The 57671-nt window shown below is 58.0% G+C and carries 50 protein-coding genes and 3 tRNA genes (1 of these 53 running past the window's edge); 32 read left to right on the top strand and 21 right to left on the bottom strand.

Annotated features, from left to right (window positions below; translation table 11 throughout):
- Positions 1-428, top strand: the 3' end of a protein-coding gene (locus ABRP64_RS07165; RefSeq protein ID WP_349865970.1) for an ArgP/LysG family DNA-binding transcriptional regulator. 445 nt of this gene lie to the left of the window's left edge; 428 of the gene's 873 nt are visible here — the last part of the coding sequence; its start codon lies off the left edge, out of view; it ends in the stop codon at positions 426-428.
- Here the strand turns inward: ABRP64_RS07165 and ABRP64_RS07160 are convergent.
- Positions 397-1494 carry a glutathione S-transferase family protein gene (locus ABRP64_RS07160; RefSeq protein ID WP_284853778.1) on the bottom strand — a complete coding sequence of 366 codons (1098 nt, stop codon included), beginning with the start codon at positions 1492-1494 and terminating at the stop codon, positions 397-399. The genes ABRP64_RS07165 and ABRP64_RS07160 overlap by 32 nt on opposite strands.
- Before the next feature lie 194 nt (positions 1495-1688).
- Between ABRP64_RS07160 and ABRP64_RS07155 the strand changes: the two genes are divergently transcribed.
- The 3 genes from ABRP64_RS07155 to ABRP64_RS07145 all read left to right on the top strand — a co-directional run bounded on the left by ABRP64_RS07155 (position 1689) and on the right by ABRP64_RS07145 (position 3484).
- Positions 1689-2579: a DoxX family protein gene (locus tag ABRP64_RS07155; RefSeq protein ID WP_349865968.1), complete on the top strand. Its 891-nt coding sequence runs from the start codon at positions 1689-1691 to the stop codon at positions 2577-2579.
- 133 nt (positions 2580-2712) lie between these two features.
- Positions 2713-3183: a cb-type cytochrome C oxidase subunit IV gene (locus ABRP64_RS07150; protein ID WP_349865966.1), complete on the top strand. Its 471-nt coding sequence runs from the start codon at positions 2713-2715 to the stop codon at positions 3181-3183.
- Positions 3173-3484 carry a transcriptional regulator gene (locus ABRP64_RS07145; protein ID WP_284770550.1) on the top strand — a complete coding sequence of 104 codons (312 nt, stop codon included), beginning with the start codon at positions 3173-3175 and terminating at the stop codon, positions 3482-3484. The genes ABRP64_RS07150 and ABRP64_RS07145 overlap by 11 nt, the downstream gene beginning before the upstream one ends.
- Here the strand turns inward: ABRP64_RS07145 and ilvD are convergent.
- Positions 3481-5334 carry a dihydroxy-acid dehydratase gene (gene ilvD, locus ABRP64_RS07140; RefSeq protein ID WP_349865964.1) on the bottom strand — a complete coding sequence of 618 codons (1854 nt, stop codon included), beginning with the start codon at positions 5332-5334 and terminating at the stop codon, positions 3481-3483. The two genes, ABRP64_RS07145 and ilvD, sit on opposite strands and share 4 nt — an antisense overlap.
- Positions 5335-5385: 51 nt before the next feature.
- Positions 5386-5928 (bottom strand): PH domain-containing protein, encoded by a 543-nt coding sequence (locus ABRP64_RS07135; protein ID WP_284770548.1) that lies wholly within the window; start codon positions 5926-5928, stop codon positions 5386-5388.
- 302 nt (positions 5929-6230) lie between these two features.
- On the opposite strand from ABRP64_RS07135, the gene ABRP64_RS07130 reads away from it, so the two are divergent.
- From ABRP64_RS07130 to ABRP64_RS07090, 9 genes are all read left to right on the top strand, one after another.
- On the top strand, positions 6231-8081 hold the full coding sequence (locus ABRP64_RS07130; protein WP_284782929.1) for an acetolactate synthase large subunit: 1851 nt from the start codon (positions 6231-6233) through the stop codon (positions 8079-8081).
- 3 nt (positions 8082-8084) lie between these two features.
- Positions 8085-8600, top strand: a complete 516-nt coding sequence (ilvN, locus tag ABRP64_RS07125; protein WP_284770546.1) for an acetolactate synthase small subunit — start codon at positions 8085-8087, stop codon at positions 8598-8600.
- 102 nt (positions 8601-8702) lie between these two features.
- Positions 8703-9716 (top strand): ketol-acid reductoisomerase, encoded by a 1014-nt coding sequence (ilvC, locus tag ABRP64_RS07120; RefSeq protein WP_349865962.1) that lies wholly within the window; start codon positions 8703-8705, stop codon positions 9714-9716.
- A gap of 126 nt (positions 9717-9842) precedes the next feature.
- Positions 9843-11633, top strand: coding sequence for a GmrSD restriction endonuclease domain-containing protein (locus tag ABRP64_RS07115; protein WP_296088482.1), 1791 nt, complete (start codon positions 9843-9845; stop codon positions 11631-11633).
- On the top strand, positions 11617-12528 hold the full coding sequence (locus ABRP64_RS07110; RefSeq protein ID WP_284770543.1) for a hypothetical protein: 912 nt from the start codon (positions 11617-11619) through the stop codon (positions 12526-12528). Before ABRP64_RS07115 ends, ABRP64_RS07110 begins: the two co-directional genes overlap by 17 nt.
- A 64-nt stretch (positions 12529-12592) precedes the next feature.
- Entirely contained in the window at positions 12593-14179 is a 1587-nt protein-coding gene (gene serA, locus ABRP64_RS07105; RefSeq protein ID WP_349865960.1) for a phosphoglycerate dehydrogenase, read from the top strand.
- Between the two features lie 135 nt (positions 14180-14314).
- A complete protein-coding gene (locus tag ABRP64_RS07100; RefSeq protein WP_284853770.1) occupies positions 14315-15334 on the top strand; it encodes a 3-isopropylmalate dehydrogenase in 1020 nt (339 codons plus the stop codon).
- Positions 15335-15449: 115 nt separating this feature from the next.
- Positions 15450-16262 (top strand): fumarylacetoacetate hydrolase family protein, encoded by an 813-nt coding sequence (locus tag ABRP64_RS07095; protein ID WP_284784993.1) that lies wholly within the window; start codon positions 15450-15452, stop codon positions 16260-16262.
- Between the two features lie 106 nt (positions 16263-16368).
- Positions 16369-16887, top strand: a complete 519-nt coding sequence (locus tag ABRP64_RS07090) for a class I SAM-dependent methyltransferase (RefSeq protein ID WP_410756180.1) — start codon at positions 16369-16371, stop codon at positions 16885-16887.
- A gap of 10 nt (positions 16888-16897) precedes the next feature.
- Here the strand turns inward: ABRP64_RS07090 and ABRP64_RS07085 are convergent, their stop codons facing one another.
- Complete coding sequence (locus tag ABRP64_RS07085; protein WP_349865958.1) at positions 16898-18001, bottom strand: isochorismate synthase; 1104 nt, start codon at positions 17999-18001, stop codon at positions 16898-16900.
- Positions 18002-18110: 109 nt separating this feature from the next.
- Between ABRP64_RS07085 and ABRP64_RS07080 the strand changes: the two genes are divergently transcribed.
- Positions 18111-19217 carry a CE1 family esterase gene (locus ABRP64_RS07080; RefSeq protein ID WP_349865956.1) on the top strand — a complete coding sequence of 369 codons (1107 nt, stop codon included), beginning with the start codon at positions 18111-18113 and terminating at the stop codon, positions 19215-19217.
- 24 nt (positions 19218-19241) lie between these two features.
- On the opposite strand, the gene ABRP64_RS07075 is transcribed toward ABRP64_RS07080, so the two are convergent.
- From ABRP64_RS07075 to ABRP64_RS07045, 7 genes are read right to left on the bottom strand one after another with little or no spacing between them, the layout of a single operon-like run.
- Positions 19242-20774, bottom strand: a complete 1533-nt coding sequence (locus ABRP64_RS07075) for a choice-of-anchor M domain-containing protein (RefSeq protein ID WP_349865954.1) — start codon at positions 20772-20774, stop codon at positions 19242-19244.
- Positions 20771-21691, bottom strand: a complete 921-nt coding sequence (locus tag ABRP64_RS07070; protein WP_296088499.1) for an anchored repeat-type ABC transporter permease subunit — start codon at positions 21689-21691, stop codon at positions 20771-20773. Before ABRP64_RS07070 ends, ABRP64_RS07075 begins: the two co-directional genes overlap by 4 nt.
- Positions 21688-22422, bottom strand: a complete 735-nt coding sequence (locus ABRP64_RS07065) for an anchored repeat-type ABC transporter ATP-binding subunit (protein ID WP_410763645.1) — start codon at positions 22420-22422, stop codon at positions 21688-21690. The genes ABRP64_RS07070 and ABRP64_RS07065 overlap by 4 nt, the downstream gene beginning before the upstream one ends.
- Complete coding sequence (locus tag ABRP64_RS07060) at positions 22409-23299, bottom strand: choice-of-anchor M domain-containing protein (protein ID WP_284770533.1); 891 nt, start codon at positions 23297-23299, stop codon at positions 22409-22411. The genes ABRP64_RS07065 and ABRP64_RS07060 overlap by 14 nt, the downstream gene beginning before the upstream one ends.
- Entirely contained in the window at positions 23292-24797 is a 1506-nt protein-coding gene (locus tag ABRP64_RS07055) for an anchored repeat ABC transporter, substrate-binding protein (RefSeq protein ID WP_284770532.1), read from the bottom strand. The genes ABRP64_RS07060 and ABRP64_RS07055 overlap by 8 nt, the downstream gene beginning before the upstream one ends.
- Positions 24797-26389 carry a choice-of-anchor M domain-containing protein gene (locus tag ABRP64_RS07050; protein WP_284770531.1) on the bottom strand — a complete coding sequence of 531 codons (1593 nt, stop codon included), beginning with the start codon at positions 26387-26389 and terminating at the stop codon, positions 24797-24799. The genes ABRP64_RS07055 and ABRP64_RS07050 overlap by 1 nt, the downstream gene beginning before the upstream one ends.
- A 56-nt stretch (positions 26390-26445) precedes the next feature.
- Complete coding sequence (locus ABRP64_RS07045) at positions 26446-28860, bottom strand: choice-of-anchor M domain-containing protein (protein ID WP_284782965.1); 2415 nt, start codon at positions 28858-28860, stop codon at positions 26446-26448.
- 233 nt (positions 28861-29093) lie between these two features.
- Here ABRP64_RS07045 and gltX point away from each other — a divergent pair, with 233 nt between their 5' ends.
- The 4 genes from gltX to ABRP64_RS07025 all read left to right on the top strand — a co-directional run bounded on the left by gltX (position 29094) and on the right by ABRP64_RS07025 (position 31296).
- Entirely contained in the window at positions 29094-30587 is a 1494-nt protein-coding gene (gene gltX / locus ABRP64_RS07040; protein WP_284782966.1) for a glutamate--tRNA ligase, read from the top strand.
- A gap of 227 nt (positions 30588-30814) precedes the next feature.
- A tRNA-Gln gene (locus ABRP64_RS07035) sits at positions 30815-30886 on the top strand.
- A 38-nt stretch (positions 30887-30924) separates the two neighbouring features.
- Positions 30925-30997, top strand: a tRNA-Glu gene (locus tag ABRP64_RS07030).
- Positions 30998-31223: 226 nt separating this feature from the next.
- Positions 31224-31296 (top strand) — tRNA-Glu (locus ABRP64_RS07025).
- Between the two features lie 327 nt (positions 31297-31623).
- On the opposite strand, the gene ABRP64_RS07020 is transcribed toward ABRP64_RS07025, so the two are convergent.
- From ABRP64_RS07020 to ABRP64_RS07005, 4 genes are all read right to left on the bottom strand, one after another.
- Positions 31624-33813: a YhgE/Pip domain-containing protein gene (locus ABRP64_RS07020; protein ID WP_284782968.1), complete on the bottom strand. Its 2190-nt coding sequence runs from the start codon at positions 33811-33813 to the stop codon at positions 31624-31626.
- Entirely contained in the window at positions 33810-36482 is a 2673-nt protein-coding gene (locus tag ABRP64_RS07015; protein ID WP_284796600.1) for a YhgE/Pip domain-containing protein, read from the bottom strand. Before ABRP64_RS07015 ends, ABRP64_RS07020 begins: the two co-directional genes overlap by 4 nt.
- Positions 36483-36715: 233 nt before the next feature.
- Complete coding sequence (locus tag ABRP64_RS07010; protein ID WP_284770527.1) at positions 36716-37009, bottom strand: hypothetical protein; 294 nt, start codon at positions 37007-37009, stop codon at positions 36716-36718.
- Positions 37010-37224: 215 nt separating this feature from the next.
- Positions 37225-37908 carry an IclR family transcriptional regulator gene (locus ABRP64_RS07005; protein WP_284770526.1) on the bottom strand — a complete coding sequence of 228 codons (684 nt, stop codon included), beginning with the start codon at positions 37906-37908 and terminating at the stop codon, positions 37225-37227.
- Positions 37909-37960: 52 nt separating this feature from the next.
- Between ABRP64_RS07005 and leuC the strand changes: the two genes are divergently transcribed.
- The 3 genes from leuC to ABRP64_RS06990 all read left to right on the top strand — a co-directional run bounded on the left by leuC (position 37961) and on the right by ABRP64_RS06990 (position 40922).
- Positions 37961-39382 (top strand): 3-isopropylmalate dehydratase large subunit, encoded by a 1422-nt coding sequence (gene leuC, locus ABRP64_RS07000; RefSeq protein ID WP_284770525.1) that lies wholly within the window; start codon positions 37961-37963, stop codon positions 39380-39382.
- Positions 39383-39404: 22 nt separating this feature from the next.
- Complete coding sequence (leuD, locus tag ABRP64_RS06995) at positions 39405-39995, top strand: 3-isopropylmalate dehydratase small subunit (protein WP_284770524.1); 591 nt, start codon at positions 39405-39407, stop codon at positions 39993-39995.
- 138 nt (positions 39996-40133) lie between these two features.
- Positions 40134-40922 (top strand): hypothetical protein, encoded by a 789-nt coding sequence (locus tag ABRP64_RS06990; RefSeq protein ID WP_284853758.1) that lies wholly within the window; start codon positions 40134-40136, stop codon positions 40920-40922.
- A 29-nt stretch (positions 40923-40951) separates the two neighbouring features.
- Here the strand turns inward: ABRP64_RS06990 and ABRP64_RS06985 are convergent, their stop codons facing one another.
- Entirely contained in the window at positions 40952-41950 is a 999-nt protein-coding gene (locus ABRP64_RS06985; protein ID WP_284770522.1) for an NUDIX hydrolase, read from the bottom strand.
- Between the two features lie 150 nt (positions 41951-42100).
- Here ABRP64_RS06985 and ABRP64_RS06980 point away from each other — a divergent pair, with 150 nt between their 5' ends.
- Entirely contained in the window at positions 42101-43099 is a 999-nt protein-coding gene (locus ABRP64_RS06980; protein WP_284770521.1) for an NAD(P)H-dependent glycerol-3-phosphate dehydrogenase, read from the top strand.
- Positions 43100-43121: 22 nt separating this feature from the next.
- Complete coding sequence (locus ABRP64_RS06975; protein WP_284853757.1) at positions 43122-44189, top strand: D-alanine--D-alanine ligase family protein; 1068 nt, start codon at positions 43122-43124, stop codon at positions 44187-44189.
- 27 nt (positions 44190-44216) lie between these two features.
- On the opposite strand, the gene ABRP64_RS06970 is transcribed toward ABRP64_RS06975, so the two are convergent.
- Positions 44217-45116: a DUF3515 domain-containing protein gene (locus tag ABRP64_RS06970; RefSeq protein WP_349865950.1), complete on the bottom strand. Its 900-nt coding sequence runs from the start codon at positions 45114-45116 to the stop codon at positions 44217-44219.
- On the opposite strand from ABRP64_RS06970, the gene ABRP64_RS06965 reads away from it, so the two are divergent.
- The 8 genes from ABRP64_RS06965 to ABRP64_RS06930 are packed head-to-tail and all read left to right on the top strand — an operon-like array spanning position 45064 to position 52298.
- On the top strand, positions 45064-46101 hold the full coding sequence (locus ABRP64_RS06965) for a thiamine-phosphate kinase (protein ID WP_284770518.1): 1038 nt from the start codon (positions 45064-45066) through the stop codon (positions 46099-46101). The two genes, ABRP64_RS06970 and ABRP64_RS06965, sit on opposite strands and share 53 nt — an antisense overlap.
- A 2-nt stretch (positions 46102-46103) precedes the next feature.
- Positions 46104-46742 (top strand): uracil-DNA glycosylase, encoded by a 639-nt coding sequence (locus tag ABRP64_RS06960; protein ID WP_349865948.1) that lies wholly within the window; start codon positions 46104-46106, stop codon positions 46740-46742.
- A gap of 10 nt (positions 46743-46752) precedes the next feature.
- The gene (locus ABRP64_RS06955) at positions 46753-48105 is read left to right on the top strand and encodes a DAK2 domain-containing protein (RefSeq protein ID WP_349865946.1); all 1353 of its coding nucleotides are present in this window, start codon (positions 46753-46755) and stop codon (positions 48103-48105) included.
- Between the two features lie 2 nt (positions 48106-48107).
- On the top strand, positions 48108-50240 hold the full coding sequence (locus ABRP64_RS06950) for an ATP-dependent DNA helicase RecG (protein ID WP_284853753.1): 2133 nt from the start codon (positions 48108-48110) through the stop codon (positions 50238-50240).
- Positions 50241-50259: 19 nt separating this feature from the next.
- Entirely contained in the window at positions 50260-50472 is a 213-nt protein-coding gene (locus tag ABRP64_RS06945; protein WP_349865944.1) for a biotin/lipoyl-containing protein, read from the top strand.
- Positions 50473-51066: a 16S rRNA (guanine(966)-N(2))-methyltransferase RsmD gene (rsmD, locus tag ABRP64_RS06940; RefSeq protein ID WP_349865942.1), complete on the top strand. Its 594-nt coding sequence runs from the start codon at positions 50473-50475 to the stop codon at positions 51064-51066. It begins immediately after the preceding gene.
- Between the two features lie 15 nt (positions 51067-51081).
- Positions 51082-51555: a pantetheine-phosphate adenylyltransferase gene (gene coaD, locus ABRP64_RS06935; protein ID WP_349865940.1), complete on the top strand. Its 474-nt coding sequence runs from the start codon at positions 51082-51084 to the stop codon at positions 51553-51555.
- Positions 51552-52298, top strand: a complete 747-nt coding sequence (locus ABRP64_RS06930) for a sulfite exporter TauE/SafE family protein (protein ID WP_349865938.1) — start codon at positions 51552-51554, stop codon at positions 52296-52298. The genes coaD and ABRP64_RS06930 overlap by 4 nt, the downstream gene beginning before the upstream one ends.
- A gap of 28 nt (positions 52299-52326) precedes the next feature.
- Here ABRP64_RS06930 and ABRP64_RS06925 read toward each other — a convergent pair whose 3' ends face one another.
- The 4 genes from ABRP64_RS06925 to ABRP64_RS06910 are packed head-to-tail and all read right to left on the bottom strand — an operon-like array spanning position 52327 to position 55760.
- Entirely contained in the window at positions 52327-53091 is a 765-nt protein-coding gene (locus tag ABRP64_RS06925) for an amino acid ABC transporter ATP-binding protein (RefSeq protein WP_349865936.1), read from the bottom strand.
- Positions 53091-54044, bottom strand: coding sequence for an amino acid ABC transporter permease (locus ABRP64_RS06920; RefSeq protein ID WP_349865974.1), 954 nt, complete (start codon positions 54042-54044; stop codon positions 53091-53093). Before ABRP64_RS06920 ends, ABRP64_RS06925 begins: the two co-directional genes overlap by 1 nt.
- The gene (locus tag ABRP64_RS06915; RefSeq protein ID WP_349865934.1) at positions 54037-54924 is read right to left on the bottom strand and encodes an ABC transporter substrate-binding protein; all 888 of its coding nucleotides are present in this window, start codon (positions 54922-54924) and stop codon (positions 54037-54039) included. The genes ABRP64_RS06920 and ABRP64_RS06915 overlap by 8 nt, the downstream gene beginning before the upstream one ends.
- Complete coding sequence (locus ABRP64_RS06910) at positions 54924-55760, bottom strand: DUF368 domain-containing protein (RefSeq protein ID WP_349865932.1); 837 nt, start codon at positions 55758-55760, stop codon at positions 54924-54926. Before ABRP64_RS06910 ends, ABRP64_RS06915 begins: the two co-directional genes overlap by 1 nt.
- Before the next feature lie 615 nt (positions 55761-56375).
- Between ABRP64_RS06910 and ABRP64_RS06905 the strand changes: the two genes are divergently transcribed.
- A protein-coding gene (locus ABRP64_RS06905) for an IS3 family transposase (RefSeq protein WP_502880517.1) occupies positions 56376-57568 on the top strand; the annotation gives its coding sequence in 2 pieces (ribosomal slippage) (positions 56376-56658 and positions 56658-57568; 1194 coding nt in all).
- Positions 57569-57671 lie beyond the last annotated feature (103 nt).

Raw genomic sequence — 57671 nt, 5'->3', positions numbered from 1 at the left:
CCGGGTGCGATTCCACGTTTTTGGGAACCATGCGCTATTTCGCCGTCGCCGCCCCGCACATCGCGGAGCGCTTCCACGCGGGCCAACTGACCTGGGAGACGATGCCGCTGGTGGGCTATGGCCCCAATGACCAGGTGCTTGATGATGCTATGCGGGATCGCTTTATTGACTCCCATGTTGTGCGCGCCCGGGTTTCGCAAATTCCCTCTTCGGAAGGCTACCTGGAGGCCGTGCGCGTGGGCCTGGGGTGGGGGCTATTGCCGCAGGCCCAGGCCCAGCCGCTGGTGGAATCGCAAGAGCTGTTGCTTCTCGATGACCACCAGCTCGACATCGACCTCTACTGGCAGCGCTGGCGCCTAGAATCCGAGGTCTTAAGCGATCTGACGCGGTCGGTGATTAACGCGGCTGCGGCGCTGGGAAGAGCTTAAGTTGGAAGTCTTCTGGGTTCTTTACTTCCTCACCGGAGGGGATGGGACCTGGCAGTTGCACGCCAGGAGCGAAGGGCTGGCCGCCAAAACGGTCGCGGTCGTGCGGCTCTGCTAACCAGGACATATCCGGCCCCACCGGAACGATGCGGGTGGGGTTGATCTCGGAATGAGTGGCAAAGTAGTGCTGCTTGATTTCGGTGAAATCGGTGGTATCACCAAAACCTGGCAACTGGAAAAGTTCTTGCAGGTAGCCGCGCAGGTTGGGCAGTTCCTGGATCTTGTGGCACGAGCACTTGAAATGCGAATAATACACGGGGTCGAAGCGCACCAGGGTGGCAAATAGGCGGATATCGGTTTCGGTAATGTGATCGCCAACCATATAGCGCTGCGTGCCCAGGCGCTCCTCGGCCCAATCGAGCGCCTCCCACAGCTGGTCATAAGCCTCTTCGTAGGCTTCTTGCGAACCGGCAAAACCGCAGCGGTACACGCCATTATTGATGCCATGGAAGATGTACTCATTGAGCTCTTCCATCTCCTCGCGGTGCTGCTCCGGGAAGAGATCGGGGGCGCCTTCTGCTTGGAAGTCCGTCCACTGCTCAATAAAATCGCGCACCATAGATGGGTAATCATTGGTGACCACGCGGCCAGTCGATTCTTCTACCAGGGCGGGTACGGTAATACCGCGGGGATAGTCTGGGAAGCGCTCGAAGTAGGCTTCCTGCAGGCGCTTGTAGCCCAAAACCGGGTCCACTTCGCCCTCATCTAAGTCGAATGTCCAGGACCGCGCATCGTGTACGGGGCCGGCGAGGGCTAGGGAAATGGAATCTTCTAAACCCAATAAGCGGCGGGCGATGACCGCGCGGTGGGCCCACGGGCATGCGCGGGCGGCAACCAAGCGGTAGCGGCCAGCCTTCATCGGCCAATAAAAGGTGCCATCGTCTTGTGCGGTTACCTCAGATACCTCAGGTGAAATACGATCTTCGATATAGGTGGTATCGCGAATAAATTCGCCGTCTGGCGAAGCATTGCGGGCATCTCCTACCCAATCGGTGTCGTGTGAAGTCATCGATTCACTCCCAATTCTGGTGGATTATTGAGACGGGGAAGTGTCCCGCCGGTAATTAATGTTTATATGGCAACTACATGACATTGTTGATGTTACAACAAGTTGCAAGCCAGGGGAAGGGAGGTGCGGGGAACAATTGCGGCGCGCCGTTAACGGTACCGCAAAACTGCAGGCAAGTGTCTTAAATTGGTCATATGAGCGATAAGCAGCAACCGGATAAAGCTAATCCTTTAGATGAGGATCTCAACGTCCCAGCCTACGATTCTGTGCAACGGGATAACCCCGATGTCTTCGCGCGCGCAGGGCGCGCCGAGCCGCAAGAAATTCGACCACGCAAACAAGAGGCAGCGGAGACGGAAGTTATGCCTAATACCGCAGCTAATGAGGCTGGACAGCAAGGGGGTAAGCAATCTACCGGTGAGGATACCGGGGTATTGGATCCCTCGGCGGCGGCGCAGGCCGAAGGCTTTGCTGCTGAAGATGCCGGCCTGACCCCAGAGGAGCAGGCGGAACAAGAGCGCAAGCTACAGCAGGAGCAGGAGGACAAGGAGGGCTATAAGCGCTATGGACGCCGCGGCACCATCGACTTCGGCCTCTTCTTCGTCCGCTTGGCTATGAGTGCTTACCTCATTATTGCCGGAGTATCCACCTTCTTCTCGCTGGGCGATGGCGCGGGTGTCTCCGGGCTAGAAGGCGACTACTCTGAGTACGCTTGGGCCAATTCATTTGCCCTTGCGGTGCCGACCGTGCAGCTGATTGCCGGCGCGTTCCTCCTGTTGGGTCTGATTAGCCCGGTGGCAGCAATGCTTGGCTTGTTCGTTACCGGTTTCACCGCCTTGCACGAGCTGGCGGAATCAGGCGCCGGTCTCCAAGTCTTTGACTGGCCGGACTCGGTATGGCTGTCCCTGGTACTTTTCGTTATCGCGATTGGCCTGCAATTTACCGGTCCTGGTTTCATTTCCTTGGACTTTGGCCGCTCTTGGGCGCGGCGCCCGCTGGGCACGTCGTGGGTCTTTGTGGTGGTTGGCATCGCCATCCTGGTCGCCGTGTGGTTCTTCGGTGCGGCCGTAAACCCCATTGCTTAGCCTGTTATTCGCTACCGCGTGAGTGGATCCCCGCCGCAGTCAATGCGGTGGGGATTTTCTTTGTACCCTTGCTTTCCACTATGGAAAGTGAAAGGATTGCCATAAAGGAAAGTAAGCAAAGCTGGATTTTGAGATGGTGGCAGAAAAGATGGAAGATGAGCTAAAGAAGTCGCTCGAGTTTAATGACAGCCTGCAGGATCAAGGGGCTGAGCGTAAGCGGCTGGTGCAAAATATCCTCCTAGTGATTGCATTGGCAGCGTTCTATGTGGGAATGACCGTATTCGCGGAGGTGATGCACCCCGTCGCGTTTCTCATTTTCTACTTTGTTCTTATAGGACTCTTGGTGTGGGCGCTGCTTCATTACCAAAATAAGGTGCGGACCAGCTATCGCCAGGATCCGTATACCCAGCCCAAGGCTGATAAGAAATACTACGCGGGGATGGCAGTAATACTTGTCCCGATGTTTGTTACGAACATGCTGCGTGAGCACACGTGGGCATTGGTTATCTTCGTGGTCTTGTGGGCAGCGGCAATGGTCTGGGTGCTGCAATCTCGTGCCTTGGACGTTGCAGCGCGACAAGGAGAGGGCCGCAGTGCTCAGTGATATTGACCCGGTTATCTATCCGCTCAATCGCTTCAAAATTTGCGCAGTTTTGAACGCGCGGGGTGCGGTGGAGGGACAGGTGCGCCGCGAGATGCGCTTCGCGGCGCTGCGGGAAGAAGTAGACCAATCGGCCGCCACCTTATCCAAACAATTAACCGCCCTAGAAAAGGAAGGCTATATCAGCCGGTTTCGCGAGTACGGGTCTTCCCGCGATAAGGACACCGTGTGGGTCATGCTGACTGCTACTGGCAAGTCAGCATTCGATGCCCACCTCGCGGCCATTCAAGAGATGGCGCGTTAGTTCACGTAGCCGTCTACCACGCGCACCGCGCCGCGGTCTGCGGAGGTCGCCATTGCGGCATAGGCGCGCAGCGCCTTGGTAATGGGGCGGTTGCGGTCGACAGGCGTCCATGGCTTTTCGCGTTGTTCTTGCGCGGCACGGCGGCGCTCCAGAACATCATCGTCCACGTCGAGCGTGAGCTCGCGCTCGTGGATATTGATGGAAATGGTATCGCCGTTCTCAATGAGCCCGATGAGTCCCTGGTGGGCGGCCTCAGGAGAAATGTGGCCAATGGAAAGCCCGGAGGTGCCGCCGGAGAAGCGGCCATCGGTAATCAAGGCGCAGGCCTTGCCCAAGCCGGCACCCTTGAGGAAGGACGTCGGGTGCAGCATTTCCTGCATGCCGGGGCCACCGGACGGACCCTCGTAGCGAATGACGACGACATCGCCGGGCTGGACCTCTCTATTCAAGATGATGGATACGGCCTGCTCTTGGGACTCCACCACGCGGGCTGGGCCAGAGAAGGTCCACAGCTCTTCTTCCACGCCGGCCGCCTTGACGATGGCCCCGTCCGGCGCCAAGTTGCCGCGCAGGACCACCAGTCCACCGTCGGAAGAAAAGGCGTGGTCAGCATCGTGAATGCAGCCATTGACCGCGTCCGTATCCAGTTCATCCCACCGGTTGGACTGGGAGAACGGCTCCGTGGTGCGCACGCCGCCTGGAGCGGCGTAGTAGAGCTCGCGGGCCTGATCGGTTACGCGAGGATTGCGGATATCCCAATCATCGAGCCACTGCTCCGCATTGTCATAAAGGGCGGTGTGTACCTTGAGGTTGAGGTGGCCCGCGCGGCGCAGCTCGCCCAAGATAGCCGGAATGCCGCCGGCGCGGTGTACATCCTCGATGTGGTAGGTGCCGTTGGGCGCGACCTTGGACAGGCAGGGGACGCGGTAGGAAATGTCATTAATATCATCCAGCGTGAAGTCCACTTCGCCCTCCTGCGCTGCGGCAAGGGTGTGCAGGATGGTGTTGGTAGATCCGCCCATGGCCATATCGAGGGCCATGGCATTGCTAAAGGCTTCCTTGGTCGCGATATTGCGCGGCAGGACGGACTCGTCTTCCTCGCCGTAGTAGCGGCGGCACATATCGACGATGGTGGAACCGGCCTTTTCAAAGAGATCGCGGCGAGCACTGTGGGTGGCCAACGTGGTGCCGTTGCCAGGAAGCGCCAAACCGAGTGCCTCGGTCAAGCAGTTCATGGAGTTAGCGGTAAACATACCGGAGCAGGAACCGCAGGTGGGGCAGGCGGATTCTTCCACCTGGGCCAAGCCAGCATCGGAAACGCTATCATTCGCGGATGCGGTGATAGCGGTAATCAGGTCAGTCGGTGCATGGGCAACGCCATCGACCACGACGGCCTTGCCGGCCTCCATCGGCCCGCCCGAAACGAAGATCGTGGGGATATTCAAGCGCATCGCGGCATTGAGCATGCCCGGGGTGATCTTATCGCAGTTGGAGATGCAGACGAGGGCATCGGCAGTATGCGCATTGGCCATGTACTCGATGGAATCGGAGATGATCTCGCGCGAAGGCAATGAGTACAGCATGCCGCTATGCCCCATGGCAATGCCGTCATCCACGGCAATGGTATTGAACTCCTTGGGTACGCCACCGGCTTCGCGGACGGCATCGGCGACGATATCCCCGACGTTTTTCAGGTGCACGTGGCCGGGGACGAACTGCGTATAAGAGTTGGCGATGGCGACAATGGGCTTGCCAAAGTCGTTTTCCTTGGTGCCAGTAGCGCGCCACAAGGCACGCGCACCGGAGGCTTGGCGTCCGACGGTAGTTACTTTAGAGCGCAGTGGGAACATGGATTAAGTCACTATTCCTTATGGATTGGTCAAATGGGGGAGAAAGTAGATTTAGTTTTCTGCCGAATCTTTAAGTTCGGGGTGCTTTTCTAGGTATGCAGCATATTCCTCTTTGCTTAAGAGGATCTGCTGCCCGTCGCGGTGCACGATGACGACCTTGTCGTCGGCTGCCTCGCGGCCCTGGGTGAGGGCATCGGGAATGCGCCCGCGGGATGCTTGTGCCAAGCGGGGCAGTGAGTTGAAGGTTACGCCAGGCAGGTTGTGTTTCGCACCATTTTTAGTCTGCGCGAAGGCCCGGGCGCGCTGGAAGCCAATCCCGGCGAAATCATCCCATGCGATGGAAACGTTTTTCCGGAACGCATAAGAAATGGAAATGCCTTTCTCAGAGATCCGCGTGCGGGCCTTGATGACCCACCAGAGGCCGATTACGGGGATAATCAGCAGCCACCCCAGGTATTTGGGCGCCCAGCCAATGCTTAATAAGGCGATCGTGGACAAAATTAAGATGCCCAAGATGTGGTCGCGGGAAGGGGTGAAGACCTCTGCCTGGGTGGTGGACTGACGAGGTTGTTTGTCCTGTGCTGGTGGGGTCATAGTCAGCCAGCCTAATTGACCATGTGGTGGGGAAGCGAACCATTTTTTCGCCGCGTTTCATCATATGAGAAACTTTTCCCAAAAGGGGGTAACGGCTTCCAGATATAATTCTATCGGTATATAGTTGGAAATATGATCATGATTCGACTTCAGGTGGTACGAGCGCGGCGGTGACCGCGACGTTTCCTGAACGTCGACGCTTTCGCCCCCGCAGACCACCGGCCCGCGGGGGCTTTAGTTGTAACTAGGGCGTTTTCGATGATCAGTTTCCATGACAGACCAACCCAAGGAGCACATACACCGTGGTAACGACATCCTCGCCCACGCCTGCTTCCGCGGCCGCTGCAAAGACAGCTGCGTCAGCGGAGCGAATGAGTGGGGCTCATGCAATTGTCCGCACGCTGGAAGATCTGGGCACCGATCTCGTATTCGGTATTCCAGGCGGTGCCGTGCTTCCGCTCTACGATGCACTGCATGGTTCAACCAAGCTTCGCCACGTGCTAACCCGCCATGAACAAGGCGCCGGCCACGCCGCCGAGGGCTATGCGCAGGCATCCGGAAAGGTGGGTGTGTGCATCGCTACCTCCGGTCCCGGTGCGACCAACTTGGTTACGGCGCTTGCCGATGCCAACTTGGACTCCGTTCCCATCGTCGCCATCACCGGCCAGGTGGGCAGTAACCTTTTGGGTACCGATGCCTTCCAAGAGGCCGATATCCGCGGTGTCACCATGCCGATTACCAAGCACAATTACATTGTGACGGATCCCTCAGAGATCCCTTCTGCTATTTCGGCTGCCTTCCACTTGGCCTCCACTGGCCGCCCCGGTCCGGTGCTCGTGGATATCCCTAAGGACGTGCAAAACGGCTTTTTGGATTATCGCTTTCCGGAAACGCTTGACCTGCAAGGATATAAGCCAGTCACCAAGCCACACCACCGGCAGGTAGCTCAGGCCGTGGAATTGATGTCGCATGCGGAAAAGCCCGTGCTCTATGTCGGCGGCGGAGTCGTTAAAGCTAATGCCTCCCAAGAGCTGCTGGAGTTTGCGGAGCTCACGAATATCCCGGTGGTTACCACCCTGATGGCGCTGGGCACCTTTCCGGACTCTCACCCGCTGCACATGGGGATGCCGGGCATGCACGGCACAGTTCCGGCCGTCGCGGCGATGCAGCGTGCTGACCTCATCATTGCCATCGGCGCCCGCTTCGATGACCGCGTGACCGGCGATACCTCAACATTCGCGCCAAATGCGAAGGTCATCCACGCCGATATTGACCCAGCTGAGATTGGCAAGATCCGGGAAGTTACAGTTCCCATCGTCGGCGATGCCAAGAAGTGCTTGACCGCGCTTAGCAAGGAGTACCGCAAGAAGGATGTGCAGCCAGCCACCGAGGTGAAACAGTGGCACGATTACCTGCGCGGCATGCAAGAGCGTTTCCCACGCGGTTATGAGCCCACCGATGATGGCCTGCTGAATCCACAATTCGTCTTGGAAAAGCTCAGTGAAACCGTGGGGCCGGAAGCTATCTACTGTGCGGGCGTGGGCCAGCACCAGATGTGGTCCGCGCAGTTCTTGGACTTTGAACACCCGCGTTCCTGGATCAACTCCGGTGGCGCTGGAACCATGGGCTATGCCGTTCCCGCTGCCTTGGGTGCAAAGGCAGCGCGTCCAGATAAGGAAGTCTGGGCCATCGATGGTGATGGCTGCTTCCAAATGACCAACCAGGAACTTACCACTGCAGCCTTGGAAGGCTTCCCGTTTAAGGTTGCCGTCATTAATAACGGCAACCTTGGAATGGTCCGGCAGTGGCAGACGCTGTTTTATGATCAGCACTATTCGCACACCAAGCTGCGCGAAGAAAACGCCTTCACCCCGGACTTCGTCCGTTTGGCCGAAGCGCTCGGTTGTGAAGCCATCCGGGTCACGAGCGAAGAAGAAGTCGTTCCGGCCATTAAGCGCGCGCAGGCAATTAACGATAAGCCAGTCGTCATTGACTTCATCGTCGGCCAAGATGCGCAGGTGTGGCCGATGATCGGTGGCGGTGCCTCCAATGAGGAAATCCAGTACGCCCGCGGCCTGCGCCCGCTTTTTGATGAAGCTGAATCCGCCGCGGAGACCCCGGCTGAGATCGACGAAACTATCCAGGAGGCATAAACCATGACGCAAAACGAGGTAACTCGGCATACCTTATCGGTATTAGTTGAGGATGTAGAAAGTATCATCGCCCGCGTGGTGGGAATGTTCAGTCGCCGTGGCTACAGCTTGGTGTCCCTGGTCTCCGCGCACACGGAAACCCCGGGAATTAACCGGCTGACCATCGTCGTGGATGCCTCTGAAGTGATCATTGAGCAGGTAACGAAGCAGCTCAATAAGCTCATTCCGGTCATCAAGGTCGTGGAACTCAAGGAAGATTCCACGGTTGCTCGCGCCATCATGCTGGTGAAGGTAGCGGCCGATAATTCCAACCGCGCACAGGTGGTGGATGCGGTGAATATCTTCCGCGCCCGCGTGGTCGACGTGGCAAAGGAATCGGTTGTCGTGGAAGCTACCGGTACGCCGGGCAAGCTCGCGGCGCTGCTTGAAGTCCTCGAGCCCTTCGGCATTCGCGAACTCGTGCAATCGGGCCACGTAGCCTTGGGGCGCGGCCCGAAGGCTACGGCTCCCAAAAAGTAAATAAAATCTCACGATGTGAACACATTGTCCCGCGCAGTGATATATACTCTGCGTTAGGACGCTTCATTACAGCTTTTCCTACCAAAGAATTGAGGATTTGAAATGGCTATTGATACCTACTACGACGATGATGCTGACCTGTCGATCATCCAGGGCCGCAAGGTAGCGGTCATCGGCTACGGCTCCCAGGGCCACGCCCACTCCCAGAACCTGCGCGATTCCGGCGTAGAGGTTGTTATCGGTCTGCGCGAGGGCTCTAAGTCCGCAGCCAAGGCAGAGGAGGCTGGCTTCGAGGTCAAGTCCGTCGCGGAGGCATCCAAGTGGGCCGACGTCGTTATGCTGCTGGCGCCGGATACCTCCCAGAAGGAGATCTTCGAAGAGCACATCGCCCCGAACCTGGAAGACGGCAATGCACTGCTGTTCGGTCACGGCCTGAATATCCACTTCAAGCTGATTGAGCCGGCTGCGTCCGTCACCGTCGGCATGGTTGCGCCCAAGGGCCCAGGCCACCTAGTCCGCCGCCAGTTCGTTGACGGCAAGGGCGTTCCTTGCTTGATCGCCACCGAACAGGACCCGAAGAACGAGGGTCATGACCTGACCCTGTCCTATGCCGCTGCCATCGGTGGCGCCCGCGCGGGCGTTATCCCCACCACCTTCGAGGCGGAGACGGTCACCGACCTCTTTGGTGAGCAGGCCGTCCTGTGCGGTGGTGTCGAGTTCCTCATCCGCAACGGCTTCGAGGTCCTCACCGAGGCCGGCTACGAGCCAGAGATGGCTTATTTCGAGGTCCTGCACGAGATGAAGCTCATCGTGGACCTGTTGTTCGAAGGCGGCATTGCCAACATGAACTACTCGGTCTCTGATACCGCTGAGTTTGGTGGCTACATCTCCGGCCCACGCATCATCAACGCTGATACCAAGCAGCGCATGAAGGAAGTTCTGTCCGATATCCAGGATGGAACCTTTACCAAGCGCCTGCTCGCCAACGTTGAGGGCGGCAACAAGGAGCTGGAAGAAATGCGCGAAGAATTTGCGCAGCACGAGATCGAAAAGACCGGCACCAAGCTGCGCGTTCTCATGAGCTGGGTCAAGAACCCACTGGACGCTACTGCCTAGTCACTAGCTGAAGTCACTGCGGCCCGCGGAAAACTCCCCGTGGGCCGCTTTTGTGCTTTTGCTGAGCATTGTCGCACACCTAAGTCTGTGAGGTCCCGCGGAGGTGTTGCGGGTAGTATTGGCCCTATGGGTTTTACGACGCCAAGCTATGATCTCAAGGATCTTTTTTCGCGGATTGACCGGGGCGATATCCAGCTCCCAGATTTCCAGCGCAGCTATGCCTGGGATGAAGACCGCATCCGCTCACTTATCGTTACAGTCCTGCGTGGATATCCCATTGGCGCGCTGATGGCCCTGGATACCCGCAATGAGAAGATGCGTTTCCGTCCCCGGGTTTTGGCGGGTGCGCCCGAGGTTGGCGTCGAGCCCGGATTGCTTCTTCTGGACGGTCAACAGCGCCTAACCTCCCTGTATCACTGCTTTAACGGCGAGGGTTTTGTCAAGACCACCGACTTCCGGAAAAAGAAGGTCCACCGCCGCTTTTTCATTGATGTCCGTGCCGCGGTCAGTGGGGACTTGCTTGCCGATGACGCCATTTTCGCCGTCGACCAGAACGGCGAGATCTGCTCGCACTTCGGCCCCGATATTGATGGGGCTATCACCTGCCGCCAGGATGGCCTGGATAATATGTGCATTCCTGTGGCCTCGCTGCTCAGTGAGGAAGGCACCAGCATGCTTTTCGAGCTCGCCGCCACACACGAGCAATACAGCGCCGAGCTTGCAGCGTTCAATAACCGCATCGTGCGTCCCTTGGCGGGCTATGACATCCCGATGATCCGGCTATCCCGCGAAACGGAGCGCTCTGGAATCGGTTCTATTTTTGCCCAGGCGAACTCGGCCGGCCTGCAGATGGATGTCTTCGATCTCTTAACCGCCGTCTTTGCTTCCGAAGATCCGACCTTCCACCTTGCTAACGATTGGCAGCAGGTGGAAAAGGATCTGCGGGATTCTCCTGCGCTCGATGGCATCGGACGCAATGAATTCCTCTCCGCAGTATCCCTCTTGGTCACAGGGGAGAAGGGCAATGCCGGCGGCCAGCGCGAAGACATTTTGAAGCTGTCCCTGTCCGAGTACAAGGCGGCCGCGCACGACCTGCGCATTACCTTCCACGAGGTTGCCGAATTCTTGGCGCAGCGCCGCATTTTAAGCCTCGATCAGGTTCCTTATACGGAACAGATCGTGCCGCTGGCGGTCATCATCGCGCGCCTGGCCAAGCGGCCTGGGGCCCTTTCCAGCCAGCAGGCATGGGATCGCATTGACCAGTGGTTCTGGTGTGGCGTCTTTGGCGAGCTCTACGGTTCTTCCGCGGTGCCGCTGCGCGCCGCCCGCGATGTGGATGAGGTGACCGAGTGGGTTGCCGGGGCCACCGATGATGTTCCCAAGACGGTCGCGGATGCAGGATTCCGGGAATCCCGCCTGCTCTCGGTCGATGAAAACGATGGGGTATGGCACGGAATCTATGCCCTGCTTATGGCCCGCGGCGCGAAGGATTGGCGGACGGGCAGCGAATTTACTCGCCACACCTTTGAAGAGTTGAAGCCCGGGTTTTTCCCGGTATTCCCACTGAATTGGTGCCAGCGCCACGGGGTGGATTCGGTCTTGGCCCATTCGGTCATGAACTACACCCCGATGGGCAAGCGCACAGAGGTCGTCCTCGATGGGTTCGCGCCGAACCGCTACCTGCCTCGCGTGCAATCCAAGTCCATCATGGAAGACGAGGAATTTGATGCTGTCTTGGCATCTCACGATCTCGATGTAGCAAACCTGAGGGAATCGAAGATTCAGGAATTCTTGGCAGATCGTCGCCATCGTTTTGTGAACCTGGTGGAAGAAACCTTGGGCATTCCCGTCATTCGAGATGTCGATGAAGCAAACCTGGCCGGCGGTGAAGAGGGGCCACATGCATTTGGCCGCTAAGAGGTATCGGGCGGCTGCAGCGGTTATCGCAGCCTCCCTCGTACTTGTCGGCTGCGGCGATGCCTTGCAGGAGCCCAAGCTTGTTAAGCGAGGGCTTTCGGATCTCTCCGAGTCCGATGTTGAGCTTGAGCGCGCCAAGTCAGAGAATCAAAACCGCCTGATCGATCCCAAATTCGCTGGCAAGCTAGAAATCATCGATGATCCTAGCGGCATTGACGCTGCACGGACTTTTTTTGAAGATTCTGACTCGATGGTGCTCTTTGCACCCGATGCTAAATCCAAATTGCGCGCGGCAACGTTGGCGATTAACCAGCACTTGCCGGCCGTGGAATACGATCCTTCGCGGCGCGGTGACATCCTCAACCTGGTAGGTGACTTGGAAGTAAAACGACTCGTCATCATTGGTGATATTCCATGGACTCAATCCAGTGGTGATTTCACGGTCATCAAGGACCCAGGCACGCATGAGGCGTTGGGAGATTTTACGGCATTCCAGTACGAGTCCAAGGTAGTCGCCTCACCGAAACAGATGGTCAAAGACATCGCGCGGCTGGATAATACTCCCTATGTTGAGTTGCGCCCCGCCTGGATTCCTTATGAGGGCGAACCGGAGGATGATGACAAAAAGTTACCGCCCGTTCCAGCGCAGTCACGGCGCGATGGCCAGATGGCGCCCAATATTGTGGCTACGGCGGATAGCCCAGTAGCCAATGTCATTACGGCCGCGGCCTATGGCGGTTCAGTATTGCTGATGCCGACGGCAGATCCGCTGGAAGATAAGCGGAGTATGGCCATGGTGGCGGGATTGGATGAGGGTTCCCTGATTGCTTTGGGCCCGGAATTCGGTCAAGTGAAAGAATTTAAGGAAAAAATAAGGCAGGGCACCCCAAACTGAACTACACTTCCTTCACACGCGGTGATTTTCGCGTAATGCACAACGAATTGAAACGAAGGATGATATGTCGAAGCCGGTAGTTCTTATCGCCGATAAATTGGCCCAATCCACAGTGACGGCGTTGGGGGATTCCGTCGAGGTGCGCTGGGTAGATGGCCCGAACCGCGAGGAATTGCTTGCGGCGGTTCCAGAAGCAGATGCGCTGCTCGTTCGCTCTGCCACCACGGTCGACGCTGAAGTTCTAGAAGCAGCGCCCAAGCTCAAGATTGTGGGCCGCGCGGGCGTGGGACTGGATAACGTGGATATTGACACCGCCACCAATAAGGGTGTCATGGTGGTCAACGCTCCCACCTCCAATATCCACTCTGCGTGCGAGCAGGCGATTGCCCTGCTTTTGGCCACTGCCCGCCAGATTCCTGCGGCGGATCAGTCCCTGCGCGAGGGCGAGTGGAAGCGCTCTTCCTTCAAGGGCGTCGAGGTCTACGGCAAGACTATTGGCATCGTTGGCTTCGGCCACATCGGTCAGCTTTTTGCCCAGCGGTTAAGCGCCTTTGAAACGAAGATTATTGCCCACGATCCTTATGCCAATCCGGCGCGTGCGGCAGCGCTTGGCGTGGAATTGGTCGAGCTGGAAGAGCTGATGGCGCAGGCAGATTTTGTCACCATTCACCTGCCTAAGACTCCAGAGACCGCCGGAATGTTTAACGCGGAGCTTCTGGCCAAGGCAAAGGAAGGCCAGATTCTTATCAACGCCGCCCGCGGCGGCCTCGTAGACGAGCAGGCCTTGGCGGATTCCATTACCTCCGGCCACCACCGCGGTGCGGGCTTTGACGTCTACTCCACGGAGCCGTGCACGGATTCCCCGTTGTTTAAGCTGCTGCAGGTCACGGTCTCGCCGCACTTGGGCGCGTCCACCGTGGAGGCACAGGACCGCGCGGGTACCGATGTCGCCGCATCTGTGCTCAAGGCTCTGGCCGGCGAGTTCGTTCCCGATGCGGTCAACGTCTCCGGCGGCACGGTGGGAGAAGAGGTTGCCGGCTGGCTCGACCTCGCCCGCAAGCTGGGCCTTACGGCCGGACGCCTGTTGGACCAGGCTCCCGTCGCCGTGGAGATCGAGGCTTGCGGCGAGCTGTCCACTGAGGATGTGGACGTGCTGGGCCTTTCCGCCGTCCGTGGCCTGTTTAGCGGCGTGACCTCAGAGCCGGTTACCTTCGTCAACGCGATGAAGATTGCCGAAAGCCGCGGGGTCGAGGTTTCGGTATCCACCAACCCAGAATCCAAGGGCCACCGTTCTTCCTTGCAGGTCAAGGTCATTAGCGCGGAGGGCGTGACCTCCTCGCTTACCGGTGCGCTCATCGGTATTGACGGGACCGAAAAGTTTGTCCGTATTAACGGTCGTGGCGTGGATATGCGGGCCGAGGGCCGCAACCTGTTCTTCCGCTATGCCGATGCCCCAGGCGCGCTGGGTACCGTGGGTACCAAGCTGGGTGCTGCGGGCATCAACATCATCGCCGCAGCCTTGACGCAGGGCAAGCAGGAATCCGATGCCGTGCTGATCTTGCGCGTGGAGTCCGAGGTGCCAGATTCTCTCATCGAGGAGATCAACTCCGCCCTTGGCGCTACGTGCCAGCAATTCGACATGGATGAATAATCTCAGCGCAGGTTAGGACGGATTGGCCTAACCGCGTACTCGTGCCCGCCCATCGCGCAGAATTATGCTGCGATGGGCGGGTTTCCTTTGGTAGGCTAATCCCTAATCCACTATGTGAGAAAGGAATCCTATCTAATGAAATTAGCGGTTATTGGCGGCGACGGCATTGGGCCGGAAGTAACGGCGGAAGCCCTGAAGGTGCTGCGCACCGTGCGCAGCGATATTGAAACCACCGATTATGACTTGGGCGCGCGGCGCTACCTGCGTAATGGCGAGCTTTTAACGGACGCAGACTTGGCCAGCTTGCGCGAGCACGATGCCATTTTGCTGGGTGCCATTGGTGCACCAGGTGAGGTTCCCCCGGGCGTCTTGGAACGCGGCCTGTTATTGAAGATGCGGTTTGCACTCGATCACCACGTGAACCTGCGCCCTTCCATCTTGTACCCCACGGCCCACTCGCCGCTGGCTAACCCGGGCGAGATCGACTTCGTTGTGGTGCGTGAAGGCACCGAGGGCTTGTACTGCGGCAATGGTGGCACGCTGCGGGAAGGAACGCCGCACGAGGTAGCCAGCGAGGTTTCGCAAAATACCCGCTTCGGGGTAGAGCGCGTGGTGCGCGATGCTTTTGAGCGGGCATCGCAGCGCCGCAACCACCTGACCCTGGTGCACAAGACCAATGTCCTCGTCAACGCCGGCGACTTGTGGCACCGCACGGTGGAAGAGGTTGCGGCGGAATATCCGCAGGTGGAGGTGGACTATAACCACATCGATGCCGCGACCATCTACATGGTGACGGATCCTTCCCGTTACGATGTCATCGTGACCGATAACCTCTTTGGAGACATCTTAACGGACTTAGCAGGCGCTATTACTGGCGGAATTGGGTTGGCTGCTTCGGGCAATATCGATGCCTCGGGCGAGAACCCTTCCATGTTTGAGCCAGTGCACGGTTCGGCACCTGATATTGCCGGACAAGGCATCGCGGATCCCACCGCGGCTATCTTGTCGGCGGCGATGCTTTTGCGGCAGCTGGGTGATGAAGACAATGCGCAGAAGATTGAAAAGGCGGTGGCGGAGGACATCGCCAAGCGGGGCGATGCCCCAATCAAGACCGTCGAGGTAGGGGATCGGATCGCAGCGAGCCTGCAAGCTTAAGCGCAAGAAGTCCTTTGTGTGAATGCGGTGTTGGCAGGGAACTAAATAATCTTTGCAAATTAACACCGCAAACTTTGCACACATGTAAAGGCTCCCTTTTAGTAGGATGGCCGTTATGCGTTTAGGACGAATTGCACACCCAGAAGGAATTTGCTTTGCCATCATCGACGGGCCACAAGACGCCCCGATGGAGGAGCTTGTAGCTAAAGAAATCTCCGGCACTCCATTTACCCCGCCGGAGCCCACCGGCCGGGAATGGAAGCTGGGTGAGGTGCGCCTCTTGGCGCCGACCTTGCCCACCAAGGTGGTGGCGCTCGGGCGCAACTATGCCGACCACGTGGCCGAGGTATTTAAGAAGTCCTCCGATAAGCTGCCGCCAACCATCTTCCTGAAGCCCTCGACTGCGGTTATCGGCCCGAATGAGGCCATCAAGATTCCCGATTATGCCACCAACGTGGAATTTGAGGGCGAACTCGCCGTAGTTATTTCCAAGCCATCGAAGAATATCAAGGCTGAGAACTGGAAAGACCACGTGCTGGGCTATACCATCTGCAACGACGTTTCCTCCCGTGACCTCCAGTTCAAGGATGGTCAGTGGGCGCGCGCCAAGGGCATTGATACCTTCTGCCCGCTGGGCCCGTGGATTGAAACGGACCTGGATAGCTTGGATCTTGATGATCAGAAGATCAATGCGTACCTGACCCATGATGGTTCCCGTGAGCAGAAGCAGGATTCCAATACGGATCAGATGATCGTCAAGATGGGCGGCATCTTGGAAGAGATTTCTGCCGCATATACTTTGCTGCCTGGTGATGTCATCACTACCGGCTCGCCCGCGGGAACCGCTCCGATGGTGCCGGGCGATACCATCGAAATTGAGATCCCAGGGGTTGGTACTCTGCGCAATATCATCTCTAGGGCGCAGTAGATTCATCCCACAGCAGCTGCCGCTGGTGAGGTTTTGCTAGAAGGGGAACGGCGTGCCGGAACATTCGCATCAAGGCCACCGCGGGTCTGCGCCCAGCGCGCAGGAAATGGAGGAGCGCTATCGCTCCGCTGTGCAGGTGTGGTCGGGGAGTCCGAATGCCACGCTGGTGGACTATGTTAGTGACCTTCCAGGCGGTACCGCGCTCGATATCGGCTGCGGGGAAGGCGCCGATGCCCAGTGGCTGCACGAGCACGGCTGGCAGGTACTCGGCATCGATTTTGCTCCGACTGCCGTGGCACGGACTAGGGCGCGAGGAGTAGCCGCGGAGGTTGCCACCTTTGATGAGTTCAGCCACGCCCCATTTGATTTGGTCACCGTGCATTACGGCAGTGTCCGTGCCAACTCACGGGAAGTAGCACTGTTAGAAAAGCTCGTCGCCACGGACGGAACCTTGCTCTATGTTCACCATGATATGGAGTCAGAAGAGATCGCCATGCCGGAATGGCTGGCGGAAAACCTGACCGAATTGACGGTGCAGACCTTGCGGCGATCGCCGCGCCATGTAACTAGCGGCGCAGGCGCTCACCACACCAGCGACGTGGTTCTCGTGGCAAAGCGGTACTAATCCGCACCGTTTAAAGGCTCAGCGCCCGTAAGATCGTCTGGAGCTTGGCGGTGGTTTCTTCCAGCTCCGCCTGGGCATTGGAGGCACCGACCACGCCGCCGCCGGCCCAGGCGCGGGCGGAGAGGCCATCGCCAGCAACCTCTGCGCAACGGATAGCTACCATGTATTCACCGTCACCGGAGCTATCACACCAGCCGACGGTGCCGGCATAGAAGCCGCGGTCGGTCTCGGCGGTCTCAATAAGCGCCTGCGCAGCTTCCGTCGGCGTGCCACAGATTGCGGGGGTGGGGTGGACTACTTCTGCCAATTCCAGGGCGGTGAGGTCTTTATCCCGCAGGGTACCGGTAACCGGCGTGCCCAAGTGCCACATCTCATTGGTGTGTATGAGCTGCGGGGTATCGGGGATATTGAGGCTGCTACACAGCGGCTCTAGCACCCTGCGCAGGTGCTCTACCACAAAGGAGTGCTCGAGCAGATCCTTTGCGGAGTGCAAGAGGTCTTGGCTGGCAATGTGGTCTGCCGCTTTATTGGCTCGGCGCGGGGTGGAGCCGGCGAGCGGGAATGCAGACACGGTCGAGCCTTGGCGCTTGATCAGCACCTCTGGCGAAGAACCGACCAGCATGGCCCCTGGGCGGCCTGCAGGGGAGAGATCCGCAATGAAGCCATCGCGGTTGACGGAGAGATCGATTAGGCGCGCGGCCACCCGCCGGGGATCGATGGGGGAAGCAAATTCGATATCGACCGCGCGGGCTAAAACCACCTTTTCTAGCTTCGAGGTTTCGATGGTGCCGATGGCCGCTTCAACGCGGCGCAGGTGTTCTTCTGGCTCTGGGTCAAAGCCCACGACGCGGGAATTGAGGGTCTGATTGTGGTAGAACGCATGTGGTTCTAGCGGGCCGTCTTCTCGGATGATTGATTCTGGAACGGTCAGCGCGGCGGGAGTATCGGAATCAAAGGGGATGGCACCTACGACCATCTCGGCCTCGCCTCGGCGCAAGGCGTCAACCGCGGCCTCGGCACTGCTAAAGGTGTCCCGCGCACCTTGGGTACGGACAGACCCCGTTGCTCGGGAGAGCAAGAAATCGGGGGCGGTGCTTGGTCTGTCTTCGTGCATGGGGATCTAGCTTAGTGCCTCGTTAAAAGTTGGTAGAAATTACCCTCCGCCAAGCGTGTGGGCACCTGCTGGCACAACCGATGTAACTATTGTTACAAAAGTGGCTATTGTGACTAAAGTTTTTCTTCGATTCACCTATCTCTTGACCTCACTGCTAGTGATAGGCGCAGCTTTAAGCGTGCCGGCAATGGCGCAGGAACAAGAAGGTGCCGGATCACCGGTAGAACCGACGCACCCGGCGCCTGTGCCAGAACAAGACCACCACTCCGGCGAGCCCGTGATTCCAGAACCAGATGGCTCGCATTTGCTTCCAGAAGGCGTCACTGAATCGACGCCTCGCGATGCTGAGGCGCACCCGTCTACTGACGGTGAGCCACCAGTTTCGGGTAATCCCGAGCCGACTCCACCTGTGCCTTCTGCTGATCCCAGCATTAATCCTGATCCGGCCATTGCACCGGGAACTATGGAATCGCTCGAGATGGAACACGAAGGAAAACAGCGCCGCTACCTCGTGCGTATCCCCGATAATTACTCGCCCGAAAAACCATCCCCGGTGCTTTTTGGATTTGGCGGTTGGGGAGATTCCCCGGAAAATTTCTCTAGTTACGCACGGATGGGCAATACGTCAGCCACCGATGAGGCCATCATCATTTACCCGGAGGGCTACGAACGCGCTTGGGAAGCAGCTCCATATGCCAAAACCCATGACGGCGAAGATATCCGCTTCATCAAGCGCATCTTGGATGCGGTGGATGCGGACTATCACGTGGATCGCAACCGCGTCTACGCCATGGGAATGTCCAATGGTGGAGGTTTTACCTCGGTATTAGGCTGTCACGCTCAAGATACATTTGCTGCGGTTGCCATGGTCTCTGGAGCTTTTTATAACCCCGTTGAAACCAATTGCGGCGATGCGCCAATGCATACACTCATCATGCACGGCACCCACGATCAGATGATGACCTATGAAGGCGGGGACCGGCACGAAGCTGGTTACCTTCCCGTGCGTACCGTCTTGGGAGGGTATCTCAACCGCAATCGCTGCGATATGACCTTTCAATCCCAGGCGGATATTGGAGGGGCCGAGCGCCTGAACTTCAACGATTGCCAGAAGGACGTGGAATTGATCAAGGTGCCTGCTGAACACACGTGGTTTTGGCAGCCGGATACCCCGAATGTTTTGTGGGACTTCCTTTCCACCAAGACACGCGTGTAGCCCTAGACGGTACTTTTCAGGCTTCTAGTCGATGCGCGGGATCTGCGTCGTGGCATCATCGGCCTGCGGCGGCACTGGCTGTTCTGGCTGCTCAGGTTGTTCGCCGGCTAGCTTCTTCTTGCGGAAGAATTGGACATAGACCAAAAGACCAATTCCTAGCACCAGCGCGAATGCGCCGAGCCCTGCCAAGATGCCCGCCCAAAAGCTGCTCTTGGTCAGTGAGGCGGTGTAGGCGGCACCGGCAAGCGCTTCATTGTTGTGGTCCTTGCCACCCGCAGACGCGTTGGGCACCGGCGCCGTGCTTCGGTGCTCAGATTTAGAGCCCTTAGATTTGCTGTCCTTAGCCTTGCTGCTCTTGGATTTCGGGGTGGACTTGCCCGCGGATTTCTGGCCAGAACTTCCGCCGGATTTGGATTGTGCAGCCTTAGAACCGCTGCGAGAGCCGCTGCTTGCCGATGCTCCCTTCGACGAGCCCCCACCCGATTTGCGCGACGCAGCACCAGAGCCGGCCCCAGAACCGTGGGCGGAGGCCTTATTGGATCCAGAGTTGGACCCAGACTTGGAGCCTTGGTTGGAGCCCTGCTTCGAACCAAAGTTTTTCTCTGCAGCCTTTTTACCAGAGCCACCGGATCCTCCGGACTGGCCCTGCTTAGTTGGCTTATCGTCGGATTTATCCTTGGCGCCCTTGTCTTTCTTTTTATCGCCCTCGAGGAATTTTTGGCCTTCCTTCAGGGTATTTTCCAGCTCCTTATCTAGGCCCGCGATAGCCTTATCTACGCCTTTAATATCCTTGGCCAGCTGTTCTGGGCGGGAGGTTCCGCCCGAAGGGACGCTTCCCTCGGCATCGTCGGATTCGTCATAGTCGACACCGCATAGCTCCGCTGCATCCGCGTCATCGCCGACGAGGAATCCGGCATGCAAGTGGTGGCGGGAGCCATCGGGAAGCGCAAAAGTAAAGCTCACGGCGTAGGTGCCTGGCTTGGTAAAAGCGAAGGCAGGGTGGGCGTGGGACTTGCCGGGATAATCCCAGGCGGTCCCGTCCTCGGTATCCATCCGCACCTTGAGCTCGCCGATGCCCTCATTCTGGAAAGCTACAATGCGGCCATCCTCGGGGCCAGATGCGATGGCCATGCTGAGCGTCGCGGTCTGCTTGGACCCGAGGTAGTCCTCGGAGAGTTCCTGAGTATTAAAACCTAGCCACGGAACATCCTCAATCTGGGTTTGCGGCAGCACCCATCCTTCCTCGGGCAGGGAAGGGATATTGAGAGCTGAAATTGGCTGCTTGTTCTTCTCCGCTACCTCGACCGCGAATTCTTCCGACTGGTATTCCTTGCGTGCGTGGTCATCTTTGACCACAAAGCTGATATCCCCGCTTTCATCCTTTAACGCCATGTCTTGGTGACCTTCGGTAATGCGGATAAAGTCCTCGGCGCTGCAGGCCTCTGCGGCATGCGCGGTGGCCATAACGGAAGAGGGTAGAGCCACACCGGTGAGGGTTCCCACGCTGAGGAACCCGGCGGTGCCTAGGGCAAGAGCGGTACGGCACAAGGGTTTCATGATTCGATGGTTTCCTTTCGTGGGGAGTTCTCGGAAGCGTCGGCTGGCACGCGAGGAGAAGAGTGGCCGGGTGTGCGGCGAGAGCGCAAGAAGGGATGCAGGACCCAGACAATGAGGAAGAGGATCGTGAGCGTGAGCACGATGGTCGCGCCCGCGGGAAGATCTATGGCCCACGCCAAATAGATGCCGAAGAAGCTGCAGACGGCGCCGATGATGGCAGAGAGAAACATCATTGTGGTGAGGTTGGCCGTGAGCAGGCGCGCCGTAGCAGCCGGGGTAATCAGCAGGGCGAGGACCAAAATATTGCCGATAGTGCTTACGGAAATGACCACCGCGGCGGTCACGCACAAGTAGAGGATGATATCCAGTGCAAAGACTGGCAGGCCCATGGCGCGGGCGGTCTCCCGGTCCAAGCAGGTGGCATTGAGCTGCGGGCCAAAGGCCACGACCACGGCTAGGACCACGAGGCAGACGCTCGCGGCGACGGTGATATCTGTGCGCGAAACGCCGGTCAGTGATCCGAAGAGGAAGCTGGTGAGCGAGGCACTATAGCCATCCGTGCGCGAGATAATCACCATACCCAAGGCAAAGGCGGCGGCGAAAAAGATGCCGATGATGGAATCCGCGCGCACGTGGTTGCGTTGCGAAAACGCGGCGATAAGCACCGCGACGACCGCACCGGCAACCGCCCCGCCCAGCAGTACCGAGGTTTGCAGCGCAAAGGCGACGGCCAGGCCTGGGAACACGGCGTGCGAGACGGCATCGCCAATAAAGGCCATGCCACGCAGCACCACATAACAGCCGATGACCCCGCACACGATGGCGGCGATGAGCGAAATGCCCACCGCCCGGGCGAGAAAATCGAGGTGGGGATTGGTTAAATCCCGCAAAAAATCGATAAATGAGATATCAATCATGCAGCCACTCCAATCGCAGCGAGCAACGGAGACGAGGCACTGACGCCAAACGCGCGGGTCCACGGATCCTTGTCGGCCAAAAGCTCATCGGCGGGGCCATCTGCAATGACCGTGCGATTAAATAGCACGAGGCGCTTGCACGTGTGCGCCGCCTCAGACAGGTTATGGGTAGACATCACGATGGATTTTCCTTGCGCCGCAAGTTCGGCGAAAAGCTCTAATAGGGCCTCGGTATTCGGGGCGTCGAGCCCGGTAAAAGGTTCATCGAGCAACAAGACCTCCGGCTGAATAGCGAGGGCGCGGGCGATCAGTACGCGCTGGCGCTGGCCGCCAGAAAGCTCCTCGATGGGCCGGGAGGCAAATTCCTCCATATGCACCAAGCGCAGCGCTTCTGCAGCGGCGGCATGATCCTTTTTCTTAGGGTGCTTGAACCACCCGATGAGCCCGGTGCGCCCGCTGAGCACGGTGCGGTACACGTTGATGGGAAAACCCCATTCCACCTCGTGGCGCTGCGGAACATAGCCCACAGAGCCGGTGACGGTGCACGTGCCAGAGGAGGGGATAAGGCCCAAAATGGCGCGCATTAGCGTGGTTTTGCCCGCGCCATTGGGGCCTAAGAGCCCAATGAATTCACCGGTGCCTACCTCGAGGTTAGCGTCCTCAATAACGGCGCGGCCAGCAAGCGCTACCTGCAATCCGCGCACCTGGATGCACGGCTTAGACATGGCCATCGCCCCGCTTGCGGGACTTGACGAGCACGGCAACACCGGCGATCAGCACGATGATTCCGCCGCCGACCAAAACATAAACCCATACCGGGAGGGAAGAATCCTCGGTCGTGGCCTCTGCTGGGCTCCACTCCGCATCCTGGGCTGCCTGGATATCTGCGCCGTCGCCCACAGCGAAAGTCAGCACGCCGTCGGTACTAAACTCCTCGCCGTCTGTGGTTTCACCCTTAACCCGGATGGCCACCTGGTGGGTGCCCGGCTCCGTGAAAGTCCAGTTGGCGTGAGTGTGCGTATTGAGATCTACCCAGAACTCAGACTCGCTTTTTTCTGCCGTAGACCACAGCAGCTGGGGTGCCTCAAAGCCACCGTTTTGCAAAAAGAGGGAAAAATCCCCTGGGCCGGAGTGTCCGAGGAATTCCATAGTAACGCCGCGATCGGCGTTATCGACAAGCGAAGGCGCCTGGGTATTCCACCCCAGCCACGGGACGCCGACCTGCTCAGTCTGCGGGACCACCCAGACATCCTCGCCGGATTGGGCACCGACGAAACTGAAATCTTCGGTATCCGGCAGCGTCTGCTGGGCCGCATCGCTGACCGAAAATACGAGGTCATCGAGGTGGCGCCACACCGGGGAGTCGCCCGCATCATCGCGGGCCAAAAGCTCGACATCGGAGCCGTCTAACAGCGTGCCGATATCAACGTGGCCGGCATCGATGACCTTTTCTTCGCCCTCTGGCGCAACGGTTTCATCCGCGCCAACCACTTGCGCGAGGTCGCCGGCCCAGGCGGGCGTTGCGGATAGGGCGAGGCCCGCAGTGACAATGCAGGCTGCCGTGCGAGTGGCCGCGCGGGTAACGGTACGAGAGGCAAGGTTAAGCATGGTTATCTCCATTCGAAGGATGTAGGCAACGCTGCAGCGAGTCAGCATTGAATTTCATGAGATCGATATAAGTAGGCACGGCATCATCAAGCGTGTCGCCGTAAATGGGGCACAGCTCCACGTTTTGCTGCGCGGCGGCTTCCTTCAGCGTGCTGGCGCTGGCTTGCTCCACCGGCTCCACAAAGACCGCAGGAAGGTGCAGGTTCTCCAGCGTCCGGCGCAGGGCAATGACCTCGCGTGGCGAAGGCTCAATGGCGGGATTAGGGGTAACAAACCCGGCCACCGAAAGGCCGTAGCCCTGCTCTAAGTAGGCATAACCGTGGTGGGTGGTGACCAAGTGCCGATTACTCTGCGGGATAGAAGAAATCGCGCGGTCCACATACTCGTCCAGCTCGCGCAATTCCGCGATATAAGACTCGGCACGGGCGCGGTAATCGGCGCCGTGCGACGGATCCGCATTCGCCATTTCTTCAGCAATGACATCGACATAGGCAATGGCATTGTCTACGTTGTGCCACAAGTGTGGATCCACTTCGCCGTGGATATGTTTGCCCAGGACTGCCTGGGGGAGCAGGTACGTATCCGCGCCGGGGGTGCCCAAGAAGCGATAAGCGGGATCCGGCGGAATGGGCTGCAGGACCGAGGAAGGGACCGCTACCGCGGTATGCGCGGGATCAAAATGCTGGTCTTGATCGCGCAGATCGATAGATCCCTCTGCCACATCAGCGGCAATATCCACGTGGCCGGAATCAATGACATCCATATCCTCCGGCGGGTTCACTCCTACCGCGACGGTGAGGTGCTCTACCTCCGTGCCATCGGCCTGAAAGCCAAGCTTGTAGATGCCCGGCTCCGAAAAGGCCCACGAGACGTGCGTGTGCGCATTAGCCGGGAGGGTGACCGAATCATCGCCCGCGTCGATGCCATCGGCGCTATTAAACAGCACTTCCGGCGTACCGAAGGTGGAGACCACGTAGGCTGCGACATCGCCTGGCCCCTCGGCAGAGACCATGCGGAAATCCACGCCGGAGTTGCGCTGCTCGGCACCACTAATGCGCAGGCCCAACCAGATGGCATCCAGGGAGACATCTTCTACCAGCGGCACGAGGGCGGCACCGCGGGTGGAGGCCGAGTCAGCGACCTCTACCACGGGCGCATCCGTGGATTCGTGCAAGGTATCTATCAGGGATTGCGGTTCCAGGAGGTATCCATTGCTCAAGGCAAGATCCGCATTGGCCACGTTGCGCACCGTGCGCAGCGTCGGCTCAAAGGTGTGCGGGTCCTTTCCGCTGGGGATAAGACCGGTGACCGAGGCATCCTCGCCTGCAACGTGGCGGGCCATATCCGCCAAAATCGGCGTCGTCGCCACCACGCTGAAGCGATCCGAGGTATCCACCGCTGCCGAGGTCGTGCAACCTGCCGCAAGGAGGGAGACGCTAAAGAGCGCCCCGACGGTCTGCAGCCCGCGCGGTACGAAACGGTAGTGGGGCACTGGCATTAATTCTTTGCCCTCGCGACAGCGAGCCGTGCGATGCCCAGACCAAGGAACAGCATGCCCAGTCCGAGCACGCCAATTCCGAGCGGCATGGTGGGGGTCCCAGTATTGGCGAGAGCCGCATTGCCACCCTTACCGGATGCGTTCGCACCGGAACCGCTGGTGCCATCCTGGCCAGCGCCGGAGCCATTAGAGCCCGCGCCGGCTGCGGCGCCAACACCACAGTCTCCGCCATCTGGGTTTACTTCCGCGCCCAGGTCAAAGTGGCCATTATCGAAGGAGCCCTCTGGCCTGCCACCGCCCACGACAAAGTGCAGCGTTGCCTGGCCGGCTACTTGCTTGCCGGCAGAGGTTTGGGCCACCTGGCGAATGGTGACGTCGTAGGTGCCCTGCTTTTCGAAGACCCAGTTGGGGTGCACGTGGGTATTGGGCGCGATATTGTAGCTACCTTCGACGGCACCGTTGGCGCCGCGGAACCATTCATCGCCGACGATCTTGCCCAGGCCACCCTGGCTGTAGACCATCATGGCACCAGGGCCCTTCATATCAACGAGCTCCCAAGTAACATCACCCGGAATGTGCTCGCGCATGGAAGGGCTCTGGGTATTCGCACCGAGCCACGGCACGCCATCGACCTGCGTAGAACCGATCATCCACGCTTGGCCGGCAGATACGGGACCAACATCTTCTGGCAGTTCTACGCCGGAATTATCGGAGAGGTAAAAAGTCGCGCCGTCGGCATCGCGCCACTGCGGTGGCGAGGCTGTATCGTCCTTAATCTGCGGGATAATTCCCGGCCGGCACTCTGGATCCGTGGATTGTCCATCGTTTGCAGCGTTGCCGCCTTGGCCACCCTCGGAATTGCCATGTCCAGCGTCATTGCCGGAGTTGTCTGCATCGCCAGCACCGCCCGCAGAGCGGTGAGCGGAGCCTGCACCGCCGCCTTCGCCCACCTGCCAGGTATAGGTCACTGCGTTACTGGTTTGTCCGTTGGAGGAGGCTTGGACGGTCATCTCGTACGTACCAGCCTCACTGAAAGCCCAGTTGACGTGGCGGTGTGCAGGACTCGGCTGGTTAATAACCTCGCCGCTGGTGAGCTCCATCGAACCGGAATTGGTCACGGCACCGACGTTGCCGAACCCAGAGGTTTCAAAGACATAGACCGAGCCCGGCCCAGAGATATTGGTGAACTCGAAGTCAACACTGGTAAAGCCACCATCGCGTGCCGGCTGCGTATCCCAGCCCGGCCAGATGATATTTGGGTCCTGGGTTTGGGGCAGGAAGTAGGTCGATTCGCCAATCTCGGGAACGCCCTCGGTGGCATCGGACCATGCGGATTCCACTACTTGGAGCAATACGTCATCGCCAGGGCGCTGGACGTGCGAACCGGTGACATCTTCCTGCATGGATAGGTGCAGCTGGCCATCCGGTGCCGTGACATAGAATGCGTCGATATGGCCAGAATCAAAGACCTCATCGAAGGCCAAGGCCGGTGAGGCTGGAACGAAAAACGCGATAAGGGCGGTAATCACCGCCGCGATGATGCGGCTGCCAGGCCGGTGGGCTCTGGTGCGCGAAATGGTGTTGGTATCCATGGTTGAATTTCCTTTAAAGCGCCTGGGGTGGGGTCCCCTGAGCAGTGGATTATTAGTTAGATGCGCCAGCCAAAGCGCTCACGAATGAGATCTTGGTTGTCGCGGAAGAAGTTGTAGAAGGCCTTGAAGGTGATGCCAAGAACCGCAGGCAAGACCAGGGTCCAAGGATTAAACGATGACCCTACGGGAGCTGACGGCTCGGAATGCTTGGACGGTTTCGAGGGCTTGGACGGCTTCTCGGAAGGTTTTTCCGATGAGGAATCGGATGGCGCAGCCGTAGAACAGGACTTCACCGCGTCATCACCAATGGCAAAGGTCAACGTCTGTGGCTCCGAGGCAAGTTCCTTGCCATCGGTGGTAGTTGCCGTATAGGTTGCCTCGAACGTGTAGATGCCCGGCTTGGTAAAAGCCCAGTGGGTATGCCTGTGCGATGCGAAGGTGGTCTCGATCGTGTGGTCGTTTTCGGCAGAATTGGCAAGGACGTCGTAACCGACACCCCTGGCCTTATCTATATATGCGCCCCACTCAGCGCCCTCTGGCGTGTGCGTGGGCTTAAGGTTCAAATTGACTTTGCCATTTTTCATCTTGGAGTAATCCAATTCTTCGGTGTTATACCCCGGCCAGATGATGGCTTGGTTCTGCGTTTGTGGCAGGTGGTAGAAGCGGTCACCGATGTTGCCAAGGAAATCGAATTTCTTATCACCCAGCTGCTGACCGCGAGGAGTAAGCGCGTTTTTGTGTACGCCAAGCACGACGTCATCCAACGAGCGGTCTACCGAGTTCTTATCAATTTGTCCTGTGTCATCGCGCAGGACGGTGCGGAAACCATCGTCCGTAGGAAGTGCCTTGATATCGACGTGCCCGCGGTCAAGTACCTGCTTTTCGCTGCACCGCTGAGCCTCCTCGTCCTTTGGCGGTTGAAATGGTGCCGGCGTATCGCCGGGCGCGGGTGAACCGCCGGACCCAGGCTTTCCGCCTGGGGTAGCGGTGTTATCCTCCGCGCTGGTAGAAAGCTCGTCTTTTACTTCGTAGTTTTCATCGAGTTTGTAGGACTCGGTCAGCACCGTGCTTCCGTGGCCGGCCTGGACCGTGGAGTGCGGGAAGACGTTGATTTTGGCAGTGTAGTTTTCGGAGTACCTACCGTAGGTAAAAGTGGCTTCTCCGTGGCCCTTGGTAATCGCTGCTTCCACCGAAGTAGAAGATTCCTCGTCGTTCTTGTTTTCGTAGAGACCACCAGTCATCACGCCGCTGAAGTTTTTATCATCCATGTCGATGATAATTTTGGTTCCTTCTTCACCTTGTTTGCGCATCCGCACCGTATAGCCGGTTTCTTGCAGCGTTACCTCTTCGGTAGGGGCCAGCTGGCGCGGATTCTCGGTTTCTTCCCACTTGTCTTCGGTAGTGGAAGAATCGGTTTGGGAGGGAGAGCCCGGGGTAAATTCCACCTGCTGCGAAATCCAGCGTGGCGCATCGCCTTCTGGGGTAAAGACGGCCTGGATATTAGAGGATTCTGGGCCCATGTACTCATCCCACTCGGCGTGGCCGTCGGTGACGGGCAGATCGGTGAGGAAGTAACCATCGATAAGCAGCGTAAGCGTGCCGGATGCCTTGTTCTTTGCATCGAAGGAAATGGTGGTGAGCTTATCGTCACCGTCTTTTTCCGGGTTCTGCTTTTTGTCCAGGCTCAGACTGTAGCCAGCAGCGGCGGCATCACCGGAGGAGGAGCTATCAAAGCGCTCTTTGAGGCTTGGGGTCTTTTCATCCTTTGGCTTTTGTCCGCCCACTTGGTAGCTGGTGGTCTGCGGCTCACTAGCCACGAGTTGGCCATCCGCCGTGCGCGCGGTGGTGCGAAAGGTCAAGCGATAACGGCCGGGCTTGGTAAAGAGCGTGTAGTTGTGAGTGTGGCTACCACGTTCGAGAAAAGCAGAGTGTGGTGAGTCCTCGAACGAACCCAGCATGCGATTGAGATTAGTGCCGTCTTTATCGTCCTTATTGGTAAAAAGCTCCACGTCACCTGGGCCATCCACGCTCAACAGATCGAGGTAGGCGATGTTGTTGCGGAAATTTTCCACGGGAAGCCCCTTTGAACCGAATCCGATCCAGATGGGCTCTTGGTTAGCGGAGGCCTGGTACGGGGCAGTGTAGTATGTGGTGCCTGGGGCGCCGATGTAATCCTGCGTACCGTTTTGCGGCAGGGAATACATAAAGTTCTGGTGGCGCTTACCGTTCTCGTCTTCGCGGGTATAGCCTTTGCCAATCCAGGCAACGGTGTCATCGATGAGCGGCGGCGTTTGGCCGGGAAATTCGGATCGCAGCAGGAAGTTGTCGTTTTCCCAAAAACTCTTGGGAGAATCGACGTGGGTTTGGGTCGCGATGTGTTTGCCATCGTCTGGACCGGCGTAGGCGGTAGCCGGGGCAATCAGCGCGATCGTGCTGAATGCGGCGATGAAGCGGATACGAGGAGAAGCCACCAGCGCGTTACCTTTCTGCAGTTGTCAGTAGTTCACCTCGAAACTATAGAAAATGATTCCCAATACTGGATAATCTTTTGAAAACCGTTCCCTTTTACCAGTGTGTTTATAATGGAATTCGTTATCATCTACCCCTTTTTGCGTGTAATAAAGTAAATGGGGACGCACTTTTGGGTGGTAGAGTCCGGCGCTGGTTTGGGCTGGTGCGGACTGTGTCCTGTGGCTCCACTACGATGGTGGCCATGACTGAAGTTCGCGTTAGATTTTGCCCTTCTCCCACTGGTACCCCGCACGTTGGCATGGTGCGCACGGCCCTGTTTAACTGGGCCTATGCCCGCCACACCGGCGGAAAATTGATTTTCCGCATCGAAGATACCGATGCTGCCCGTGACTCGGAAGAGTCCTATCAGGCCATCATTGATTCCTTGACCTGGCTCGGATTGGGCTGGGACGAGGGCGTCAATGTGGGTGGCCCGCATGAACCGTACCGGCAGTCCCAGCGCATGGACATTTATAAAGATGTGCTCAATAAGCTTATCGATGCCGGACATGTCTACCCTGCCTACTCCACCGCGGAAGAGGTAGAAGAACGGCACAAGGCAGCCGGGCGCGATCCCAAGTTGGGCTATGACAACTACGACCGCGACCTGACGCAAGAACAGATCGATGCCTTTGAGGCTGAAGGTCGCAAGCCTGTCTGGCGCCTGCGCATGCCAGACAAGGACTGGGCCTGGACCGACCTTGTGCGCGGCGAGATGTCCTTCAAATCTGAAACTCAGCCTGATTACGTGGTGGCGCGCTCCAACGGAGCTCCGCTATATACCCTGGTTAACCCGGTAGATGACGCGCTGATGCGTATTACCCACGTACTGCGCGGCGAGGATCTTCTCTCATCCACCCCGCGCCAGCTGGCCATGTATGACGTACTGAAGGAAATTGGCATCGCGGAATTTACCCCGGAGTTTGGTCACCTTCCCTTCGTGATGGGCGAGGGGAAGAAGAAGCTGTCCAAACGTGACCCGCAGTCTAACCTCTTCAATCACCGCGATAACGGCATCATCCCAGAAGGCATGCTCAACTACTTGTCGCTGTTGGGCTGGTCCCTGTCGGCGGATAAGGACATCTTCAGCATGGATGAGCTGATTGAGAACTTCGATGTCAATGATGTTCTGGGTAACCCCGCTCGCTTTGACCAGAAGAAGCTCGAGGCCATCAACGCCGATCATATTCGACTGCTCGAGCCCGAGGAGTTTGCTTTCCGCCTGCGCAATTACCTGACGGAGTACACGGACTTCCCGGCCGATTATGACGGCGAGAAATTCGCCTTCGCTGCGGACTTGGTGCAAACGCGCATTAAGACGCTTGCCGATGCCTATGGGCTACTCAGCTTCCTCATCACGCCCGATGCTGAGCTCACCCTGGATGAAAAAGCGGCCAAGAAGAACCTGAAGGACGATGCCGTCCAACCCCTCGAGGTGGGCATTGACACCCTTGAGGCGGTAGAGGAGTGGAAGACTGACGCTATTGAAACCGCGCTATCCAAGGCGCTCATTGAGGACCTAGAGCTAAAGCCACGCAAGGCCTACGGCGCGCTGCGTGTAGCTATTTCCGGCGCACAGGTTTCGCCACCGCTCTTTGAGTCCATGGAACTTCTGGGCAAAGAGTCCACCTTGGCGCGCCTGCGTGCTGCCCGTGAGGTAACTCCGTACACTCCTGCGGCCGAGTAATGCCGGAACCATCAGAAGCCTGACGGGGAAAGCCCGTTAAAGCGGCGGATGAACATCGAACTACACAGATGTCATCCGCCGCTTTATTTTAGCTCAAGAAAAGCGCCTAAAAATGCGAGTTGCGCTGGCGATTTGGTGCATTGGGCAACGATCATTATAGTTATAACACGTTGCAGCGAGCAAGGGAGCGCAGCCGATAAGGATGCGATTCCGAGCGAGTGAGCAAATGGCCTATGGTGTAATTGGCAACACAGCGGTTTCTGGTACCGCCATTCTAGGTTCGAGTCCTGGTAGGCCAGCAGTGAAAATGCTTTTAAAGCAGGCTCACTAGTTCTATGCCCCGTTCGTCTAGAGGCCTAGGACGCCGGCCTCTCACGCCGGTAACACGGGTTCGAATCCCGTACGGGGTACAAATAAAAAGATTCCTCCAGCCACTGCGGTTGGAGGAATTTTCCGTATGTGCGCTTGCGGCTTAATCGGGACCAAAGTGGGTCTTAACTGGGGGATTTACCGGCACGAATCCCCGTACTATCTGCTGATTTGTATTGTGTTTACCCATCGTTTACTGTTTAACGAGTCCGCAGCAAGCAAGCTTTAAGCAGCACAGCTTTTGAATTGCATGCTACGTGCGAACGAGCCCCGTTCGTCTAGCGGCCTAGGACGCCGGCCTCTCACGCCGGTAACACGGGTTCAAATCCCGTACGGGGTACATATTAATGGCTGCGAGCTTTAACGCTCGCAGCCTTTTCTTGTGGCATTTTCTTTCTGCGCTTCTCGGGGCTAGAGAATTAGATTAAGCGGCGTTTAAACGGCTCTCGCTGCGCCGCATTGGGAAAAGTGCGGCGCAGCGAGGGAGGCATCGGAAAGCGCCTGCTGTAGCTGCAGCCCGCCCTTTGCGCTCACGGGGTCAACGGGAATGGGGCTGGGTTGTGCTCCCCGTGAGCGCCAAGGGAAGGGGGGATGGGCCTGTCACTACAAAAAGAACGCCCAGAGAGCCTCTCAGGCTGCACTGGGCGTTGTTTGAAGGTGGGGAAGGCTATGCCATGACCTTCGTCTTCTTAATCGCCTTCTGGAGGCGCTTGTGGTAGTTATCCATGGCGGGGCGCAAGAACAGGCCGAGGATAAGCGCCGGGATAGCGAAGAGAAGGAGCATGCCGAGCTCCCGGAGGATGTCGGCCTCGTAAATGCCCGCGATGGCGCTGCGGAACGCGTCGATGCCGTAGGTGGCTGGCAGCCACGGACTGACATTTTGGAACCACTCCGGAAGAAGCGGCAGGGGATAGGCGCCGCCAGAACCGGAGACTTGGATAACCAAGAGTAGAACCGCGAGGGCCTTGCCCGCGCTATCGAATGTGATAACCAGTGAATATATTATCAACATAAACACCAGTGAGATTATCCACGAGGCAAAGAGCATCATGAATGGGTGCTCGGGCTCGATCTCCACGAAGAAAATCAGGCTGAGGACGGCGAAGGTGGCTTGGGCGATGCCGATGAGACCAAAGGTAAGGAAGCGGCCCAAGAAGACTTGGTTCCTGGTGAAGTGATCCTTCTTGTCGAGGTCTTCGTTCTTCTTCAAGTACTTGCGCTCGGCGTTGGTGTGCACCAGCACGCAGGCGAGCAGGGCGCCTACCCACAGCGAAAGCGTGAGGTAGAACGGCGTCATACCAACACCGAAAGAAGCAACATCGTAGATGGGCTGGCGGTCCACATTGACCGGCGAAGCGATCCGAGAGGCCAGTAGCTCGGGGTCATCGCCAATGAGATCGGCGAGCTGACTTAGGTCACCGCCGTCGCGGATCTCATCGATCTTTTGGCTGAGTTCGCCAAAGCGACCCGCCTGATGCTGCAAGGTACCGGATAGACTTGCGGTTAGATCGCGCGCCCGCACGAGGGCATCGTTGTCATTAGAGATGGTATTGCGGATGCCTGCGATATCGCGCTTGACCGCATCAACATCGTTGGCAACCGTGCCCACGCTATCTCCCAGAGCCGCTAGCTGTGGCTTCAGATTGGAGTTATAGGAGTTACGAGCGTTTTCGACGGCCTGCTTGGCGCTGGCAATCGCAGCTTGCGTTTGTTGCTTGGACTCCTGGGAATTCCCGCCGTTTTCGATGTTATCGGCCGTAGAAGTCAAAGAATCGTGCAACGCATTGCTCTGGGCGATGCTGGCATCCAGCTGCCCCATCACGGCCGCATAACCTGCCGCTACAGGGCCTGGAAGATCGACCTTATCGGCTTCCTTCTGGATACTGTCCTTTACGCCCTGGAAGGCTGCGGTCTGCTGTCCCACGCGGTCCGCGGCAGTGCGGAAGGTTTGGGCGGTCTGCGCGGAGGTGGCGCTAGCATTGTTCAGCAATTCCTCGATTTGTGAGGATAGGACCTCGTAGCTCTGCGTCGTCGCGGCGAGGGACGCATCCAAGGAACCAGTGGACTCATCCAGCGTGGACTTTAAGATATCAATGGGCGACTCGCCGTTGTCATTGGTGGTACTGGAGGCCTGGTTTCCCGCTTCATTCAGGATGTTATTGGCTGCCTGGGTGAGCGGAATGGTGGAATCTACCAGGTTACTCAGCGCCATGACCGTGCCAGAGGCTGCATCGAGGCGCGACTGTACGGTATTGACTCGGTTGTGAACGTTATTCAGCGCGGCCTGGGTATCGCCCTCATCAAGGTACTGGTCCAGCGAGGAAATGACGCCAAGGCCCACATTGGACACAACGCGGGTAAAGGACTCGTCGATCTTCTCAATCACACCGGTAGCGCTGCGTTGAGTAATCGTGGTCGACAGCGCGTTCTTCTTCTCATTGGTATAGAGATTAAGTTTGCTTGGCTCGGTGCCTTCCACGTAGAAGGTGAGGAGGTTGGAGCTGAAATCCTTGGGCAAGACGATGCCAGCGTAGTACTCACCGGACTTGGTGCCCTCTACGGCATCATCGCTATTGGTAAGAACCCAGTTGATTTCGTCGTTGCGGCTGAGCTGGGATAAAACTTCATCGCCTAAATTGAGCTTGAGCGAAGCAAGGTCGCTTTGGTGACCCTCATCCTCACTGGCGACGGCGATTTTGAGTTGTTTGGTATTGGCAAATGGGTCCCAGCTGGCGAGCACGTTAAAGGTGGTAAATAGCAGCGGGATAATGGCGAGGCCGAAAATGATGACGGCGGTCATTACGTTGCCACGGATGGCCTTGAGGTCATCGCGGAGAATGGTCAGGATATTGTTCATGACTTATCTCCCTTTCCGGATTCTTCGCCGTCGACGGCGGGCTTATCTGTGGTATCGCCCTGCGATTGTGGGGTAGAAGATATTTCCGCGTGCTTATCTGACTGGACATCTTCTAGCCGATACTGATTGGGGTTTTGGCGTTGATGCTCTAGGTGCTGCTGGATTTCTTCATCGCTGAGATCCGCCAGGCGGTTATCGTGCGCAATACTTTGTTTTACGTATTCCAGCGAACAAATGACCGCGACCGCAATCAGCGCAACGAGGCACGCAATGCCGAAAAGGATCGCCTTCTGGTCCGGCATGAATCGGGAGCAAATCACGAGCGCGAGCACCAAGGCTACTCCGATGGCGATCGTGAGCTTCATCAACTGAGAATAATTCTTCCGAGCGGTCATCCACTTGGTATCCAAGCTCTTTTGGTATCCCTCGCGGTCCGCGGAGGCATACAGAAGATCGGTGAAGCGGTAGCGGCTGCCAATCAGGTGGACCTGCTCGTTGATAACGAGCCCGCCCTTGGCCAGCTCGTCATTGACCAGCATGGTGACGTTGGACAACCCGCGCCTTAAGAGAGTGCCCACGAGGTAGGCAACAACCGCCATGCCAGTCAGCGCGGCGATATCGCGGATGTAATGGGTGCCGTAGAATCCGCCCACCGTCTCGCGCATGGCATCGATGCCGTAAGTAAAGGGCAAGAAGGGATGGACGGCGCGGAAGAAGTCCGGCGTCATCTCGATGGGGTACAGGCCCGATGCCCCGGGAATCTGAATGAAGGCCAAGACCACCGCTATGCCGCGGCCCACGTGGCCGAATGTTGAGACGAGGCCATAGGTAATGCTGAGGTAGCACAGGCTGATAAATACAGAGGTAAGGACATAAGCGGTGGCGCTGACGTGCTCAACGCCGATGACTAAGTTACCGATGGAAACGATAAGTGCCTGCGCAATGGCGAAAAAGCCGAGGAGCAAGAAGCGCGAGAAGTACGCCTTATTGATGGTTAGATCCCGGCGGCCCTGCGGGTCAACCTCGGCGCGGAAAATGATCAGGAGCATGAAGGCACCGATCCACAGCGTGAGGTTGATAAACAGCGAGGACATGCCGGAGCCGTAGTGCGTGACAGGGAATACTGCATGGCTTTCCATCTTTGCGGGCGAGGAGAGGAAGGAAGACACGTGGTCTGTATCAAGACCGTTGACGGACTTCAGCACGGTGTTGTTATTGGCTGTGTTGCTCAAGGCAATAACATCGGTGCGTGCGGAACGAAGACCTTCCTCAACGCGATCCAGATCAACCGAGAAGCGCTTTACCACTTCTTGGGCGTGGGTCAACTGCCCGTCGACGCCCCCGAGAAGCCCGTCCGTTTGTCCAACCAGAGCCTTTTGGCTGTTGAGGGAGGCAGATAGGCGCCCAGCAGTAGCGGAGACATTAGAAAGTGCAGAATTCAGCTTAGGTAGGCCGTTGGCCACGTCATCGCGCAGTCCGTGGGAATCATCGCGGGCCTGGGAGGCCATGGAATTGAGCAATTCCGAGGTCTTATTCAGCGAATCAAGGGTGGCGTTGGTATCGCTATTAAGGGAATCCAGCTCTCCTAATACCGCGCGGTTTTGATTGTTGCGGTCACGCAGATCAGAAACCGACTGGTTGATCTGCTGCGATATCTCTGGGGGAAGGGCTGGCAGGGCAGCGACACCGGCTAATTGGTCGATGGCTTTATCAGCCTGACCAAGGATGCCTTGGGCGCCGTCGGTGGCGGCATCGACGCGGTTGAGAGCGCCGTTTAACCGGCCGGTGACAGAACCGATATTGGCATTGGCGTTTGCGGTGCCATCGGCAAGCGCAGTCGTGCCTTGGATATAGGCGGCGGTGGCATCGTCGGCGAAGGAAGTAACTTCCTTTTGCACCTCGTCGGTCAAGGAGGTGACCTGATTTAAGGCCTGCTGCGCGTCATCAATCGTGGTCTGCACGGAGCCTAGCGCCGTGCGCGCCTGTGCGATGGTGGGACGAGCATCATCGATAGTGGCGTTGACATCCGCCAAGGAATTGCGCGAATTAGCCACAGTATCGGCGGTCTCTGAGAAGGAATTCGCGGTATTGCCCGCGGTGCTATTGATCCTATCGCTGAGGTCGCCGCCAGAGTTTCTCAACTCGGTGGAAACCGATTTCGCGACGTTTTCATTAAAGGTTGCGCTAATCGTGGTTTCGAGGGTAGAAGAACCAGTGTCAGTGACCTTGGGGGCGATGGCATTGATTTTTTCATTGACCTGATACTCCAAGGTGGGCTGAGAGTACGTGCCTTGGAACAGGCTGACAAAGTCGGAAGAAAAATCCTCCGGCACGATGATGGATGCAAAAACATCGCCGGATTTCACGGCGTGCTCGGCTTCGCCGCGGTCCATAAACTGCCAGCCGAGCTTGTCGTTGTTGTGCAGCTTTTCCATCATCTGCCCGCCGACGTCAATATCGCCGGTGAGATCTGACGAGGCACCCTTGTCCTCGTTCACCACGGCTACCTTGAGGTGCTCGGTATTGCCGTAAGGATCCCAAAAACCGGAGACGTTGACCCAAGAATATAAGGCAGGGGTAACCATCAATCCGATGAGAATTACCCAGACTTGCGGCGTCCGCCACAGGCGGACGAAGTCTTGGAGAAAAAGCTTCCAACTAGTAATCACTCGAAAGACCGTAGCACCGAAACGGTGTTAACTAATAGTCAAGCAGGCAGTTTCCGTGAAATTGACAGCTTCGTCACCCCTGGGCCATCGCGCACCGCACAGGAATGTGGCTAGGGTTAATAAAAGGTTAACTCACGCCGGTCCATTGCATAGAAAAGCGCCGCGATAATCTATGCATCATAGCGGTGGATTATCGCGGCGTTAGGGCGCTGCAGGGCGCTTACTGGCGAGGCTTAGTGCTCGTCGTAGTGGTCACCGTGAGCGGCGTGGCGGTGACCGTCGTGGATGTAGTCAACGTGGTCACCGTGAGGGACAGCAACGTGGCCGCAACCCTCGCCGTGGGTGTGGTCGCTGTGCGTTTCGGCCTCAATGTGCTCGTTGGTCTCGCACTCGTCCCAGTGGCCTTCGTGCTCGCGGTGGATGTGGCCATCGTGTACGAAGTCGGTGTGATCCTCGTGCGGGAAAGCGACGTGGCCGCAGCCTTCGCCGTGGGTGTGCTCGTGTTCAGTGTGGGTAGCGTGAGTCATAATCATGAATCCTTTCTGTGCCTTAGGTCAAGGAGTGACCTTCTCGTTTTCACTCTGTTTTCATTAAATCATGTTTTCAGTTCGGTTTCAATAGCGTGCCGGAAATTTTCGATATTTTTCAATAGGCCACGGCGGGGTTGGGTATACAGGGGTAAGACGCGATTAAAGCCCTGAGCCGGTGGGAGGTCCAGGGCATTGGTGGGGAGTTGGGGAAGCTAGAGCAGCTCTGAAAGTTCTTGGGCGGCGGAGGTGAGCAGGTGGGCGTATTTCTTGGCGGGCGAGGGGCGGAACCGCTCAGCGGAACCGGAGATGGATAACGCTGCGCGAAAAACGCCGGAAGAATCGAAGACGGGAGCGGAAATGGAGGCTAGGCCCGCTTCGCGTTCTTCGATGGATTCTGCATAGCCTTGGCGGCGGGCGGCTTCTACATCGGCGGAGCTGAATTGCGCGGCGTCGAGGGGGAAGTCTACGAAGCCGGCGATGATGCGTGCTGCAGAGCCGGAGGTTAGTGGTAGCTGTCTTCCCACCGGAACCACGTTGTGTAGGCCGGACTTGGGCTCGCGGGTGGCAATGCAGGTGCGGGTGGTTCCCGTGAATTCATAGAGCTGAATGGACTCACCGGTACGGTTGAGGAGTTGGTCCATGATGGGGCCTGCGACTTCTAAGATGTGATCGCGGTTGCCGGGAAGCGCGGGACCGGCCTTCCACTTTCCTTCAGGGGTACGCACGAGGATGCGGTGTGCCTCTAACGCGGTGGCTAGCCTGTGTGTCGTTGCTCGAGGTAGTCCCGTGGTTTCACATAACTCATTAAGGGTCGATGGATGGTTTGCCGCGGCCATCATGATGGCCATTGCACGATCTAGTACCTTAATGCCGGAAACTGCGCTATACTCTCCCATATAATGAAATCTACGTCCCAAAATATGAGATTTCAAGTGTGGAGTGATGTTTATGAACCAGAAGCTGACCTTGGCAGAAAAAGTATGGCGTGACCACGTTGTCCAGCAGGGCGACGCGGGCGCACCAGACCTTATCTATATTGACTTTCAACTTTTGCACGAAGTTACGAGCCCGCAGGCCTTCGATGGGCTGCGCTTGCAAGGTCGCACAATGCGACACCCAGAATTGCACCTGGCCACCGAGGACCACAACGTGCCGACGGAGGGTATTAAATCCGGCAACCTCTTAGAGATTAAAGATGAGGTATCGCGCACCCAGGTTTCTACCCTGCGCAAGAACTGCGAAGAATTTGGCGTGCGGTTGCACTCAATGGGTGATGAGCAGCAAGGCATCGTGCACACCGTTGGCCCACAGCTGGGCATTACCCAGCCCGGCATGACTATTGTGTGCGGCGATTCGCATACCTCGACCCACGGTGCATTCGGCTCCATTGCCATGGGCATTGGTACCTCGGAGGTAGAGCACGTCATGGCCACCCAGACGCTATCTTTGAAGCCATTTAAGACGATGGCCATCGAAGTCACCGGCGAATTGCAGGAAGGCGTCTCCGCAAAGGACCTTATTCTGGCCATCATCGCCAAGATTGGCACCGGCGGCGGCCAGGGCTACATCATCGAATATCGCGGTGAAGCTATCCGCAAGATGTCCATGGAAGCCCGCATGACCATCTGCAATATGTCCATCGAGGCCGGTGCGCGTGCCGGTATGGTCGCACCCGATGAAACGACGTTTGAGTACGTCAAGGGTCGCGAGTTCGCCCCAAAGGGCGCCGACTGGGATAAAGCGGTGGATTACTGGAAGACGCTGCCTACTGACGATGGCGCCGAATTCGATCGCGTCGTAGAAATCGACGGATCAGCCCTGACACCATTCGTCACGTGGGGAACGAACCCGGGCCAAGGCTTGCCGCTGGGCGAAACCGTACCGGATCCGGAAGACTGCGGCGATGATAATTCCAAGGCCACGGTGAAAAAAGCCTTGGAGTACATGGACCTGCAACCAGGAACCCCACTGCGCGATATCAAGATCGACACCGTCTTCGTAGGATCGTGCACCAATGCCCGCATCGAGGACCTGCGCGCCGCAGCTGAGGTGGTCAAGGGCCGCACCATCGACGCCAATACGCGCATGATCGTGGTTCCTTCCTCCGCGGTGGTCAAGGCTGATGCAGAAAAGGAGGGCCTTGACCAGATTTTCCAGGAATTCGGTGCAGAGTGGCGCACGGCGGGTTGTTCCATGTGCCTGGGCATGAACCCTGACCAACTGAAGCCAGGGGAGCGGTCTGCGTCCACATCTAACCGTAACTTTGAAGGCCGACAGGGCCCTGGTGGGCGAACCCACCTCGTTTCCCCACAGGTTGCCGCCGCTACCGCCGTCACTGGATACCTGTCCAGCCCGGCTGACCTGAAATAAGCACGCGAGAAAGGTTGAAATAATGGAGAAATTTATCACCCATACCGGCACGGGAGTCCCGCTGCGGGCGTCCAACGTGGATACGGACCAAATCATTCCCGCGCGCTACCTCAAATCGGTCAAGCGCACAGGCTTTGCGGAAGGCCTGTTTTCCAACTGGCGCTCTGATTCCACCTTCGTACTTAACCAAGAGCAGTTCAAAGAAGGCTCCGTCCTCTTTGCCGGCCGCGACTTCGGTACCGGTTCCTCCCGAGAGCACGCAGTTTGGGCCTTGCGCGAATACGGCTTCAAGGCTGTCTTCTCCTCCCGCTTTGCGGATATCTTCCGCGGCAACTCAGGAAAGTCTGGTCTGCTTACTGGGCTGATGGAACAAGAAGACATCGAGCTTATTTGGAAGCAGTTGGAAGCCGGGGAAACCCAAGTCACGGTCGATCTGGAGGCGCGCACCGTCCAGGTTGGTGAAAACACCTACTCATTCGATATCGATGACTACACGCGCTGGCGCCTGATGGAAGGCCTCGATGACATCGGCATCACCTTGCGCAATGAAGAGGCCATCACGAGTTTCGAGAACTCTCGCGCCAGCTTCAAGCCCGCGGTGCACGCGGAATAATCCAGCAGGTGCGCCCCACGCTTTGGCGGGGGCGCACACCACCGCACCCGTGAACTGGGGTAGCGGTGGGGCAATGGACGAGTGACAAATATCAGCGGCGAAAGCGTAAAGCCGGGTTTATCCATTATGCTCTGAGGTATGACTTCGCCTTATTCTGGGTCACGCGACCATGATGGATACAATCACTACTCCCAACAGCCCTACTCAGGTGGGCAACCAGGGAATTTTAGTGAGCCATCCGCTACAGGCGGCATCGATGCCGTCAGCATTTTTGGCGATAGTTTTCGCTATTTCGGCCGCAATTGGGCGCAGTGGCTTTTTGCCCCACTCGTGCAGATGGTCGTCCTTTTTGTTGCATACCTCATCATCGCCGTAGTCTTTGCCGCCGGTGGCGGCTCCATTTCCATCGAGGCGGCGACCGAGGGAGCCGCCTTGGACGGTTCCCTCGGCGTACTGGGCCTGCTATTACTCGCCCTCGCGGTAGTAGCTTTGTTAATTGTCTGTCTGTGGGCAACTGCAATCTGGTGCCAAGCCGCTAATAAGCAGGTCAATGGCCAGGATTTGATGTTCGGGGATTTCTTCACGTTCAAAGGCATGGGCGGCATCATGCTGGCTTACCTCGTCACCAGCGTGGTCATCGGCATCGGCTTCGTTCTGCTGGTAATTCCCGGACTTTTCGCCCTGTTCTTCTGGTGGTGGGTCCCAGCCGTCAAGGCAGCACGCCCTGATTTAGGCCTAGGGGCCTGCTTTAAGCTTTCCACGGAGATCGCAAAGAGGAACATCGGTACCACCTTGCTGGTCGGTATCGCGCTCATCATTCTCCACATGGCGCTAGGCTCAACCGTGGTGGGCTTCGTCGTGCTGCCGGGGCTCATGGCCTTAGCCCCTATCCTTTTCGTGCGCCGCAATCTCGGCATGCGCGGCTAAGGGCTAGGGGCTCGCGCGGCTCAAGCTATCTAGCGCACCGGCAGGGGGCTGGGAAGATAATCGGCGCCGGTTAATTCACCGTTATTGAAGGACAAGACCCACACCGAGGCCTTTTTAAACTTCAATTCGTCCTGCGGCTTCTTGAGGAATTGCGGCGCTAAATCCTCGATGATGCCGGGGATGGTTTGTCCTTGGCTGATAATGACCGGCACCCCGCCGTCTTCTACAACGCGGCGGAAAGCCTTCTTGGCGGCCGCCGGGTTCTTTTCCCACGCCTCGTCGCCAAAGTCTTTATTAATGGCAATGTCTTTACCCAGTTCATCGGCAAGCGGCGCGGCGGTTTGCTGGCACCGATGCGGGCGAGCGGAATAGATCGCGGTGGGATGGAAGGCTGCCAGCATGGGCACGAGCATTTCTGCTTGGCGGCGGCCCTTCTTATCCAAAGGCCGCAGGTTGTCATCGCCCTCCCACTTCTTTCGGTCATGGGCGTGGGCGTGGCGCACATACAATACCCGCGTTGTGGGGGCCAACTGCAAACGCTTTTGTGCCTTGGCGACGACGTCGGCGTCAACGTCATAAGACAAAAGCTGTTGTGCCTGGTCAATGGGAACCCAGCGCAGCTCATCGGTCTCATCATTGGGCGTGTACGTGCCGCTGAGGTAGAACGCCGCCCAGTAATAGACCACCTTGGTGCGCCCCTGCACGGGGTAGGTGACCTTGCCAATCAACTTGCCCAAGCGCACGTGAAAGCCAGTTTCTTCCTCGATCTCCCGCGCCGCGGTAGTAGGCAGCGATTCGCCCGGGTCCACCTTTCCCTTGGGCAGGGACCAATCGTCATAATGCGGGCGGTGGATGAGTGCGATTTCAGGGTTCGCGGCGTCGCCGCGCCAAACTACCGCGCCGGCGGCAAGGGTAGTGCGGGGAAATTCTTTGGCGGGATCCACCGGAATTTCTTGGTGCCGGCCGGAAATGAATTTTTCGGACTTTTTATCTTTATCGGTCTCGTGCATCTTCTTCGCGCTCGGCATAGCTTTTCGTGCCTTTCTTCGGTGAGTTAAAAATCGGCATTAACCTCATGATCATTGTTCCACGCGGGAGATCCCTGCCGCATCCTTGCCACGCCCAGAGTGAAAAATGCCTTAAGGTGGAAATAATAGGAAAAACGTTTGGAGGAAGCCATGGTAAATGTAGCGGTGATGGGTGCCGGTTCCTGGGGCACCACCCTGGCCAAGGTATTCGCGGACGCAGGAAATGATGTCACCCTGTGGGCGCGACGGACCGAATTGGCGGACGCGATCAATAAAACGCACACCAACCCGGATTATTTGCCGGATATTCACCTTCCCGCGGCGCTGCGCGCCACACACGACGAAGCAGAGGCGCTTTCCGGCGCGGATATCGTGGTCTTCGGCGTGCCATCGCAGTCTCTGCGCGTCAACGTGGAACGGTGGGCGCCCGCATTGCCTGAGGATTCCACGCTGGTTTCCATTTCCAAGGGCGTAGAGACCAGCACGCTAAAGCGCATGAGTGAAGTCATCGTGGACGCGGCAGGCGTGGACCCACAGCGAGTAGCGGTGCTTTCTGGACCCAACCTGGCTAAAGAAGTAGCGCAGGGGCAGGTTGCGGCTACGGTCATCGCCTGCACTGACGAAGAGCGCGCCAAGGCAGTACAGGCGGCCATCGCCGCACCCTACTTGCGGCCCTACACAAATACCGATGTCATCGGCGCTGAAATCGGTGGTGCTTGCAAAAACGTCATCGCCTTGGCCTGCGGCATGGCCTCAGGCAAGGGGCTGGGCAATAACACCATGGCCACGATGATCACCCGCGGCCTAGCGGAAATTACCCGCCTTGGCACGGCATTGGGCGCGGAGCCTTTCACTTTTTCCGGCTTGGCGGGTTTGGGCGATTTGGTGGCCACGTGTAACTCCACGCTCTCGCGCAATAGAACCTTCGGTTATCGCCTCGGTCAAGGTGGTAGCCTTGAAGAAGCGAAGGCGGCCACCAATGGCCAAGTGGCAGAGGGTGTGTTTTCTTCGGATTCCATCTTCCGCTTGGCCCAGCAGGCTGGGGTAGAGATGCCCATTACGGAAGCCGTCTACGGTGTGTGCCATCAGGGAATGGCGGTAGACGATATGATTATCGCCCTTATGGGTCGCTCCAAGAAGTCGGAGTAGCAGAAAGGTAAAATTATCGCCCATGACTGAAAAGACCCGCGTGGCCGTCCTTTACGGTGGCCGCAGTACCGAGCACTCCGTGTCCTGCGTATCTGCAGGCGCAATTATGAAGCACCTCGATCCGGAAAAATTCGAGGTGGTGCCCATCGGCATTACGCGCGAGGGCACGTGGACGCCGGGCGATACCGAGGGGCTAGAAATCGTCGATGGCGTCATGCCTGAGGTCAAGCGCGGCACGGAATTGGCGCTTTCTGCGGATCCTTCGCGCAAGGGCGAAATCCGCACGATTAGTAATGGATCGCTGTATGCCCAGGTCGACGTTATCTTTCCTATTCTCCATGGACCTTATGGCGAAGACGGCACCATGCAGGGGCTTTTTGAGCTCTCCGGCATCCCTTATGTGGGCCCTGGTGTATTGGCGTCCTCGGTGGGAATGGACAAGGAATTTACTAAGAAGATTCTATCCGCAGCGGGCCTGCCAGTGGCACCAGAGGTTATTGTCCAAGGGCGAACGGAATTAACCGCAGAGGAAAAAGACAGCCTCGGCCTGCCGGTCTTCGTCAAACCCGCCCGCGGGGGCTCTTCAATTGGAGTATCCAAGGTGAGCGACTGGGCAGATTTCCCAGAAGCTGTACGCATTGCCCTGGAAGACGATGACAAGATTTTGGTCGAGCCAGAGATCGTCGGCCGCGAGGTGGAAGTCGGCGTCCTGCAATACCCGGATGGCGAGCTGATTGCCTCAGTGCCGGCCCTGCTCAAGGGCATAGATGACTCCGATGAGGGCTTCTATGGTTTTGAGACCAAGTACCTAGATAACGTGGTCACGGCCCAGATTCCCGCGCCTTTCCCAGAAGAACTCACGGCGCAATTGCGCGAAATGGCGATTCGGGCCTTTAGGGCGCTCAACTGCGCAGGCCTGTCCCGCGTGGATTTCTTCGTCACCGAAGAAGGCCTGTACATCAATGAGGTAAACACCCTGCCGGGATTTACGCCGATTTCCATGTACCCGCAGGTGTTGGCGGCCTCTGGCGTGGATTATCCCACGCTGCTTGAGGTCCTCATTGCCCGCGCCCAGGTCCGTACCGCGTAACGTCGCGGTACGGCAGTCACGCTGGTTTTACCTTTCTGGAATGTGCTCCGCGGTGATATCGCTGAGGGCCACCAATGCTGCCTGCGCGGAATCCTGCGGGGCGTGCAGCGCCAGGTAATTCTCGCGGCCTAGCGCAAACCAGGTTCCCGCAGTCGTGCCTTGCTCCAAGGTCGTATCCTCAAACCAGGCGATATCGTTGACCTGCTGGAGCTGCACGCCCGCCTCGTAGTTTTCTGGCTGGGCGACGCCACAGCGCGCGACGATATCCTCGTACCCCTCAGAGCTCCACACGTAGGTGTCCTCATCGTCTACATCGCGGCGGTGGTAGCCATCAGCAATCTCATCCGGTAATGCCTTTTCTACCGCGGCGCAGCGGTCATTTTTTGCCGGTTTCAGATTGCGCAATGGGGCAGGGTGGGTCTCCGCTGGCTTATTCTCCAAGGTGGCAACGGCCTCATTGAGGTCCTGCGGTTTTTCGTCATTAAAGGTCGTTACTGCCACGACGGGAAAGCGCTGGGTCGAGTACCAGGTAGAGAGGTTGGAGCCAGAGGTCGCATCCTTGACCTTGAACCACTGCTCACCGTTGATATCTTGCGTGGTGGAGTAATCGGTGTACTGGAAAGGCATGGCAACACCGCAGCGCGCCGTCACCTTTTCTTGGGAACTGGCGGCCCAGGCGGCAACGCCAGCGGGGACGGGTTCTGCAATATCGGCGCGCGGTTGGCCCATGGCTTCATCGGGAAGCGCATGCACAAAGTCCGTGCATGCCTGCGAATCGGCCTCCGGGGAATCGACCGGGGAGACCGCCACGGGGGCCTTGGCCGTGTTTGTGAATACGTATTTCGCGCCGAAAAGGACCGCTAAAACCATCACTATGGACAACCCAAGTGAAATGAAGATCGCGGTGCGGTTAAATTGGGATGTCATAGGGGCTCATTTTATCGAAAGGACGCCGGTGAACTTAAGTCAGACTCTCGCAGACGTGGGGGAGCAGGCGGTGATTCGAGAAATTACCGCGGCTGCCCCCAGCAGCTTGAATGGCGATGATGCTGCTGTGCTTTTCGGGGCACCGCCTAATTCACGCACAGTGGCCTCTACCGATTTGATGGTAGATGGCCGGCACTTCTTGCGGGAATGGTCCACCCCGCGCGAAATTGGCAAGAAGGCCATCCTGCGCAACTTCGCCGATATTGAAGCCATGGGAGCGCGCCCAGTGGCGGCGCTTTTAGCCATCGCCGCACCGGGGGATACGCCGGTGAGTTTTGTCAGGGGTGTGGCCAGGGGCATCGCCGAGCATTGCTCTTTCTACAACGCTGAGCTGGTGGGCGGAGATATTACGAAATCAGACTTGCTGGTCATCAACATCACTGCCATTGGCTTTCTGGGCGGCAGCCGGGCCGCGTTGACCCTTGATGCGGCGCGCGCGGGCCAGAAGGTCGTGGCCCACGGAGCGATTGGCCACGCCGCGGCCGGCTTGTCCTTGCTGCAGCGCTTTGGCCGCGATCTGCCGGCAGAGCATGCGGATTTATACCCGCTTATTGATGCCCAATGCGCCCCGTGGCTCAGCCCCGGCCGCGGTGTTATCGCCCGCGCCGCCGAGGTTACGGCCATGACCGATAATTCCGATGGCCTCATCCAAGACTGTGGGACCATGGCGCAGCGCTCTGGTGTACACATTGATTTGGATGCTGATGCCATCCAGCCCGATCCACTCCTGCACGCCGCGGCCGCCGTCCTCGAATGCGATCCGTGGGAGTGGATCCTTGCCGGCGGCGAGGACCATACCCTGATCGGAACTACCGCAAAGCAAGCGCCTTCAGGTTTCCGGGAAATCGGCACCGTCTCGCGCGGCAGCGGCGTTACGGTGGGCGGTAAACAACCCCGTTATGCAGAAGGGTGGGCAGGATTTTAGATATGCACCCGACTTACCATCCCTCGTGGGAACCGGTTCTCGCGCCGGTGCTGGAGCAGCAGTGGCCACGTATTTCTCATGCGCTGGACAACCAGGATTACCTGCCGCCGGCAGAAGACGTGTGCAGGGCATTGCAGATGCCGCTTGACGATGTCCGCGTGCTCATCGTTGGCCAAGACCCCTATCCCACCCCGGGCCACGCGATGGGGATGGCCTTTTCCACCAAGCCGGGGGTCAAGCCCCCGAGGTCCTTGGTCAATATTTACCGCGAGCTGTATGACGATGTGGGCGTTCGCGGGCGTGAGGACGGCGATCTAAGCGCCTGGGCCGACCAGGGAGTCTTGCTCCTTAACAGGGTGCTGACCGTGGCACCGGGCCAGGCGGGTTCGCACCGGCGTATTGGCTGGGAAGAGGTGACCGAGGCCGCCATCCGCGCCCTCAACCGCACCCCGATGGTCGCGATTTTATGGGGCCGCGATGCCCAATCCTGCGAGCGCTTCCTTCCCGATGTTCCCTGCATTACCTCCCCGCACCCTTCGCCGCTTTCAGCCAGCCGCGGGTTCTTTGGCTCCAGCCCATTTTCCCGGGCAAACGCCCATTTGCGGGACCAAGGCGCGCGGGAGATAGCGTGGGACTTGTAAACTATTGCGCATGTCATATCCCAGCACGCTGGACGCTCACGGATTGCGCAATTGGGCGCACCGCGCTGTAGGCGAGCTTTCCCATCGGCGCGCCGAAATTAACGCGCTCAACGTCTTCCCAGTGCCGGATTCAGATACCGGCTCGAATATGGCGCACACCATGGAAGCCGCCGTGGCCGAGGTGGAAAAGGCCGACGGCGACATTGCGGCTGCGCTAGCCATGGGGGCCGTGCGCGGGGCGCGGGGAAATTCCGGGATGGTGCTCTCGCAGGTCCTGCGCGGAGTAGCGGAGGCCACCGTGGATTCCACCATCGATGGCGCCATCTTTGCAGCTTCGCTTATGCATGCGGTAGAGCTCGTGGACCGCGCGATTGCGGAACCGGTGGAAGGAACGGTTATTACCGTACTGCGATGCGCCGCAGAAACAGCGGAAAGCACCGCGCGGCAACCCGATTCCAGTTTTCACGGCGTCGTATCGGAGACGATTTTGGCTGCCCGCACGGCGCTAGCGGAAACACCCTCGCAGCTGCCAGAACTGCGTGCAGCTGGGGTGGTAGATGCGGGCGGTGCCGGACTGGTCATCCTTTTAGAAACCCTCCTTTCAGAAATCGAGGGCACGACCAGCCACGCACCCGAATCCGTGCCGGAGACCGTCACCGAACTTGAGGTGGTCTTCTTTTTTCAAGGCGATAGCGCGGCGCTGAAGGAGAAGATTGCTCCCTTGGGCACGAGCTTGGTCATCGCGCAAGCAGGCGACGATAGCGCCTCGATCCACATCCATTCCACCCAAGCCGGCAAGGTCATCGAAACCGCCTTTGCCGCAGGATCTGTCAGCAACCTGCGCCTTGAGGCACTTCCGGAAGCCCCTGCCCAGCGAGAAAACACTGGCGGCGGTAATACGCGCACCGTCTACGCTGCGGTGCCCGCCGGCCCCATGGCTGAGCTGGTGCAGTCCGCTGGGGTTACGGTGGTCGAACCAGGAGAAAAAATCCAGGCGGCGGGCGAGGACATCGTTTTATCCAGCGGGTTAGAAGAACACGCAACTGCGGCGCATACGGTGGAGATTTCTTCCCTTGCGGCGGGGCTAGCCGCCATCTCCGTCTATGAGTCGGATAATGCGGATACCGCCGCGGTCGTAGAATCCATGCGCGATGCGGCTCACTCGATGCGGGTGGCACACCCAGCAGAAGAAACTGCGGCAGCCATCGCTAAGACGTGCCGCCAGTTGCTTGCGGCCGGCGGGGAACAGGTCACGGTCATTAGCCCGCTTAACATCTCGCAAGAAGAATTGGCGGCAGAGCTCGGCGTCGATGTGGTGGCCTTGCAGGTGCCGGATATTCCCACCGAGATTGGGGTGGAATAGCGATGCTTGGCTGGCAGGATGACCGCCCTCTGACCGAGGTACTGGATAAAAAAGACGCCACGAAGATCACCAAAGCGTTGGGATATAAGACCTGCGGGGAACTCTTAGCGCACTATCCGCGCGATTACATTCGCCATAATCAAGACGTGGGGCTTGGCGATGCCGCCGAGGGCGATATCGTCACCGTCACCGGAACCGTAACGGGAATAACAACCCGCGATACGGGCAAGACGACTATCATCAACGTCCAACTCGATGGCCATATCATCGCCACGTTCTTTAACGCCATGTACGTCTTGCGCATGCTCCACCGCGGGCAGCGGGTGATGATGAGCGGGAAATTAAAATACTTCCGTCAACAGCCCCAGCTACAGCAGCCGGATTTCGTAGAAATCGATGCCTTCGGGCGCCCAGACGGGGAACTCGCCGCCTACCGCGAACAGGCGCCAGCGACGGGAAAGAAAAAGCCGCAGAAGGCAACCGGATCCCTGCGCAACCTATCCCAATTCGGCCGACTCGATAAATTATTGCTCGAGAGGGAATGGATACCGGTATACCCCGCCACGGCAAAGATCACCTCGTGGTACCTCATGGGGGCCATCCACTACGTGCTCTCGCACACCCCAACCATCCGGGAACCTTTAGATCAGCAGATGATTATCAGCCTGGACCAAGCGGTGCGCGAAATCCATGAGCCCGGCGCGGCTGGCCCACAGCGCGCGATCCAGCGCCTCAAGTACAACGAGGCGCTCTCCATTGGCTTGGTCATGGCGCTGCGCCAACGCGATGCGCACGCGCACACGGCGCCGACGATGCCCGCTATTTTGGGCGGCTTCCGCGAAGAGTTATTGACCCACCTGCCCTTTGAGCTCACGCAAGGCCAGCGCAGGGTCATCACTGAGATCGACGATGACCTGTCTGGCTCCTTACCCATGATGCGCCTGTTGCAGGGCGAGGTGGGCTCGGGAAAAACGATGGTCGCCACCTGCGCCATGCTGCAGGCCATCGATGCCGGGAGCCAAGCGGCGCTGCTTGCTCCCACCGAGGTTTTGGCTTCCCAGCACGCGGCCTCTATTGGCACGTCGGTTCCAGAAGGTGTCAAGGTTGTGCTCTTAACCGGCTCCATGCGGACCGCCGAGAAGCGCCAGGCCCTCCTGGATATCGTCTCGGGTGAGGCGAATATCGTCATCGGCACGCATGCCATCATTCAAGAATCGGTTGAGTTCTTCGATTTGGGGTTGGTGATCGTGGACGAGCAGCACCGCTTTGGCGTCGAGCAACGCGATAGCCTGCGCTCTAAGACGCGCGAGGGGATAAGTCCCCACGTCTTGGTCATGACGGCAACCCCCATCCCGCGTACCATCGCCATGACGATTTTCGGTGATCTCGCGGTATCGACGCTCGCTGAGCTGCCCGGCGGGAGAAAACCGATCCAGTCCGCCGTGGTGGCGGAGTGGCGACCCATATGGGTGGCGCGGGCGCTCGAGCGCATCCGTGAGGAAGTGGCGCATGGCCACCAGGCCTATATCGTCTGCCCGCGCATAGAAGGCGAGGGCGGCGTGCTTGAATTGGCAGAACAGCTTGCCGCCGGCCCGTTTAAGGGACTGCGGGTAGATATCTTGCACGGCAAGATGCCGAATAAGGATGAGGTGATGACCTCATTTGCCCGGGGTGAGATCGATATCTTGGTATCGACCACGGTCATCGAGGTGGGCGTCGATGTTCCCAACGCCACGGTCATGCTCATCCGAGAGGCAGAGAATTTCGGCGTGTCCCAGCTGCACCAATTGCGCGGGCGCGTAGGGCGCGGCGGGAACGCATCGATTTGCCTGATGCATACGAAAGCGGAGGATAATTCGGCCTCGTATCGGCGCATAACCCAGATTGCCCAGACTTCATCTGGGTTTGACCTTGCGGAATTAGACCTTCGGCAACGCCACGAGGGCGATATCCTGGGTGCGGTGCAATCTGGCACGCACCGGACGCTGCGGTTGCTCAACCTTGCCGATGACCAAGATATTGTCGAGCGCACTCACGCGGATGCGTATGCCATGGTCCAGCGCAATCCCCAGTTGGCCGAGGAGCTGACGCGGAATTTGAGCCAAAGCGAGCAGGAATACTTGGAGAAAAACTAAGAGGGGATAGGCTATAGGTATGAAAATCTACGCCCCCTTCGCGGGCATCGTTCGCTGCCATGTCGATGTAGGTGAGAAAATTACCACTGGTCAGGAGCTCGCTACCGTTGAGGCAACGAAGCTGGAATCGCCGGTCGTGTCCCCTGGTCCAGGGACGATTTCGCGCATAGTGGTGGCGGATTTTAGCGATGTTATTGGCGGAGACTTAATTATGGAGATTGGAGAAGCGTAAATGACGCGGATTATTGCAGGCGAAGCGCGGGGGCGGACTATTAAAGTTCCGGCAGAGGGAACGCGCCCGACCGCTGATCGCGCGAGGGAAGGCCTCTTTTCCTCGTTGAATGCCCGTTGGGGATTCCCGGGATCCAAGGTGCTTGACCTGTTTGCGGGATCCGGCGCCTTGGGCTTGGAGGCATTAAGCCGTGGGGCAGACGAGGCGGTGCTGGTGGAGTCCAACCCTGCGGCGGTCTCCATCATCAAGCACAACATCGGCGTGGTGAAGCATCCTGGTGCCCGCGTGGAGGAAAGGAAGGTATCGACGTACCTGGCAGGCGCCCCGCGCGGCTACTTTGATCTGGTTTTAGCCGATCCGCCTTATGCGTTTGATGATGTCCCCGGGCTCATCGCCGCAGTAGAGCCGGTGCTGACGGATAACGCGATGGTGGTCATTGAACGCCACGTTGAATCACCCGAGACCGACTGGCCAGAAGGGTTTGCGCCGACGGGGCAGAAATTAAAGAAGCGCACCTTCGGCATCGCGCGCATGGATATGGCAGTCTATACCCGTCCCGGTACCGACGATGCCGATGACACCTTAGATAACTAGAGAAAGAGATATTTTATGACCACAGCCGTGTGTCCCGGGTCTTTTGATCCCATCACTCTTGGCCACGTGAATATTTTTGAGCGCGCCAGCGAGATGTTTGATGAGGTTACGGTGCTTGTTACTGGCAACCCAGAAAAGCCTTCCGGGTTATTTAGCGTGCACGAGCGCATGGATCTCATCCGGCAAAGCGTGGATGCGCGCATTAACGTGGACTACTGGTCCGGCCTGCTCGTGGACTATACCTCGCAGCACGGCGTCGACGTTTTGGTCAAGGGGCTGCGTTCTTCCCTGGACTATGAATACGAACTGCCGATGGCCCAGATGAACCGGCGTTTATCTGGCATCGATACGGTCTTTTTGCTTACCGATGAAAAGTACGGCTACATCAGCTCTTCGCTGTGCAAGCAGGTCGCGCAATTCTGCGGTGAGGTCACCGGGATGCTTCCGGATCCGGTAGTTCAAGCGGTGAAGGAAAAATACCGCCGATGATATTGGCGCTGATTATTTTTGCCGTCGTTGTTGCGGGATCCACGCTGCAACGCGTCTCCGGCATGGGGCTTGGCCTCATCGGCGGGCCCATTCTCATGTTGGTGATGGGCCCAGTAGAAGGCATCCTCGTGATCAACGTCTTGGCGGCGGTCAATGCGCTGCTCACCACGGTGACTGTTCGCCGCAATGTGAGCTGGAGAATGTTTGGGCTCATCGCGCCCGTGATGATTATCGGTTCTCTGGCGGCCGCGGCGTTGATTAGCAAGATCGATACCGCAGGGCTATTGATAGTGGTGGGTGCAGCGCTTCTTATCGCCTTGGCGGTGGTGACTTACGGCGGTAAGTTCGTCCCGCCGATGGCAGGCAAAGGACCGGCCATTTCTGCGGGCATCCTTGGCGGTTTTACCAATACCCTGGTGGGAGTGGCAGGCCCGGTTATTACCGTCTACGCCCAGGCGGCCAAATGGCCGCAAGCCATGTATACGGCGACCTTGCAGCCGATTTTTGTGGTGGGTGGAATCTTTTCCGTTATCACCAAGACCGCGCTCGGTGCTGCGACATTCGATGGCCTGCCCTGGATCATTTGGCCCGCAGGCATTGCCGGAATGTTCATCGGCATCTGGCTGGGCTCGCGCATCGCGCATGTAGTCTCCAGGGATATTGCGCGAGCATTGTCGCTATCGGTAGCTAGCCTCGGCGCTCTCAGTGCGCTGATTCGTGGCGTCGTCACCTACGGTGCCTAGGGCGCGGCTGGCACCGCGCGAGGTTTACCTAAAGCAGTGAGGACAAGAACTCCTTGGTGCGCGGCTGCTGTGGATTCTCAAGCACTTCAGCCGGGGTACCGGATTCTAGGACTACGCCGCCATCCATGAAGAAGATTTTATCGGCAACCTCGCGCGCAAAACCCATCTCGTGGGTAACCACGAGCATGGTCATGCCCTGGGCCGCGAGATCCTTCATGACGCGAAGGACCTCGCCAACGAGCTCGGGATCGAGGGCGGAAGTGGGTTCATCGAAAAGCATGAGCTTGGGATCCATCGCCACGGCGCGGGCGATGGCAACGCGCTGCTGCTGGCCGCCGGATAACTGAACCGGGAAGTTATCGGCCTTGGAAGCAAGTCCCACCTCCTCTAAAAGCTCCATGGCACGCTTCCGGGCCTTATCCTCCGGCACCTTCTTGACCTGCATTGGTGCTTCAATGATGTTTTCAATCACCGTGCGGTGGGGAAAGAGATTGAAAGATTGGAATACCATGCCGATATCGGAGCGCTGCTGTGCAGCTTGCTTCTCGCTGATTTCGTACAGGATTCCGTTCTTTTCGCGGTAGCCAATGAGCTTACCATCGACATAAAGGCGGCCCGCCGTGGCCTTATCCAGGTGGTTGACGCAGCGCAGGAAGGTTGATTTACCGGATCCGGAAGGGCCCAATAGGCAGGCAACCTCGCCGGGTTGGACCTCTAAGTCGATGCCCTTGAGCACCTCGAATTGGCCGAAGGATTTGTGCACATTCTGCGCGGAGATCATGGGAGTGTTCATTAGTTTTTACCCTCCTGGATTACGGAGACGTTGCGGGGGATAGTCCCTTCGGCATCGGCAAGCGCGGCAAGTTGGCGCCCGGTGAGCTCGCGGGTGGCGCCACGCTCAAAGTGGCGCTCGAGGAAGTACTGGCCCACCATGAGTAGGGAAGTAATGACCAAGTACCAGGAGGCGGCGACCATCAAGAGCGGAATGGGCTGGAAGAGGGCGGCGGAAATGTCCGTAGCGCGGCCGAAGATTTCATGAGTATAGGGGATAGCTACCACCAGTGACGAGGTCTTGAGCAGAGAAATGAACTCATTGCCTGTCGGCGGGATGATGATGCGCATCGCCTGCGGCAATACGGTGCGCCGCATGGTCATCCACCAAGACATGCCGAGGGCCTTGGAGGCTTCCTTTTGCCCTTCTGGCACCGAGGAAATGCCCGAGCGCACGATTTCGGCCATATAGGCGGCCTCGTTGAGGCCCAAGCCCATGACCGCCAAGAAGAAGGCATTGGTCAACACGCTTTGTAGGGAGACCTCTGTAAAGCCTAAGTTGATGGACTGGTAAATCGCGGAGAGCAAGCCCCAGAAGACCAGTTGGACATAAATCGGGGTGCCGCGAAAGATCCACAAGAAGATCCAGGAAATGGCGCGCAGGATGGGGTTGGGCGACATACGCATCACGGCGAGGATGGCGCCGCCTACCACGCCAATGATCATGGACAAGATGGTGATTGCAATCGTGTGCAGGGAGGCAATGGCGATGCGCTGGTCAAAGAGATACTGAAAGTACGTATCCCACCCAAAGGCCTCATTGCGCGCGGAGGCAATGACAAACCACAGGCCGAGGATCAGCAGCACAGCGGCAAAGATCCATCGCCAGGGGTGGCGCAGTGGCCGGGCTTCGATCTTGGCGGGTGCCTCCTGCTGTGCCGTGGGGCTGGCTGCCTCTTTGTGCTCGTTAACCATTGATGGGCCTTTCATTAATCATCGCCTGGTCTACTAATCCATCTTCAATTCCCCAGCGGGCCAAGATCTCCGCGTACTCACCGGTATCGATGAGGTGCTGGAGGGCAGCGGCTGAGGCCTTGGCCAAGTCCGAGTCCTTCGGGACCGCGAAGCCGTAAGGGGAGGCCTGGAACATATCGCCCACAGCGCGCATCTTTCCCTCGGAGCGATTGACCGCCCAAGCGGTCACTGGCGAGTCCGCGGATAAAGCATCGGCGCGGCCCATAAGGACGGCGAGCGCGGCGTTATCCCCGGTGTCATAGGACAAGACGGTGAGATTGCCATCGCAGGCTTCTTGCTTGGGGCGCACATCATCGGTCTCTGACACGGTGGTGCGCTGCACGGCGACGGTCAGACCGCAAGGGTTTTGGGGATCGACCCTATTGGGGCCATCGACAAGCTCTGCCCACTGGATGCCCGCATAGAGGTGGTCCACGAAGTCGAACTCATCGCGGCGATCGGCCGTATCCGTAAACCCGGAGGCGCCCATGTCTATCTGGCCGGATTGGACCGCGGGCAGGATCATGGAAAAGTCTTGCTCCAGGGCCTGGAATTTCAGGCCCAGCACGCCTGCGACGGCGCGGGCAAGGTCGAGCTCTACGCCCTGCAGATCGCCGTGGGAGTCCTTGAGCTGAAATGGGGCATAGGGCGGGTTTGTACCTGCCGTGAGCACACCGTCATCGTCGTGGTACATCGCGGCAATTTCGGGAACTTCGCTGGTCTGGGGTTCCTGCCAGCCCTCTGGAGTCGAATCCTCCTCGTTGACCACGCACGCGCTCAAGGGGAGTACGCACGCCATCACGGCGGCCGTTAGTGGTCGATGATTAATCGCCCAGGGCATTAATATTCCGCCGTCCTTTCCTCGATGGCTTGCGCGTTCCTGCGGTCTACATAGATGAAGATGGACACGATAATGGCACCGAGGATGAAGTATCCGATGATGGCGCCCGAAGAAGCGTCCTGGTCAGCACCCCACGGCCACAGGGCGCGCAGGGAACCCAGCATGAAGCCCGCCATGGCGGCCAGGGTGGGCGCGCGGTGGGTGCTCAGCAAATAATTGAGCAATTTGATGAAGGCGGCGAGGCCACACAGGGCACCCAGTGCAAAGACGCCCATGGTGCCTAATTCACGGTCCGATACCGCGCCGATGATCGGCTGGTAGAGCCCCATGGTCAGCAAGATGAGCGAGCCAGAAATACCCGGCAGAATTAGCGCGCATACAGCAATCGCTGCGGCAAAGAAGACCACGATGAGGCTCGGGTCATTCTGCGGCTCGGAGGTAAAGCCCGTGACGATAAAAATCACGACGGCAGCAGCGATAAACGCGATGATGGAGGAGGGGGCGGTGCGCTCCGCCTTGGACAACATGGAAAGCGGAACGATGATGGAGACGACCACCATGCCTAAAAAGAGGGCGCTGGAGGCAGAGACGTTGCTGTCGACAAAGTTGGACAGGAGCGTGGAAAAGCCAAAGACGGCGATGAGCATGCCGACGGCGACGGAGCCTAGAAAGGACCACTCGACCTTTTTAAAGTTGCCGGAGATGAGGTCATTGGCATTGCGGACGGCGCGCTCATAAATCCCCACGATGAGGGCGACGGTTCCGCCGGAGATGCCGGGAACCAGCTCGGCCATACCGATGAGGGCGCCACGAATGGCGTTCAAAATATACTGCATAAATTAGAAATCTACCTGGGTATAAGACATGACTGCGGCTGACGGGCCACTCGGGGTGCCAAAAAACTCGTGGCTCAAGACCGAACGGCGTGGTGCACCATCGCCCGCGGTGGTTTAAGTCTGCATATCTTTCATTACTTTAACGGTTATCTACCTTATATGAGATGGGCTTGTGCTTAAAGTCTCGAGGGAAGAACGTGTTATTTTGCAACGGCTATGCTTCTCGAGCGTTGTGTAAATATGCAATTCGCGGAAGGATATACGCACAATCGAGGCAGCAGCAAGATAAACAAGGTGGCATGACGAAACCCCGCTTCCTCCGTGGATATTTATCCGGAAGGAAGCGGGGTTGAAATGTGCCCCTGGTGAGACTCGAACTCACACCAACTAACGTAATGTAAGGGTCTGACCAGGGAGTAATTTATGTTGCCACGTTTTGCGACAACGATTTGACAACGCCAATACCCAAAAATCTCACAAAACCAATACTGATAAAAACATCCAAAGTTAGAAAGGAACCCCATTGCGGCAAAAAGTAGCAAAGGACCTGACCCCTGTTAGGTAGACACCTGATATCCAGCCCGGTTGGGTTGGGAAGAAAGGTAATCTACCACCATGCCTAGGTATTCCGAACACTTCAAACGTGATGCTGTGGCCCTCTGCGAAAATAATGAGGACCTCTCACTTCACGTGGCTTCAGCAGAGCTAGGAGTCAATCGTTCCTCACTTTATTCTTGTATCAAGCAGTACGGCACCGGCAAACGTGCCCGCACGAAGACCCTGCGCGATGAAGCTCAAGTGATGACTGATTCAGAGCGGATCTGTCAGTTAGAAAGAGAGAACGCGAAGCTGCGCGAAGAACGCGACATCCTGCGCAAGGCCGCGAAGTATTTTGCCAAAGAGACACGCTGGTAATCCGCTTCCAGTTTGTCTATGGCCACCGAACCGAGTACTCGGTCAAGCGGATGTGTCACGTGTTAAAGCTCAATCGCTCCTCGTTCTATAAATGGCTCAATACCCGCGAAAAGCGCAGGTTAAAGATGTGTGCTGATGCTCTTATTGGCGCAAGAATCAAGACCATCTTCGATGATGAGCATGGGCTTTATGGCGCTAAACGCATCGCTGCAAGCCTCAACAACGATTCGGGCATTCGCCCAATCAATCACAAGAAGGTCGCACGCATCATGAAATCCATGGGGCTTAAAGGCTTTTCGAAACAGCGTCGATGCATCACCACTCGGCGTAAGCCTGGCGACCGAGCCATGCCAGATTTAGTAGGCCGCAAATTCACTGCGGACAGGCCCAACCACGTGTACGTAGGCGACATTACGTACCTGCCGTGTAAGGGCGGCAAGAATATGTACCTGGCCACAGTCATCGACGCCTACTCGCGCAAGCTCGTTGGCCATGCACTCGCGGATCGCATGCGGGTATCGCTGGTTATCGAAGCTTTGTCTCATGCTAGAAAGGTCCGCGGAAGCCTTACAGGGGCAATTTTCCATTCCGATTACGGCAGTGTTTACACATCGCAGGCATTTAGGGACCACTGCGCCCAGCTTGGTGTGCGCCAATCCATGGGAGCGGTGGGTACAAGTGCCGATAACGCCCTAGCAGAATCGTTTAACGCCGCTTTCAAGCGTGAAGTCCTGCGTGATTGGAAGGTCTTCGAAAGTCCAATCAGCTGCCGCCAGGAAGTCTTCCGGTGGTGCATACGCTACAACACGCGCAGACGACACTCCTGGTGCAACTTTCAAGCCCCCGATGACTTCGAAGCACTTAATTCAGCTACATTGAGCCAAGTAGCATAGCTACCCTCCGACGTGTCTACTTTCCGGGGGGGTGTTCCTATGTAGTTTGTCAATCTCGCGGGTGGGGTGGACGGGGGCGGATCCCTAACTCGGGATTTTTAGG

This window comes from Corynebacterium sp. KPL4015 (assembly GCF_040225725.1).
Lineage (GTDB): Bacteria > Actinomycetota > Actinomycetes > Mycobacteriales > Mycobacteriaceae > Corynebacterium > Corynebacterium rhinophilum.
The sequence above is the reverse complement of the archived record's forward strand: the minus strand, read 5'-3'. Positions and strand labels throughout refer to the sequence as shown.

Excerpts from the sequence above, each read along its gene's own strand:
- ABRP64_RS07050 (WP_284770531.1), bottom strand. The coding sequence starts at position 26,389 with ATGGATACCAACACCATTTCGCGCACCAGAGCCCACCGGCCTGGCAGC.
- ABRP64_RS07020 (WP_284782968.1), bottom strand. The coding sequence starts at position 33,813 with ATGAACAATATCCTGACCATTCTCCGCGATGACCTCAAGGCCATCCGT.
- ABRP64_RS06925 (WP_349865936.1), bottom strand. The coding sequence starts at position 53,091 with ATGAACACTCCCATGATCTCCGCGCAGAATGTGCACAAATCCTTCGGC.
- ABRP64_RS06930 (WP_349865938.1), top strand. The coding sequence starts at position 51,552 with ATGATATTGGCGCTGATTATTTTTGCCGTCGTTGTTGCGGGATCCACG.
- ABRP64_RS06945 (WP_349865944.1), top strand. The coding sequence starts at position 50,260 with ATGAAAATCTACGCCCCCTTCGCGGGCATCGTTCGCTGCCATGTCGAT.
- ABRP64_RS06965 (WP_284770518.1), top strand. The coding sequence starts at position 45,064 with ATGGACAACCCAAGTGAAATGAAGATCGCGGTGCGGTTAAATTGGGAT.
- ABRP64_RS07055 (WP_284770532.1), bottom strand. The coding sequence starts at position 24,797 with ATGCCAGTGCCCCACTACCGTTTCGTACCGCGCGGGCTGCAGACCGTC.
- ABRP64_RS07085 (WP_349865958.1), bottom strand. The coding sequence starts at position 18,001 with ATGCACGAAGACAGACCAAGCACCGCCCCCGATTTCTTGCTCTCCCGA.
- gltX (WP_284782966.1), top strand. The coding sequence starts at position 29,094 with ATGGTGGCCATGACTGAAGTTCGCGTTAGATTTTGCCCTTCTCCCACT.
- ABRP64_RS06960 (WP_349865948.1), top strand. The coding sequence starts at position 46,104 with ATGCACCCGACTTACCATCCCTCGTGGGAACCGGTTCTCGCGCCGGTG.
- ABRP64_RS07005 (WP_284770526.1), bottom strand. The coding sequence starts at position 37,908 with ATGGGAGAGTATAGCGCAGTTTCCGGCATTAAGGTACTAGATCGTGCA.
- ABRP64_RS07070 (WP_296088499.1), bottom strand. The coding sequence starts at position 21,691 with ATGATTGATATCTCATTTATCGATTTTTTGCGGGATTTAACCAATCCC.
- leuC (WP_284770525.1), top strand. The coding sequence starts at position 37,961 with ATGAACCAGAAGCTGACCTTGGCAGAAAAAGTATGGCGTGACCACGTT.
- ABRP64_RS07150 (WP_349865966.1), top strand. The coding sequence starts at position 2,713 with ATGGTGGCAGAAAAGATGGAAGATGAGCTAAAGAAGTCGCTCGAGTTT.
- ABRP64_RS06915 (WP_349865934.1), bottom strand. The coding sequence starts at position 54,924 with ATGCCCTGGGCGATTAATCATCGACCACTAACGGCCGCCGTGATGGCG.
- ABRP64_RS06985 (WP_284770522.1), bottom strand. The coding sequence starts at position 41,950 with ATGCCGAGCGCGAAGAAGATGCACGAGACCGATAAAGATAAAAAGTCC.
- ABRP64_RS07060 (WP_284770533.1), bottom strand. The coding sequence starts at position 23,299 with ATGCTTAACCTTGCCTCTCGTACCGTTACCCGCGCGGCCACTCGCACG.
- coaD (WP_349865940.1), top strand. The coding sequence starts at position 51,082 with ATGACCACAGCCGTGTGTCCCGGGTCTTTTGATCCCATCACTCTTGGC.
- ABRP64_RS06975 (WP_284853757.1), top strand. The coding sequence starts at position 43,122 with ATGACTGAAAAGACCCGCGTGGCCGTCCTTTACGGTGGCCGCAGTACC.
- leuD (WP_284770524.1), top strand. The coding sequence starts at position 39,405 with ATGGAGAAATTTATCACCCATACCGGCACGGGAGTCCCGCTGCGGGCG.
- ABRP64_RS06920 (WP_349865974.1), bottom strand. The coding sequence starts at position 54,044 with ATGGTTAACGAGCACAAAGAGGCAGCCAGCCCCACGGCACAGCAGGAG.
- ABRP64_RS07160 (WP_284853778.1), bottom strand. The coding sequence starts at position 1,494 with ATGACTTCACACGACACCGATTGGGTAGGAGATGCCCGCAATGCTTCG.
- ilvN (WP_284770546.1), top strand. The coding sequence starts at position 8,085 with ATGACGCAAAACGAGGTAACTCGGCATACCTTATCGGTATTAGTTGAG.
- ABRP64_RS07135 (WP_284770548.1), bottom strand. The coding sequence starts at position 5,928 with ATGACCCCACCAGCACAGGACAAACAACCTCGTCAGTCCACCACCCAG.
- ABRP64_RS06910 (WP_349865932.1), bottom strand. The coding sequence starts at position 55,760 with ATGCAGTATATTTTGAACGCCATTCGTGGCGCCCTCATCGGTATGGCC.
- ilvD (WP_349865964.1), bottom strand. The coding sequence starts at position 5,334 with ATGTTCCCACTGCGCTCTAAAGTAACTACCGTCGGACGCCAAGCCTCC.
- ABRP64_RS07090 (WP_410756180.1), top strand. The coding sequence starts at position 16,369 with ATGGAGGAGCGCTATCGCTCCGCTGTGCAGGTGTGGTCGGGGAGTCCG.
- ABRP64_RS07100 (WP_284853770.1), top strand. The coding sequence starts at position 14,315 with ATGAAATTAGCGGTTATTGGCGGCGACGGCATTGGGCCGGAAGTAACG.
- ABRP64_RS06950 (WP_284853753.1), top strand. The coding sequence starts at position 48,108 with ATGCTTGGCTGGCAGGATGACCGCCCTCTGACCGAGGTACTGGATAAA.
- ABRP64_RS06990 (WP_284853758.1), top strand. The coding sequence starts at position 40,134 with ATGACTTCGCCTTATTCTGGGTCACGCGACCATGATGGATACAATCAC.
- ABRP64_RS07010 (WP_284770527.1), bottom strand. The coding sequence starts at position 37,009 with ATGACTCACGCTACCCACACTGAACACGAGCACACCCACGGCGAAGGC.
- ABRP64_RS07065 (WP_410763645.1), bottom strand. The coding sequence starts at position 22,422 with ATGGCCATGTCTAAGCCGTGCATCCAGGTGCGCGGATTGCAGGTAGCG.
- ABRP64_RS06955 (WP_349865946.1), top strand. The coding sequence starts at position 46,753 with ATGTCATATCCCAGCACGCTGGACGCTCACGGATTGCGCAATTGGGCG.
- ABRP64_RS07115 (WP_296088482.1), top strand. The coding sequence starts at position 9,843 with ATGGGTTTTACGACGCCAAGCTATGATCTCAAGGATCTTTTTTCGCGG.
- ABRP64_RS07095 (WP_284784993.1), top strand. The coding sequence starts at position 15,450 with ATGCGTTTAGGACGAATTGCACACCCAGAAGGAATTTGCTTTGCCATC.
- ABRP64_RS07110 (WP_284770543.1), top strand. The coding sequence starts at position 11,617 with ATGCATTTGGCCGCTAAGAGGTATCGGGCGGCTGCAGCGGTTATCGCA.
- ABRP64_RS07075 (WP_349865954.1), bottom strand. The coding sequence starts at position 20,774 with ATGAAACCCTTGTGCCGTACCGCTCTTGCCCTAGGCACCGCCGGGTTC.
- serA (WP_349865960.1), top strand. The coding sequence starts at position 12,593 with ATGTCGAAGCCGGTAGTTCTTATCGCCGATAAATTGGCCCAATCCACA.
- ABRP64_RS07155 (WP_349865968.1), top strand. The coding sequence starts at position 1,689 with ATGAGCGATAAGCAGCAACCGGATAAAGCTAATCCTTTAGATGAGGAT.
- ilvC (WP_349865962.1), top strand. The coding sequence starts at position 8,703 with ATGGCTATTGATACCTACTACGACGATGATGCTGACCTGTCGATCATC.
- ABRP64_RS06980 (WP_284770521.1), top strand. The coding sequence starts at position 42,101 with ATGGTAAATGTAGCGGTGATGGGTGCCGGTTCCTGGGGCACCACCCTG.
- ABRP64_RS06970 (WP_349865950.1), bottom strand. The coding sequence starts at position 45,116 with ATGACATCCCAATTTAACCGCACCGCGATCTTCATTTCACTTGGGTTG.
- rsmD (WP_349865942.1), top strand. The coding sequence starts at position 50,473 with ATGACGCGGATTATTGCAGGCGAAGCGCGGGGGCGGACTATTAAAGTT.